General features: G+C 66.5%; 51 protein-coding genes (1 of these 51 only partly in view). 35 read left to right on the forward strand and 16 right to left on the reverse strand.

What is annotated here, in order from left to right; all coding sequences use genetic code 11:
• Positions 1–117: 117 nt before the first annotated feature.
• Entirely contained in the window at positions 118–1,044 is a 927-nt protein-coding gene (locus QW863_RS33650) for an N-carbamoyl-D-amino-acid hydrolase (protein ID WP_315718167.1), read from the forward strand.
• 256 nt (positions 1,045–1,300) lie between these two features.
• Here the strand turns inward: QW863_RS33650 and QW863_RS33655 are convergent, their stop codons facing one another.
• Positions 1,301–1,960 (reverse strand): aspartate/glutamate racemase family protein, encoded by a 660-nt coding sequence (locus QW863_RS33655; protein ID WP_315718169.1) that lies wholly within the window; start codon positions 1,958–1,960, stop codon positions 1,301–1,303.
• A gap of 128 nt (positions 1,961–2,088) precedes the next feature.
• On the opposite strand from QW863_RS33655, the gene hydA reads away from it, so the two are divergent.
• The 3 genes from hydA to QW863_RS33670 all read left to right on the forward strand — a co-directional run bounded on the left by hydA (position 2,089) and on the right by QW863_RS33670 (position 5,491).
• Positions 2,089–3,558: a dihydropyrimidinase gene (gene hydA / locus QW863_RS33660; RefSeq protein WP_315718170.1), complete on the forward strand. Its 1,470-nt coding sequence runs from the start codon at positions 2,089–2,091 to the stop codon at positions 3,556–3,558.
• A gap of 198 nt (positions 3,559–3,756) precedes the next feature.
• Positions 3,757–4,728 carry an NAD(P)-dependent oxidoreductase gene (locus QW863_RS33665; RefSeq protein ID WP_315718171.1) on the forward strand — a complete coding sequence of 324 codons (972 nt, stop codon included), beginning with the start codon at positions 3,757–3,759 and terminating at the stop codon, positions 4,726–4,728.
• Between the two features lies 1 nt (position 4,729).
• A complete protein-coding gene (locus tag QW863_RS33670; protein WP_315718172.1) occupies positions 4,730–5,491 on the forward strand; it encodes an SDR family oxidoreductase in 762 nt (253 codons plus the stop codon).
• A gap of 1 nt (position 5,492) precedes the next feature.
• Here the strand turns inward: QW863_RS33670 and QW863_RS33675 are convergent, their stop codons facing one another.
• Positions 5,493–6,344: a LysR family transcriptional regulator gene (locus tag QW863_RS33675; protein ID WP_315718173.1), complete on the reverse strand. Its 852-nt coding sequence runs from the start codon at positions 6,342–6,344 to the stop codon at positions 5,493–5,495.
• Between the two features lie 254 nt (positions 6,345–6,598).
• Here QW863_RS33675 and QW863_RS33680 point away from each other — a divergent pair, with 254 nt between their 5' ends.
• The 6 genes from QW863_RS33680 to QW863_RS33705 all read left to right on the forward strand — a co-directional run bounded on the left by QW863_RS33680 (position 6,599) and on the right by QW863_RS33705 (position 14,919).
• Complete coding sequence (locus QW863_RS33680; protein ID WP_315718174.1) at positions 6,599–8,014, forward strand: NAD(P)/FAD-dependent oxidoreductase; 1,416 nt, start codon at positions 6,599–6,601, stop codon at positions 8,012–8,014.
• A 128-nt stretch (positions 8,015–8,142) separates the two neighbouring features.
• Positions 8,143–9,762, forward strand: coding sequence for an ABC transporter substrate-binding protein (locus tag QW863_RS33685; protein ID WP_315718175.1), 1,620 nt, complete (start codon positions 8,143–8,145; stop codon positions 9,760–9,762).
• Positions 9,763–9,780: 18 nt separating this feature from the next.
• Positions 9,781–10,812 (forward strand): ABC transporter permease, encoded by a 1,032-nt coding sequence (locus tag QW863_RS33690; RefSeq protein WP_315718176.1) that lies wholly within the window; start codon positions 9,781–9,783, stop codon positions 10,810–10,812.
• 2 nt (positions 10,813–10,814) lie between these two features.
• Positions 10,815–11,675: an ABC transporter permease gene (locus QW863_RS33695; RefSeq protein ID WP_315718177.1), complete on the forward strand. Its 861-nt coding sequence runs from the start codon at positions 10,815–10,817 to the stop codon at positions 11,673–11,675.
• Positions 11,676–11,721: 46 nt separating this feature from the next.
• A complete protein-coding gene (nikE, locus tag QW863_RS33700; RefSeq protein ID WP_315718178.1) occupies positions 11,722–13,383 on the forward strand; it encodes an ABC transporter ATP-binding protein in 1,662 nt (553 codons plus the stop codon).
• Between the two features lie 120 nt (positions 13,384–13,503).
• Positions 13,504–14,919 carry an FAD-binding oxidoreductase gene (locus QW863_RS33705; RefSeq protein ID WP_315718179.1) on the forward strand — a complete coding sequence of 472 codons (1,416 nt, stop codon included), beginning with the start codon at positions 13,504–13,506 and terminating at the stop codon, positions 14,917–14,919.
• Between the two features lie 24 nt (positions 14,920–14,943).
• Here the strand turns inward: QW863_RS33705 and QW863_RS33710 are convergent, their stop codons facing one another.
• The 3 genes from QW863_RS33710 to QW863_RS33720 are packed head-to-tail and all read right to left on the reverse strand — an operon-like array spanning position 14,944 to position 18,321.
• Positions 14,944–15,756: a TonB family protein gene (locus QW863_RS33710; RefSeq protein ID WP_315718180.1), complete on the reverse strand. Its 813-nt coding sequence runs from the start codon at positions 15,754–15,756 to the stop codon at positions 14,944–14,946.
• Between the two features lie 58 nt (positions 15,757–15,814).
• Complete coding sequence (locus QW863_RS33715) at positions 15,815–17,296, reverse strand: mannitol dehydrogenase family protein (RefSeq protein WP_315718182.1); 1,482 nt, start codon at positions 17,294–17,296, stop codon at positions 15,815–15,817.
• Positions 17,297–17,310: 14 nt separating this feature from the next.
• Entirely contained in the window at positions 17,311–18,321 is a 1,011-nt protein-coding gene (locus tag QW863_RS33720) for a Zn-dependent oxidoreductase (protein ID WP_315718184.1), read from the reverse strand.
• Between the two features lie 170 nt (positions 18,322–18,491).
• On the opposite strand from QW863_RS33720, the gene QW863_RS33725 reads away from it, so the two are divergent.
• The 21 genes from QW863_RS33725 (at position 18,492) to mmsB (ending at position 42,094) form a co-directional block, all read left to right on the forward strand.
• Positions 18,492–19,508, forward strand: a complete 1,017-nt coding sequence (locus QW863_RS33725) for a TRAP transporter substrate-binding protein (protein ID WP_315750324.1) — start codon at positions 18,492–18,494, stop codon at positions 19,506–19,508.
• A 72-nt stretch (positions 19,509–19,580) separates the two neighbouring features.
• Entirely contained in the window at positions 19,581–21,443 is a 1,863-nt protein-coding gene (locus QW863_RS33730) for a TRAP transporter large permease subunit (protein ID WP_315718187.1), read from the forward strand.
• Positions 21,444–21,461: 18 nt separating this feature from the next.
• On the forward strand, positions 21,462–22,187 hold the full coding sequence (locus tag QW863_RS33735; protein WP_315718189.1) for a GntR family transcriptional regulator: 726 nt from the start codon (positions 21,462–21,464) through the stop codon (positions 22,185–22,187).
• A gap of 33 nt (positions 22,188–22,220) precedes the next feature.
• The gene (gene uxuA, locus QW863_RS33740; protein WP_315718190.1) at positions 22,221–23,417 is read left to right on the forward strand and encodes a mannonate dehydratase; all 1,197 of its coding nucleotides are present in this window, start codon (positions 22,221–22,223) and stop codon (positions 23,415–23,417) included.
• A gap of 83 nt (positions 23,418–23,500) precedes the next feature.
• Positions 23,501–24,268, forward strand: a complete 768-nt coding sequence (locus tag QW863_RS33745; protein ID WP_315718191.1) for a glucose 1-dehydrogenase — start codon at positions 23,501–23,503, stop codon at positions 24,266–24,268.
• A 33-nt stretch (positions 24,269–24,301) separates the two neighbouring features.
• On the forward strand, positions 24,302–25,333 hold the full coding sequence (locus tag QW863_RS33750; protein WP_315718192.1) for an L-idonate 5-dehydrogenase: 1,032 nt from the start codon (positions 24,302–24,304) through the stop codon (positions 25,331–25,333).
• Between the two features lie 47 nt (positions 25,334–25,380).
• Complete coding sequence (locus QW863_RS33755) at positions 25,381–26,277, forward strand: sugar kinase (protein WP_409977992.1); 897 nt, start codon at positions 25,381–25,383, stop codon at positions 26,275–26,277.
• Positions 26,274–26,918 (forward strand): bifunctional 4-hydroxy-2-oxoglutarate aldolase/2-dehydro-3-deoxy-phosphogluconate aldolase, encoded by a 645-nt coding sequence (eda, locus tag QW863_RS33760; RefSeq protein WP_315718195.1) that lies wholly within the window; start codon positions 26,274–26,276, stop codon positions 26,916–26,918. Before QW863_RS33755 ends, eda begins: the two co-directional genes overlap by 4 nt.
• A gap of 240 nt (positions 26,919–27,158) precedes the next feature.
• Positions 27,159–28,124 (forward strand): galactofuranose ABC transporter, galactofuranose-binding protein YtfQ, encoded by a 966-nt coding sequence (gene ytfQ / locus QW863_RS33765; RefSeq protein ID WP_315718196.1) that lies wholly within the window; start codon positions 27,159–27,161, stop codon positions 28,122–28,124.
• A 109-nt stretch (positions 28,125–28,233) separates the two neighbouring features.
• Complete coding sequence (locus QW863_RS33770) at positions 28,234–29,784, forward strand: sugar ABC transporter ATP-binding protein (protein ID WP_315718197.1); 1,551 nt, start codon at positions 28,234–28,236, stop codon at positions 29,782–29,784.
• Positions 29,781–30,773: an ABC transporter permease gene (locus QW863_RS33775; RefSeq protein WP_315718199.1), complete on the forward strand. Its 993-nt coding sequence runs from the start codon at positions 29,781–29,783 to the stop codon at positions 30,771–30,773. Before QW863_RS33770 ends, QW863_RS33775 begins: the two co-directional genes overlap by 4 nt.
• Positions 30,770–31,765 (forward strand): galactofuranose ABC transporter, permease protein YjfF, encoded by a 996-nt coding sequence (gene yjfF, locus QW863_RS33780; protein WP_315718200.1) that lies wholly within the window; start codon positions 30,770–30,772, stop codon positions 31,763–31,765. Before QW863_RS33775 ends, yjfF begins: the two co-directional genes overlap by 4 nt.
• Positions 31,762–32,505 carry a FadR/GntR family transcriptional regulator gene (locus QW863_RS33785; RefSeq protein ID WP_315718201.1) on the forward strand — a complete coding sequence of 248 codons (744 nt, stop codon included), beginning with the start codon at positions 31,762–31,764 and terminating at the stop codon, positions 32,503–32,505. Before yjfF ends, QW863_RS33785 begins: the two co-directional genes overlap by 4 nt.
• Positions 32,502–34,238 (forward strand): IlvD/Edd family dehydratase, encoded by a 1,737-nt coding sequence (locus tag QW863_RS33790; RefSeq protein ID WP_315718202.1) that lies wholly within the window; start codon positions 32,502–32,504, stop codon positions 34,236–34,238. Before QW863_RS33785 ends, QW863_RS33790 begins: the two co-directional genes overlap by 4 nt.
• A 9-nt stretch (positions 34,239–34,247) precedes the next feature.
• Positions 34,248–35,177 carry a dihydrodipicolinate synthase family protein gene (locus QW863_RS33795; protein ID WP_315718204.1) on the forward strand — a complete coding sequence of 310 codons (930 nt, stop codon included), beginning with the start codon at positions 34,248–34,250 and terminating at the stop codon, positions 35,175–35,177.
• 2 nt (positions 35,178–35,179) lie between these two features.
• Positions 35,180–36,106 carry a Gfo/Idh/MocA family oxidoreductase gene (locus QW863_RS33800; protein WP_315718205.1) on the forward strand — a complete coding sequence of 309 codons (927 nt, stop codon included), beginning with the start codon at positions 35,180–35,182 and terminating at the stop codon, positions 36,104–36,106.
• 4 nt (positions 36,107–36,110) lie between these two features.
• Complete coding sequence (locus QW863_RS33805; protein ID WP_315718206.1) at positions 36,111–37,190, forward strand: aldose epimerase family protein; 1,080 nt, start codon at positions 36,111–36,113, stop codon at positions 37,188–37,190.
• The gene (locus QW863_RS33810; RefSeq protein ID WP_315718255.1) at positions 37,190–38,071 is read left to right on the forward strand and encodes an SMP-30/gluconolactonase/LRE family protein; all 882 of its coding nucleotides are present in this window, start codon (positions 37,190–37,192) and stop codon (positions 38,069–38,071) included. Before QW863_RS33805 ends, QW863_RS33810 begins: the two co-directional genes overlap by 1 nt.
• 109 nt (positions 38,072–38,180) lie before the next feature.
• Positions 38,181–39,251: a multiple monosaccharide ABC transporter substrate-binding protein gene (chvE, locus tag QW863_RS33815; protein WP_315718208.1), complete on the forward strand. Its 1,071-nt coding sequence runs from the start codon at positions 38,181–38,183 to the stop codon at positions 39,249–39,251.
• Positions 39,252–39,331: 80 nt separating this feature from the next.
• The gene (mmsA, locus tag QW863_RS33820; protein WP_315718210.1) at positions 39,332–40,882 is read left to right on the forward strand and encodes a multiple monosaccharide ABC transporter ATP-binding protein; all 1,551 of its coding nucleotides are present in this window, start codon (positions 39,332–39,334) and stop codon (positions 40,880–40,882) included.
• Between the two features lie 21 nt (positions 40,883–40,903).
• The gene (gene mmsB / locus QW863_RS33825; RefSeq protein WP_315718212.1) at positions 40,904–42,094 is read left to right on the forward strand and encodes a multiple monosaccharide ABC transporter permease; all 1,191 of its coding nucleotides are present in this window, start codon (positions 40,904–40,906) and stop codon (positions 42,092–42,094) included.
• A gap of 185 nt (positions 42,095–42,279) precedes the next feature.
• Here the strand turns inward: mmsB and QW863_RS33830 are convergent, their stop codons facing one another.
• The 3 genes from QW863_RS33830 to QW863_RS33840 all read right to left on the reverse strand — a co-directional run bounded on the left by QW863_RS33830 (position 42,280) and on the right by QW863_RS33840 (position 45,548).
• Positions 42,280–43,899: a rhodanese-like domain-containing protein gene (locus QW863_RS33830; RefSeq protein WP_315718213.1), complete on the reverse strand. Its 1,620-nt coding sequence runs from the start codon at positions 43,897–43,899 to the stop codon at positions 42,280–42,282.
• A 449-nt stretch (positions 43,900–44,348) separates the two neighbouring features.
• Positions 44,349–44,867, reverse strand: a complete 519-nt coding sequence (locus QW863_RS33835; protein ID WP_315718256.1) for a hypothetical protein — start codon at positions 44,865–44,867, stop codon at positions 44,349–44,351.
• Positions 44,868–45,143: 276 nt separating this feature from the next.
• Positions 45,144–45,548 carry a nuclear transport factor 2 family protein gene (locus tag QW863_RS33840; RefSeq protein WP_315718215.1) on the reverse strand — a complete coding sequence of 135 codons (405 nt, stop codon included), beginning with the start codon at positions 45,546–45,548 and terminating at the stop codon, positions 45,144–45,146.
• Between the two features lie 136 nt (positions 45,549–45,684).
• Here QW863_RS33840 and QW863_RS33845 point away from each other — a divergent pair, with 136 nt between their 5' ends.
• A complete protein-coding gene (locus QW863_RS33845; protein ID WP_315718216.1) occupies positions 45,685–47,301 on the forward strand; it encodes a flavin monoamine oxidase family protein in 1,617 nt (538 codons plus the stop codon).
• Between the two features lie 223 nt (positions 47,302–47,524).
• Here QW863_RS33845 and QW863_RS33850 read toward each other — a convergent pair whose 3' ends face one another.
• Positions 47,525–49,267 carry a hypothetical protein gene (locus tag QW863_RS33850; RefSeq protein ID WP_315718217.1) on the reverse strand — a complete coding sequence of 581 codons (1,743 nt, stop codon included), beginning with the start codon at positions 49,265–49,267 and terminating at the stop codon, positions 47,525–47,527.
• Positions 49,268–49,286: 19 nt separating this feature from the next.
• The gene (locus QW863_RS33855; RefSeq protein ID WP_315718218.1) at positions 49,287–49,745 is read right to left on the reverse strand and encodes a hypothetical protein; all 459 of its coding nucleotides are present in this window, start codon (positions 49,743–49,745) and stop codon (positions 49,287–49,289) included.
• Between the two features lie 103 nt (positions 49,746–49,848).
• Here QW863_RS33855 and QW863_RS33860 point away from each other — a divergent pair, with 103 nt between their 5' ends.
• Positions 49,849–51,006 carry a PcfJ domain-containing protein gene (locus tag QW863_RS33860; protein ID WP_315718219.1) on the forward strand — a complete coding sequence of 386 codons (1,158 nt, stop codon included), beginning with the start codon at positions 49,849–49,851 and terminating at the stop codon, positions 51,004–51,006.
• A gap of 42 nt (positions 51,007–51,048) precedes the next feature.
• Here QW863_RS33860 and QW863_RS33865 read toward each other — a convergent pair whose 3' ends face one another.
• The gene (locus QW863_RS33865) at positions 51,049–52,329 is read right to left on the reverse strand and encodes a gallate dioxygenase (protein ID WP_315718220.1); all 1,281 of its coding nucleotides are present in this window, start codon (positions 52,327–52,329) and stop codon (positions 51,049–51,051) included.
• Positions 52,330–52,463: 134 nt separating this feature from the next.
• On the opposite strand from QW863_RS33865, the gene QW863_RS33870 reads away from it, so the two are divergent.
• Complete coding sequence (locus tag QW863_RS33870; RefSeq protein ID WP_315718221.1) at positions 52,464–53,384, forward strand: LysR family transcriptional regulator; 921 nt, start codon at positions 52,464–52,466, stop codon at positions 53,382–53,384.
• A gap of 19 nt (positions 53,385–53,403) precedes the next feature.
• Here the strand turns inward: QW863_RS33870 and QW863_RS33875 are convergent, their stop codons facing one another.
• The 4 genes from QW863_RS33875 to QW863_RS33890 form a co-directional block, all read right to left on the reverse strand.
• Positions 53,404–53,775, reverse strand: a complete 372-nt coding sequence (locus QW863_RS33875) for a signal transduction histidine kinase (RefSeq protein ID WP_315718222.1) — start codon at positions 53,773–53,775, stop codon at positions 53,404–53,406.
• Positions 53,766–54,572: a sensor histidine kinase gene (locus QW863_RS33880; protein WP_315718223.1), complete on the reverse strand. Its 807-nt coding sequence runs from the start codon at positions 54,570–54,572 to the stop codon at positions 53,766–53,768. The genes QW863_RS33875 and QW863_RS33880 overlap by 10 nt, the downstream gene beginning before the upstream one ends.
• 73 nt (positions 54,573–54,645) lie before the next feature.
• The gene (locus QW863_RS33885; protein ID WP_315718224.1) at positions 54,646–55,044 is read right to left on the reverse strand and encodes a hypothetical protein; all 399 of its coding nucleotides are present in this window, start codon (positions 55,042–55,044) and stop codon (positions 54,646–54,648) included.
• Between the two features lie 269 nt (positions 55,045–55,313).
• Positions 55,314–55,622, reverse strand: coding sequence for a hypothetical protein (locus QW863_RS33890; protein WP_315718257.1), 309 nt, complete (start codon positions 55,620–55,622; stop codon positions 55,314–55,316).
• A 267-nt stretch (positions 55,623–55,889) separates the two neighbouring features.
• Between QW863_RS33890 and QW863_RS33895 the strand changes: the two genes are divergently transcribed.
• Positions 55,890–56,609, forward strand: coding sequence for a class I SAM-dependent methyltransferase (locus QW863_RS33895; RefSeq protein ID WP_315718225.1), 720 nt, complete (start codon positions 55,890–55,892; stop codon positions 56,607–56,609).
• Between the two features lie 39 nt (positions 56,610–56,648).
• Here the strand turns inward: QW863_RS33895 and QW863_RS33900 are convergent, their stop codons facing one another.
• On the reverse strand, positions 56,649–57,069 hold the 3' portion of the coding sequence (locus QW863_RS33900) for a VOC family protein (protein WP_315718226.1). 59 nt of this gene lie beyond the right edge of the window; the window shows 421 of its 480 coding nt (coding positions 60–480); its start codon lies off the right edge, out of view; its stop codon occupies positions 56,649–56,651.

Below are 57,069 nucleotides of genomic sequence, written 5' to 3' on the forward strand. Positions count from 1 at the left end.
CTTGACGAATCGAGCCGATTTTGAAGTGTCAACCATCTCCCCGAACACCCGTCAGCTATGTCCCCGGGCTGAACACTTCGCTCGCAATGACGTCGGAGTCCGGATAGGAGTTCTGCAATGCGCGTGATCAACGTCGCCGCCGCCCAGATGGGACCGATTCAGCGCGCTGACAGCCACGAGGCGGTCGTCGCGCGCATGATCGCACTGATGGACGAGGCCAAGCGCAAGGACGCCGACCTGATCGTCTATCCGGAGCTGGCGCTGACCACGTTCTTTCCACGCTGGTACATGGAGGATCAGGCCGAAGTCGACAGCTGGTTCGAGAGCGAGATGCCCAATGCGGCCGTGCAGCCGCTGTTCGATCGCGCCGCGCAGCATCAGATGGCCATGTATCTCGGCTATGCCGAGCTGACACCGGACGGGCACCACTACAACACGGCAGTTCTCACCGACCGCGCCGGCAACATCGTCGGCAAGTATCGCAAGGTGCATCTGCCCGGCCACGAGGAGTTCGAGCCGGAGCGCAGCCACCAGCATCTGGAGAAGCGCTATTTTGAGCCGGGCGATCTCGGCTTTCCCGTCTGGCGCAGTCTCGATGGCATTATCGGCATGGCGATCTGCAACGATCGCCGTTGGCCGGAGACCTATCGTGTCATGGGGCTGCAGGACGTCGAGCTGGTGCTGATCGGCTATAACACGCCGTCGGTGAACTCATTGAAATCGGCCGAGGGACTGCAGCAGCGCCTGTTCCACAACCGGCTCTCCGCGCAGGCCGGCGCCTATCACAACTCGTGTTGGGTCGTCGCGGTCGCGAAGGCCGGCGTCGAGGACGGTCATCACCTGATCGGCGGCAGCCTGATCGTCAATCCCGACGGCGAGATCGTCGCGGAGGCGGTGACGGAAGGCGACGAGGTGCTCGTGGTGCCGTGCGACATGGATGCGACGCGCTTCGGCAAGCAGACGATCTTCGATTTCGCCAGGCATCGCCGCGTGGAGCATTACGGGCTGATCACCAGCCGCACCGGCGCGGTGCCGCCGGAGTGAGGCAGGAGAGAGAGTGGGCCTGACCACGCTGATCAGCAGTTGCATTGTCAGGCACGAGCGCCGCTACACAAACAGTGTCGTCCCGGCGAACGCCGGGACCCATACCGCGGAAGCTATCGAGGAACGGAGCTGACAGTTGCCTGCCTCACGTCGGCCGGCGGCTATGGGTCCCGGCTCAAGGCCGGGACGACAGCGGAGTGTGAGATGGCCGGCCGGGCAGGTCCGTGCAGGGGCAAACGACGGATGTGCGAACCACTCACCCCGCAAACGCCACCGCGCCGAGCGCCATGGTCACTGCGGCCTGGGTCGGATCGATCACCGGAATTCCCAGCGCGTCCTCCAGGTTCTTGCGATGCCGTGCCATGCCGGCGCAGCCCATGACGATGGCACCGGCGCCGTCCTCCTCCTTCAGCGCGCGGCCGACAGCAATCATCTTCGCCAAAGTACCTTCGCCTGAAGCCGTCTCCGCCACGGTCATGTCCAGCGGGCGCTCCGCGGCCAACCGATCCATCAAGCCCATCTGGCGGAGATAGCGGATGTGGCGGCGGATCGAGCGCTGCGCGATGGCGAGCACGCCGAACGTATCGGCGCGGGTCAGCGCGGTGAGCACGCCGCATTCGGCGATGCCGAGCACCGGCCGTGCCGTGGCCTCGCGGCAGACATGCAGGCCAGGGTCGCTGTAGCAGGCGATCACGAACGCGCTGGATGCGTTGTCGCCCTCGACGAAACGCCGCAGTGGCAGGGTGACGCTGTCGGCATCCTTCTGGCTCTCGATGCCGTATGGACCTTCCTTCAAGGTCTCGCAGACGATCTCCGGCCCGTCGGCGAACATCAGCGGCTGCAGCGCCGCCGCCAAGCCGTCGGTGACCACCTGGTTGGAGTTCGGATTGATCACGGTGATGCGCGGGCGGGACATGGGAGCTACCTGCTTCTTCAGTGTTGACGGCGCGTGACAGGCAACCACTATGCCACGGCTGACGCAATGGGGCCGATGCGGTCACCTCGCGTCCACGGCGTTCCATCTGGCAGAACTAGGAGATCGCGATGACCGAGCCGGCCTATGACCTGATCATCCGAGGCGGGCGCGTCGCCACCACCACCGATACGTTCGAGGCCGATGTCGCCATCACAGGCGAGACCATCGCGGCGATCGGCCGCGGCCTCGGCCGGGCCAGGCGGGAGATCGATGCGCGCGGCAAATATGTGCTGCCCGGCGGCGTCGACAGCCATTGCCATATCGAGCAGCTCTCGGCGGCAGGGATCGTCAATGCCGACACGTTCGAGAGCGCCACCACGTCGGCCGCGTTCGGTGGCACCACGTCCGTGATCTCCTTCGCGGCCCAGCATGTCGGCATGCAGTTGCCCCAGGTGGTCGAGGACTATCACGCGCTGGCGCGCAAGGGGGCCGTGATCGACTACGCGTTCCACATGATCGTCGCCGATCCGACCAGGGAGACGCTGGAGCGCGACCTGCCGGCGCTGATCCGCCAGGGCCACGGCTCGATCAAGATCTTCATGACCTACGACCGGCTCAAGATCGACGACGAGCCGCTGCTCGACATTCTCGTCGCCGCGCGCGAGGGCGGCGCCATGCTGTGCGCGCACGCCGAGAACCATGGCATCCTCTCCTGGATGGTGAAGCGGTTGCTGTCGCGCGGCTACACCGCGCCGAAATACCACGCCATCAGCCACGCGCGGTTCTCCGAGGCCGAGGCGTTCAACCGCCTGATCGGCATGGCCGCCCTCGTCGATCAGCCGATCATGATCTTCCACGTCTCGACCGCGGAAGGTGCGAAAGTGATCCGGGATGCGCGCGGGCAGGGGCTGAAGGTGTTCGCGGAGACCTGTCCGCAGTACCTGTTCATGACGGCCGAGGATCTCGACAAGCCCGGCATCGAGGGCGCGAAGTGGATGTGCAGCCCGCCGCCGCGCCGCGCGCCCGACCAGGAGGCGCTGTGGCAGGCGCTGTCGCTCGGCGATTTGCAGACCATCTCCTCCGATCACGCGCCGTATCGCTTCGACGAGACCGGCAAGCTGCGCGCCGGCCCCACCCCCAACTTCAAGCAGATCGCCAACGGCCTGCCGGGCCTGGAGTTGCGGCTGCCGCTGCTGTTCGATGCGATGGTGTCGAAGGGCCGGCTCGGCCTCAACAAATTCGTCGAGCTCACGGCGACGGCGCCGGCCAAGATCTACAATCTGCATCCGAGGAAGGGCGCGATCGCGATCGGCGCCGATGCCGACATCGCGCTGTGGGATCCGGACAAGCACGTCACGATCAGCGATGCCGCCATGCACGATCTCGCCGGCTACACGCCGTTTGCGGGGCGCAGCGTGCAGGGCTGGCCGGTGACCGTGCTGTCGCGCGGCCGCGTCATCATTGACAACGGCAGACTGTCGGCCGCGCCCGGCTCCGGCCAGTTCCTCGCCCGCAGCGGCGGCGAGGCTGCGAAGCCGACGGGGCGCCTGGTCGCGGATATGGACCCGGAGCAGAATTTTGGGGCGAAGCTGCTCTAGACGCGAAGAGCTGTTGGAGTAGCTGATCATGTTGACGCGGTCGCTCCGCTCTCCGCCGTCATGCCCGGGCTCGACCCGGGCATCCACGTGCTTCCCGGGATGCCGCCGGACGTGGATGGCCGGGACGGCGCCAGGCCATGACGTGGGGCGAGAGCTGAATGCCCTTCGTCGATCGCTGTCCAGGCGAGGACCTCCTTGATGCATGTCCTGATCTTCGGCGGCGCCGGCTTCGTCGGGCTCAACATCGCGCAAGGGCTGCTCGAGCGCGGCCATGCCGCGACGATCTTCGACGCAGCGGCTCTGCCGAACGCGGCGGAGCGCGCCTTTGCGCCGTATCGCGAGCGTCTGCACCTCGTGCAGGGCGACGTCACCGATGTGAGCGCTGTTGCGGCCGCGATCGCCGGCGGCTGCGATGCCGTTGTCATGGGCGCCGCGATCACCGCCGGTCCGGAGCGTGACGCATCCGACCCCGAGCGCATCCTCGCGGTCAATCTGCTGGCGCAGGTGCCGATCCTGCAGGCGGCGCGGCGCAGCGGCATCCGCCGCGTCATCAACCTGTCCTCGGCGGCGTCCTACGGCGCCAGCGGTCAGCGCTTTGCCGTGCTGGAGGAGAGCACGCCGTGCGAGCCGGTGTCGCTCTATGCGATCAGCAAGTTCGCCTCTGAGCGCGTCGCGGCGCGGCTGTCGGACCTGTGGCAAACCGACGTGATCAGCGTGCGTCTGTCGGCCGTGTTCGGCCCGTTCGAGCGCGGCGGCGGCGTGCGCGACACGCCATCGCCGCAGGCGCTGATCGCGGCCTGTTGCGCGCGCAATGCGCCGGCGCTGCTGAACGAGCCGGGCGACAAGGACTGGGTCTATGCGGTCGACGTCGCCGACGCCGTCTACCGGTTGCTGGAAGCCGAGAGGCCGCAGCACACGCTCTACAACATCTCCATCGCAGCCACGTTTACAGCCGAGGCCTGGGGCCGCGCCTTCGCGCAAGGCCGCCCCGGCTTCGTCTGCCGGCTCGCGGAGCAGGGCGAGACGCCGACGGTGACGGTGTTCGCGCCGAACCGCGGCCGGCTGTCGACGACGCGACTGGCCGAGGAGTTCGGCTGGCGCGCGCGCTTCGACTGCGCGGCATCGGCCGAGCATTTCGGCCGCTGGTTCGATCAGTACGGGAGAGACTGAGATGAGGCTCAAGGCGAAGGTCGCGGTCATCACCGGCGGCGGCTCCGGCATCGGCCGCGCCAGCGCCGTCATGTTCGCGCGCGAGGGCGCTTATGTTGCGCTGGTCGACCGCGACGCGGCAGGCGCGGAGGAAACCCTGTTGCTCCTGGCCAAGGCCGGAGGCGAGGGCCGCGTGTATGTGGGCGATGTCGGCGATGCGGATTTTGCAAAGGCGACGGTCGAGAGCGTGGCAGCCGCGCGCGGCCGGCTGGATGTGCTGATGACCGCTGCCGGCTTCTCCTGCGGCGGCACCGTGGTCACGACCGATCCCATGGATTGGGACGCGGTGTTCCGCGCCAATGTCGGCGGCACCTGGCTGTGGGCGAAGGTCGCGGTGCCGATCATGCAGAAGCAGAAGGCCGGGTCGATCATCACCGTGGCATCGCAGCTTGCGGTCGCCGGCGGCAAAGGCAATAGCGCCTATATCGCCGCCAAGGGCGCGATCATCAGCCTGACCCGCACCATGGCGGTCGACTTCGCTACCGACGGCATCCGCGTCAATGCGCTGGCGCCGGGTGCGATCGACACGCCGCTGCTGCGCCGGAGCTTTGCGCGCCACGTCGATCCGGAGCCGGTGCGCGAGGCCTCGCGCCAGCGACACGCGATGAAGCGCTTTGGCGCGGCCGACGAGGTCGCGGCCGCCGCGCTGTTCCTGGCCAGCGACGAGGCGTCGTTCACGACCGGCATCGTGCTGCCGGTGGATGGCGGCTGGCTCGCGGCGTAGCTCAACGCCTGGCCGTGCCGGACTTCCGATCGCGCCCGCGCAAAATGTCCGCAAGCGCGGCCGCGTTGCGAGACAGCGGCTCGAAGCGAGGCGTCAGGAGATACGCGCGCATCGGAATCTTCGGTGCGAGTGGCCGTGCCGCGAGGTCGGGCCAGGCGCGGCCGCGCAGCACGAATTGGTCGACCACGGCAAGGCCCGCGCCGGCGCGGGCCATGGCGCAGGCGTCGGGCGTGTAGCGCACGATCGTGGTCGGCTCCGGGCCGCCGGCCAGGGCCGACGTGACGATGTGACCATAAGGCGTCTGCGGGCCGAAGCCGACCAGCGGATAGGGCAGCATGTCCTTCGGCCTGATGCTGCGCAGCCTCGTCAGGGCATGGTCGGCCGGCATGATCACGTGCAGCGCGCCCTCCGCGATCGTCTCGACCGCGACTGTCGGCTCGTCGACCGGCAGCACAGTGATGCCGAGATCGGCGCGGGCTGTGCCGACGCGGCTGACGATCTCCAGCAGGGTCAACGATTCGAACTCGACGCGCAGATCTGGAAAGCGGCCGCGCAGCCGCGCCAGCGCCTCCGGCACCATGCTGTGGGCCGCGCTCGGGCTCGCCACCACGCGGATGGTGCCCGTGCCGCCGGCGCGCAGCTCGTCGGCGAGGTCGTTGACGCGCGCGACGCCGCGATGGACGTGCTCGACCTCCGCGAACAACCGCTTGGCCTCCGGCGTCGGCTGCACCCGGCCGCTGATGCGCTCGAACAGCTTGAGCTTGAGGCCATCCTCGGTATAGGCCAGCAGCCGGCTGATCGCGGGCTGCGACACCGAGAGCAGCCGCGCAGCGCCGCTGATCGAGCCCGTCATCATAATCGCGCGGAACCCTCGATCTGGCGCAGATTGAGCGGCATGCGACCTCTTGTCTCGCTGTGGATGGCTGTCGACTCTAGCCGCCGCTGCCGCCCCATAACAAGCTGTTATGGGCGGCGGACAAATCGGTATGGTCGGTGCCGGACCTGCTTTGCTAAGCTTCGCGTGCCGGGTGACATGACTGATGGAGAGAGCGTGAGCGACAGCGAGCGTTTCGATCGCGATTGCGCGTGTCAATTCCGGTGCCCGGCATGAGCGATGGCCTCGCCGCGCTGACGGCCCAGGTCCGTGGCGATCTTGCCAGGATCGCCCATCCCAGCATGCCATGGCTGATGCCCGTCGTCGGTCCCGATGGCCGGCCTGCGCGCGATGTGCTGATCGTCGGCGGCGGCCAATCGGGTCTTGCCACCGCCTTCGCGCTGCTGCGCTCGCGCGTCAGCAACGTTCTCGTGCTCGACAAAGCCGAGGCAGGCCGCGAAGGACCGTGGCTCAGCTATGCGCGCATGCCGACCCTGCGCAGCCCGAAGGACTTCACCGGACCCGATCTCGACATCCCCTGTCTGACCTATCAGGCGTGGCACGAGGCGAAGTTTGGCGGCGAGAGCTGGCGCAATCTTGATCTGATTCCGCGCGAATATTGGGCAGACTATCTCGCCTGGTATCGCGAGGTGCTCGACCTTCCCGTGCGCAACGGCTGCGAAGTCGTCGATATCGCACCGGCCGCTGACGGACTGCTGCAGGCGACAGTGCGCAGCAAGGATGGTGAGACGACGATCTATGCCCGCAAGATCGTGCTGGCGACCGGGCAGGAGGGGATGGGCGATTGGAGCATTCCGGAGCCGCTGCGCCATTTGCCCGCAACGCGCTGCGCCCATTCCGGCGCCGAGATCGATTTCGACAGCTTGCGCGGCCGCCGCGTCGCCGTGATCGGGGCCGGTGCCTCGGCGTTCGACAATGCGGCGGCTGCGCTCGAATCCGGTGCGAACAGCGTCGATCTGCTATGCCGCCGCGCGGAAATCCAACTGATCCAACCCTATCGCTGGCTGACGTTCCGTGGTTTCCTGCGGCATTTCTCCGAACTCGACGACGTCTGGCGCTGGCGTTTCATGCGCGCGGTCCTCGAGTTGCGCGAGGGCTTTCCGCAGCACACCTATGATCGCTGCGCCCGTCATGCTGCGTTCCACCTGCATGAGGGCGCGCCTGTGCTGATCGCGTGCGAAACGTCAGAGGGAGTCGTGCTGCGGACACCGCAAGGCGAAGTCACAGTCGATTTCGTGGTCAGCGCGACGGGCATCTCGATGGACTTCGCAAAGCGTCCGGAGCTGCAGCGCTTTGCCGCCAACATCGCGCGTTGGTGCGATCGCTACACGCCCGATGCCGGCGAGCGCAACGACCGGCTTGGCGCCTTTCCCTATCTCGCCGAGGACTATGCGCTGTGCGAGCGTGTGGCTGGCCGGACGCCGTGGATCCGCGACGTCCATGTGTTTGCCATTGCCTCGACGATGAGCTTCGGCGCGTCGGGATCTTCCATCAATGCAATGACCACCGCGGTGCCGAAGCTCGTGCATGGGCTGACGCGCGGGCTGTTCAAGGCCGACATCGACAAGCATTGGGCCAACTTCCAGGCCTACGATGTGAAGCAGGCCGAGGTGCGCCGTGGCACGTGATTTGCTGCTGAACTCCCATCTGATGCGCTCCCATCTGATGCGCTTCCATCTGATGTGCTTGCGTCGCCGGTGACCGCTGGCAGGGTATTTCAGTCCCGGATTTTGAGACCAATGAGGGAACAAGGGCGATGAGTTTCGAGATGTCCAAACGTTCGTTGTTCGCTGTGACCGCCTTGCTCGCGGTGATGCTGGCTGCGCCATCGGCGCATGCGCAGAGCCGCGCCGAGACTCTGCGCTATGTCACCGGTGCCACCGTCAACACGCTCGATCCGAACATTCCGGGCTCGACGCGCGAGGCCTTCGCGCTGTCGATGTCGAGCTACGACCGGCTGGTGTCGTTCGGTCGCAAGCAGCTCAATGGTAAGTGGGTGTTCGATCTCGACACGATCACCGGCGAGCTCGCTGAATCCTATCAGGTCAGCTCTGACGGTTTGAAGATCACCTTCAAGCTGCGCCCCGACGCCAAGTTCCAGGACGGCTCGCCGGTGACGGCCGAGGACGTCAAATGGTCGCTCGACCGCTGCGTCACCGCGCCAATCCTCGGCAAGGCGCAACTGCTGACGGGCTCGCTGACGTCGGCCGATCAGTTCAAGGTCATTGATCCCCTGACGTTCGAAGTGACCTTGCCGAAGCCGGACAAGCTGGCGCTGCCGAATCTCGCGACCGTCTATCCGATCATCATCAACTCCAAGCTCGCCAAGGCGCATGCGACGGCCGAAGACCCATGGGCGCTGAACTGGACCAAGGAGAACGCGGCCGGCAGCGGCGCCTACATCGTCGAGAGCTTCAAGCCCGGCGAGCAGGTGATCGCCAAGCGCAACGAGGCCTGGAATCGCGGCACGCCGGACAAGCCGGCGGCGTTCAAGCGCCTGATCATCCAGTCGGTGCCTGAACCGGCGACGCGCGCCAACCTCGTGGAGCGCGGCGACGCCGACCTCGTCATCGACCTGCAGGCGAGCGACGTGCAGTCGCTCGAAGGCAAGGGCAAGCTGAAGGTGATCTCGACGCCGCAATACAACGCGGTGACCTTCATCTCGATGAACAACGCCATCCCGCCGTTCGACAACGCCGATGTGCGTCGCGCCATCGCCTACGCGCTGCCCTATGACGACATGTTCAAGGCGGCCTTGTTCGGCCGCGGCGCGCCGCTCTACGGCGCGACGTGGGCCGACGGCAAGCCGCCGAGCGGCGGCTATCCGATCCCGCAGCCGATCAAGCTCGATCTGGAGAAGGCCAAGGCCTATCTGAAGGACGCCGGCATGGCGGACGGCTTCTCCACCACCTTCAGCTTCAATGTCGGCCAGGCGGCGACCGCCGAGCCGATGGCCGCGCTGGTCAAGGAATCGCTCGCCAAGATCGGCATCAAGGTGGACATCCAGAAGCTGCCGGATGCGCAGATGTCGACCGCGATCAACGAGAAGAAGCTGCCGTTTTTCACCGAAGGCATCGTCGCCTGGCTGCCCTCGACCGACTATTTCTATCGCAACTTCTACACGGGCAAGCAGCGCTGGAATTATTCCTCGACTGACAATGCCGAGCTGGAGAAGATCGCGCAGGAGGCGCGCTTTGAGGCCGACAAGGCGAAATATGAGGAGCAGGGCAAGGCGCTCAACGCCATCCATTTCGACCAGATGTTCCAGATCCCGATCTGGCAGGCGGCGCAGGACGCGGTGATGCAGCCCACGGTGGACGGCTACGTCTACCAGTTCACGCGGCAGGTCGATTATCGTAACCTGAGTCGCAAGTAACGGGGACGGCTGATAACCATGGGCACGATCGGCGCAACCTTGGCTCGGGCGGGACGACGCTTCGTCTCGTCGCTGCCGGCGCTGTTCGGGGTCCTGGTCTTCACCTTCCTGCTGATGCGCGTGCTGCCGGGGGATCCGGCCGTGTTCTTTGCCTCCGGCCCCAATGCCGGCCAGGAGGAGATCGAGGTCATCCGCCGGCAGCTCGGGCTCGACAAGCCGCTGCCGAACCAGCTCGCGATCTATCTCTACGACGTCGGCCGCGGCAATCTCGGCCGCTCGATGATGACCGGGCAGGCGGTCGCCAAGGATCTCAAGGAGCGGCTGCCGGCCTCGCTCGAATTGACCCTGACGGCGCTGCTGATCGCGCTGGTGTCGGCGGTGCCGCTCGGCGTGCTGGCTGCGCTGCGGCCGGGCTCGCTGGTCGATCACGGCGTGCGGCTGTTCTGCTCGCTCGGCGTCTGCGTTCCGACCTTCGTCTCCGGTCTGCTGCTGATCTACGTGTTCTATTATCTGCTCGGCCTGGCGCCGGACCCCACGGGCCGCATCGATATCTTCGCCACGCTGCCGCCGTCGCGGACCGGCTTCCTGATCATCGACTTCCTGCTCGCCGGCGATGTCGAGGGCTGGTGGGCGGCGGCCCGGCAGCTGATGCTGCCGGCACTGACCATGGCGCTGTTCGTGATCGCGCCGCTGGCGCGGATCACCCGCGCCTCGATGCTGGTGTCGCTCGGCAGCGACTTCGTGCGTACGGCGCGCTCGGTCGGGCTGTCGTGGTGGCGCATCGTCGTCACCTATGCGCTGAGGAACGCGATCCTGCCGGTCATCACCATCGCCGGGATCGTGTTCTCGACCATGCTCGGCGCCAATGTGCTGGTGGAGAAGGTGTTCTCCTGGCCCGGCGTCGCCTCCTACGCGCTCGATGCGCTGCTGGTCTCCGACTACGCGCCGGTGCAGGGCTTCGTGCTGCTGATGGCGACGATCTTCGTGATCGTCAATCTGCTGGTCGATGTACTCTATGGCATCGCCGATCCCAGGGCGACGGTGGCGTGAGCATGAGCACGATCGAGGCCTCGTCGACCCTGCGCCACACTGCCTTCGTGCTGCGCGGCAATCCGGTCACCGCCGTCGCGGCTGGCGGTGCGCTGCTGCTGGCGCTGATCGCGATCTTTGCGCCGTGGCTCGCGCCCTATGATCCGGTCGTCTCCGACGTACCGCAGGCGCTGCAGCCGCCGAGCGCGGCGCACTGGTTCGGCACCGACCAGCTCGGTCGCGATGTGCTCAGCCGCCTGATCGTCGCGAGCCGGCTCGACCTCACGATCGCGGTGACGGCGGTTGCTGTGTCCTTCGCGATCGGCTCGGTCGTCGGCGCGCTCTGCGGCTATGCCGGCGGCCGGCTCGACAAGGCGGTCGGCCGCTTCGTCGACGTGCTGATGGCGTTCCCGCTGTTCGTGCTGGCGATGGCGATGGTCGCCGCACTCGGCAACCGGGTCGAGAACATCGTGATCGCGACCGCGATCATCAATCTGCCGTTCTACATCCGCTTCGCCCGCGCCGAGGTGAACATCCGCCGCAACCTCGGCTGGGTCGAGGCCGCGCGTGCCTGCGGCGAGAGCCATGTCGCTGTCGTGCTGCGCTTCCTGTTGCCGAACGTGCTGCCGGCGATGGCGGTGCAGATGTCGCTCAATCTCGGCTGGGCGATCCTCAATGCCGCGGGCCTCTCCTTCATCGGCCTCGGCGTCAAGCCGCCGACGCCGGAATGGGGCATCATGGTCGCCGAGGGCGCCCGCTTCATCTCCACGGGGCGCTGGTGGCTGGTGGCGTTTCCCGGACTTGCGCTGATGAGCGCGGTGCTGTGCTTCAATCTGCTCGGCGACGGCCTGCGCGATATCCTCGATCCCCGGATGCGCACATGACGGGCGAATTGAAGATGATCAGCGTGGCGCATCCGAGGATGAGAACGTGAGCGCACCGCTGCTCGAGGTCGAGAACCTCAAGGTCTCCTTCTCCACCCGCCGTGGTATCGTCGAGGCCGTGCGCGGCGTGTCCCTGTCGCTCGCACCGGGTGAGATGCTTGGCCTCGTCGGCGAGAGCGGCTCCGGCAAATCGGTGACCGGCTTTGCCATCACCCATCTGCTCGACAAGGCCGGCCGCATCACCGGCGGCCGGATCCGCTTCAAGGGCCAGGACATCACCCGCGCCGGCGGCGCCGATCTGCGCAGCCTGCATGGTGCTGCGATGGCGATGATCTTCCAGAACCCCCGCGCGGCGCTCAATCCCATCCGCACCGTCGGCCAGCAGATTGCGGATGCGATCCTTGCGCATAGACGGCTGTCGCGGCAGGAGGCGCAGGCCGAGGCGCTGCAACTCTTGAAGGCCGTGCAGATCCGCGATCCCGAGCGGCGCATGAGCGCCTATCCGCATGAGCTCTCCGGCGGCATGTGCCAGCGGGTGATGATCGCGATCGCGATCTCCTGCAGCCCGCAGCTGCTGATCGCGGACGAGCCGACCACCGGCCTCGACGTCACCACGCAGAAGGTGGTGATGGACCTGCTCGCTCATATCGCCGCCGACCGCGGCATGGCGACGATCCTGATCACGCATGATCTCGGGCTGGCCGCGCGCTACTGCGCGCGCGTCGTGGTGATGGAGCAGGGCAGGCTGGTCGAGGAGGCCGAGCCGCTCACGCTGTTCCATCGGCCGCAGCACCCCTACACCAAACGGCTGGTCGCGGCGTCGCCGACGGCGACCTCGCGCATTGAGGATCTGGTGCCGGACGGCGAGCGCATTCCGTTGGTCGCGGTGACGGAGCTGCCGCCCCCGCCGCACGGCACGCCGCTGCTGCTCGACGTCAGGACTGTCAGCAAGCGTTTCGACGACGGCACCGTGGGCGTCGCGGACTTCTCGATGACCATGCGCGGCGGCGAGAGCGTCGGCCTGGTCGGCGAGAGTGGTTCCGGCAAGAGCACGACGTCGCGCATGATCTGCCGGCTGATCGATGCCAGCGCCGGCGAGATCCTGTTCGACGGCCAGTCGATCGGCCAGATCCCGGCGCGCGACTTCCACCGTTCCGAGCTGCGCAAGGACATCCAGATCGTCTTCCAGGATCCGAACGACAGCCTCAATCCGCGCTACACGGCGTTCGACTGCATCGCCCATCCGCTGCTGCGACTGATGAACATGCGCTCAGGCGACAGACTGCGCCGGCGGGTCGAGGAGTGCGCCGAGCGTGTCGGCCTGCCGCGCGAGCTGCTGTCGCGCTTTCCGCATCAGCTCTCTGGCGGGCAGAAGGCGCGCGTCGGAATCGCCCGCGCCATCGCCTGCCGGCCGCGTCTGCTGGTGCTGGACGAGCCGACCGCGGCGCTCGACGTCTCCGTGCAGGCCGTGGTGCTGCAGCTCCTGAACCGGCTTCGGCGCGAGGACAACCTCGCCTTTCTGTTCGTCAGCCACGATCTCAATGTCGTGCGCATGATGTGCGACCGCACCATCGTGCTGCGCACAGGCCTCATCATCGAGCAGGGCGAGAGCCGGGCGCTGTTCGCCAATCCGCAGACCGACTACACGCGCGAGCTGGTCGATGCCGTTCCGCATATCGACCCGCCGATGGCGCTGGCACCGGCCTGATCCTCACCCATAACAATCGATTATGGATGGCGGACAACTTGGTATTGGGGCCGCGATCGGCGGAGCTGCTAGTTTGTGCGCATCGCCATCTCAGGTCATCAAAGGGTTGGATCGCGCGTCATGACGGTGCTGATCGAAAGGCTGCAGAGCGCCGTCGGCGCAGCGCATGTTCTCGTCGCAGCCGAAGATCAGGCGCCGTATCTGCGCGACTGGCTGGGCAAGTATCGTGGCGCTGCCATCGCCGTCGTGCGTCCTGCGTCGACGGCAGAGGTCGCCGCGGTCATGGCGGCCTGCGCCGAGGCCCGCGTCGCCGTGGTGCCGCAGGGCGGCCACACGAGCCTGTCCGGCGGCGCGACACCCGATGCGAGCGGCGGAGCGATCGTGCTGTCGCTGGCGCGGATGAACCGCGTCCGCGCGCTCGATCCCATCGGCCAGACCATGGTGGTCGATGCCGGCGTCGTGCTGGCGAAGGTGCAGGAGGCCGCCGGCGCGGCCGGCCTGCTGTTTCCACTCAGCCTCGGGTCCGAGGGGAGCTGCACCGTCGGCGGCAATCTCGCGGCCAACGCCGGCGGCGTCGCCGTGTTAAGGTATGGCGTGATGCGCGAGCTGACTCTCGGGCTCGAAGTGGTGCTGCCGGATGGCCGCATCTGGGACGGGCTGCGCAGCCTTCGCAAGGACAACACCGGCTATGCGCTGCGCGATCTCTTCATCGGCTCGGAAGGCACGCTCGGCATCATCACTGGCGCGGTGCTGAAACTGTTTCCGCAGCCGACCGCGCGCGCCACGGCCTTCGTCGCGCTCGCCGATGCGGCCGCCGCGCTGGAGCTGCTGCGGCTGTCACGCGCCCATTGCGGCGATCGCCTGTCGGCGTTCGAGTTCCTGACCGCGGCGACGCTGGAGATGATCCTGCGGCAGATGCCGGACACGCGGCTGCCCTTCGCGGCGCTGCCTGAGGCCGCCGTGCTGATCGAGCTCAGCGACATCGGCGACGAGCGCGCGCTGACCACGCGGTTTGAAACCGCGCTGGGGGAGGCGATGGCGCAGGGCCTCGTCGCCGACGCCGTCGTCGCGCAGGACGGCACGCAGGCGAAGGCATTCTGGCGCGTGCGCGAGAGCGTGTCGGAGGCGCTGGTGCGCGAGGGCAAGGCGTTGAAGCACGACATCGCCGTGCCGGTCGCCGAGATCGCCGATTTCGTCGACGTCATGGACGCGGCGGTCGGCGCGGCGCTGCCCGGCATCCGCCCGATGGTATTCGGCCATCTCGGCGACGGCAATCTGCACTACAATCTGATGCGTCCGCTGGCGATGACCGAGGACGCGTTCTACGCCCACGGCCCGCGCATCACACGCCTCGTGCATGACGAGATCACCCGCCGCCGCGGCTCGATCAGCGCCGAGCACGGCATCGGCCAGCTCCGTACATCCGAGATGCCGCTGTGCAAGCCGCCGCTCGAGCTAGAGCTGATGCAACAGCTCAAGCGCACGCTCGATCCGCATGGGCTGATGAACCCGGGCAAGCTGCTGCCGGGTACGTGAGGCAAACTCTCCACGACGTTCTGGTCAGCAGCCCCGGCAGACGCCGTTGACCTTTCGACGGGTCTCTTCGTCGTTCCAGATTCCCTTGGGAGAGATGACCAGCTCAGCTGTCAGTTTCATCGGCGCCCTGAGCTCTGCCGGGATCTTTGGGAAAGGTTGGACCGACCGGAGCCAAGCGATCGTCTGATCGTCGACGGCTTTCACGCCAAAAGTCTTGGTCATTTTCACGTCGATGAGGTTTCCGTCGCGATCGATCGAAAAGGTGATGATCGAGCGGATCTCGGTGGCGTTCTTGACATCGTCGGACAGGACGAGCGGACCGATCCGCAACTGGTGTTGGACCTCGCTGCGATAGGAGATCTCGGGGCCGGACGTGTCGGAGGTTGGAGGCCATTGCAGCTCTACATGGGCGATGCGCTTCTGCATGCCCAGATTGAACGTCGTCTTGATCTCGAACGGCACGTTCAGGTCGTCCGGGACGGGCGGAAATGGTCGCATGCGCCGCAGCCCTGCGAGAACGTCTGCATCGTCGTCGGCCGAGCCGGAGCTCTGGTCAATCGTCGCGTTCAAGATCTTGCCGTCCCGATCGATCGAAAAGACAACTCCCACGTGAACTGTCTTGGTTCTCAATCGTTCTGGGATCGCCCAGGAATTTGCCATGAGATGCCGGTAGAGCTGACGCTTGAACGCGGCTTCGTCTGCAAGCGCTGCCGCGGATATCGAAATCAGGATCAGGAGACCAAGACCGAAGTATCGCATTGAAGCCCGCTCATTCTTCTGCGGATCAATGTAGCTTGCTCGTTGGTTGGTGTCGTGAGGGATTAAGCGGGCAGACATGGCTCGCTTTCGTCCGTAGATCCTGGTCGACAGTCCGTCTTCGGCGACCAGGTCAGGATCAGCGCGCGGTCCGGCGAGTCTGCGCCACCGTGATCCGAGTTCCTGTCTTCAGCAGGCTTTCCAGCGCGGTTTCCACGGCATCTGTGAAGCGAGGATCGTTCGGCAGCTCGGTGCCGAACACCGATGTGACCGACAACAATGCAGGCGCAAGCCGGCCCGCAACCGGGCCGGCGTCATCCGCCAGGGCCCGCAGTCTGGCCGCCAGCGGGTCGCGCAGCGCGATCGGCTGGCGGTGTTCGTCGGTGCCGTTGACGTAGCGCATCCACCCGGCGACGGCGAGCGCGAGGCGGGTGATCGGCTGGCCGCGGGCGAGCCGGTCGCTGATGGTGCCGAGCAGGCGCTGCGGCAGCTTCTGCGAGCCGTCCATCGCGATCTGCGCTGTCAGATGCTTCAGCGCCGGATTGCGGAAGCGTTGCAGCAGTGCGGCGCGATAGGCTGTCACGTCGAAGCCGCCGAGCGCGGGCAGAGTCGGCGTGACCTCGTCGCACATCATGTCCTCGACGAGCCCGGCGAGGTCGGGCTCGGCCATGGCCGCGGCAACCGTCTCGCAGCCCATGAGATAGCCGAGATAGGCGATGGTGGAGTGCGCGCCGTTGAGCAACCGGAGCTTCATCAGCTCGAACGGCGCGACGTCGCGGACGAACTGGGCGCCGCTCTGGTCCCACGCCGGACGGTCGCCGCCGAAATCGTCCTCGATCACCCATTGACTGAACGGCTCGGTCACGACAGGCCAGGCATCGTCGAGCCCGAGCGCGGCGCCGATCTCAGCGCGGTCGGCATCGGTGGTCGCCGGCACGATGCGGTCGACCATGGTCGAGGGAAAGCGGACCTTGTCCGCGATCCATGCCGCGAGATCGCGGTCGATCAGTTCGGCGAAGGCGATGACGAGGCCGCGCAAGGTATGGCCGTTGGCCGGAAGGTTGTCGCAGGCGAGCACGGCGAAGGGCGGCAGCCCCTGTTGCCGTCGCAGCTGCAAGCCGCCTGTGATGACGCCGAGCGTGCTGCGGGGGTGGCCGACATTGAGGCTGTCGTGACGGATGTCGGGATCGTCGGCGCGCAGCGCGCCGGTCGCCGGATCGTGGCTGTAGCCCTTCTCGGTCACGGTGGTGGAGACGATGCGCACGCGGGGATCGGCGAGGCGCGCGAGCAGGCCCGCGGGATCTTCCGGCGCCACGGCGAGGCCGGTGAGCGCGCCGATGACGCGCCGCTGATGTCCGGCACCGTCGCTCGCCGTCACGCTGTAGAGCCCGCCTTGCGGCGCCAGCGCATCGCGGGTGTCGGGCGAGCGCAGGGAGACGCCGAGGATGCCCCAGCGCGGATCGTCCTTGAGCAACGTGTCGGTATAGAGCGCCTGATGGCCCCGATGAAACGCGCCGAGCCCGAGATGGACGATGCCGGTTGCGACCGCCGCGCGGTCGTAGTCCGGCCTGAGGATGCCGGCGGGCAGGCGGTGGAGCGTTGAGGGGCCGAGGCGGTCCATGGCGTATCGGCTCGTCAGAAGATCAGCTGCACTTTGCAGCATTCGGTCTGGTTGTGCTCGAACGTCTCGAATGCGGCGGCGTAGGCGTCGAGCCCGAAGCGGTGGGTGATCAGACGCTCGGGTTGCAGCGTGCCGCGCGCGAACCAGTCGACGACCTTGGCGAACTTGCCGCTGTTGAGCCTGGAAGCGTGGATCGCGAGCTCCTTGGCGGTCACCTTCTGCTGCACGATGGTCGACGGCTCGGCCGAGAAGCCGAGCAGACCGATGCGTGCCGCAGGCGAGGCGATCTCGATGGCCTCGGCGAGAATGGCGGGATGGCAGGCGGCATCGATGATCAAGGTCGGCGTCACATCGGCCGCGGCGAGGGCCTCGGGCAGGGCGGTGCTGGCGGTGTTGATGACGCGGTCGGCGCCGTTGTGCCGCGCCGCTTCGAGCCGGGCATCGATGCGATCGGTGACGATCAGCTGCTTCACGCCGTAGACGTGCTTGAGCACCTGGATCACGGTCAGGCCGATCGGGCCCGCGCCATAGACCAGCGCCACGTCAGAGGCGAACACGCTGGTGTGGTCGGTGATGTTGGCGGCGATCGAGAACGGCTCGACCAGCGGCGCCTTGTCGTCGTCGACGCTGTCCGGCAGCAGATGCGCGTTGGCCGCCGGCACGCAGGCATATTCGGAAAAGCCGCCGTCGCGGTGGACGCCGAGCACGGCGAGATGGGCGCACACGTTGGGGCGGCCGACCGAGCAGGGATAGCATTGGCCGCAGGCCACCACGGGATCGACCACCACGCGGGCGCCGAGCCGTGCGCTGACACCGTCGCCGAGCTTGTCGATGCGGCCGAAGAATTCATGGCCGATCACGCGCGGATAGCGCGCGAACGGGTTGCTGCCGTGGAGGATGTGGATGTCGGAGCCGCAGATCCCGGCGCGCTCGACCTTGATGCGGACCTCGCCTGCCGAAGGCTCGGGAACCGGGCGCGTTTCGATCGACAGGCGGCCGGGCCGCTCCACCACGAGGCTCTTCACGCGCTCCTCCATCCTTCTCGCCCATTTCGACCGCGAGCTGCCGTCGTATAGCAATCCCAAATCTTGGATACAAGTTTTTGATTGAAAGCATATTTGGTATCCCTTATAGGCTTAGCATACAGGAATGACATACAAAGGCCCCGCAGCGGGCCGGCAGGGGAGGTTTGCCAGTGTCTTTGCCCACATCCATGTCTCGTCGCAGTTTCGTCGGCACCGCGCTCGCGGGAGCCTCGGCCTTGGCGTTCACGCCCGCCCGGGCGCAGTCGGCGAAGTATCGCCTGCGCTACGGCACGGCGTTTCCCGCCACCCATCCCGGCGTCGTCCGGATCATCGAGGCGTCGGAGGTCATCAAGAAGCAGACCAATGGTCTGGTCGACCTGCAGGTCTATCCGAACAGCCAGCTCGGCAGCGAGCCCGACATGTTCTCGCAGGTGCGCAGCGGCGCGCTCGACTTCATGTCGACGTCAGGTGTGAACCAGACGGTGGTGCCGATCGGCGGGATCAATGCGGTGGCGTTCGCGTTCGAGAGTTACGACCAGGTGTGGTCGGCGATGGACGGCGATCTCGGCAACCATGTGCGCGGCGAGTTCGCCAAGGTCGGCCTGCACGTGCTCCCGAAATGCCTCGACAATGGCTATCGCAACATCACCTCCGGCGCCAAGCCGATCGCCTCGCCCGACGATCTCAAGGGCTTCAAGATCCGCGTGCCCGGCAATCCGTTGTGGGTGACGCTGTTCAAGACGCTCGGCGCGGCGCCGACGCCGATCAATTTCGGCGAGCTCTATGCGGCCCTGCAGACCCGCATCGTCGACGGCCAGGAGAATCCGCTGGCGCTGATCCAGAGCGCCAAGCTCTACGAGGTGCAGAAGTACATCGCGCTATCAGGCCATATCTGGGACGGCCACTACATCTTCGCCAATGCAGCGCGCTGGAATGTCATGCCTGCCGACGTCCGTGACGCCATCACCGCGGCGCTGTCGGAGGCCGCCGTCAAGGAGCGCCAGGACATCCAGAGCTTCAACGAGAAGGCGCAGGCGGACATGCAGTCCGCCGGCGTGACCTTCAACAAGGTCGACACCAAGCCGTTCCGCGACGCGCTGCGCACCGCCGGCTTCTACACCGAGTGGAAGACCAAGTTCGGCGCCGAGGCGTGGGGCCTGCTGGAGAAATCGGTCGGCCAGCTCTGAGCGAGCTGCCGTTGCATCCCTGATGCATGTCCGCATGCGCGGACATCAGCAGGATCTTGCGGGGAGGGTGGAATGGCCGTTGACATGACCGCGACGACCTCGGTGCCGTCGCATGGTGCCTTTGCGCGTTTCGATCATCTGCTAGGCCGCGCCGTCGAGGCGCTGGCCGCCGCGATCGTGGTCGCCGAATTGGTCCTGCTCGGTGCGGCCACGGCCGCGCGCTACGTGTTCAATGCTCCGCTGATCTGGTCCGACGAACTCGCCACCGTGCTGTTCGTGTGGCTGGCGATGCTCGGCGCCGTCGTCGCATTGCGACGCGCCGAGCACATGCGGCTCACCGCCTTCGTCCGCAATCTGTCGCCGGCGTGGCGGGCGCGCACCGACGCGCTCGGCCTGATGCTGGTCTGCACCGTGCTGGTCGCGCTGGTGATGCCGTCCTGGCACCACCTCGAAAGCCACCTGATCAGCCAGATGCCCGTGCTCGAGATCAGCGAAGGCTATCGCGAGGCCGCGATGCTGGTCGGCGTGCTGCTGATGCTGCTCACCGCGGTCGACCGGCTGATCCAGCAGGCGAGCCTCATGCAGATCGTCGGCGCTCTGGCCCTGGTGCTCGCCGGTGCAGGGGCGCTCTATGCGGCCGCACCTGTGCTGGAGGATCTCGGCAACTACAATCTGTTCATCTTCTTCTTTGTGCTCGTCGCCAGCGCCATGGTGATCGGCACGCCGATCGCCTTCACCTTCCTGCTCGCCACCGTGGCCTATCTGCATTTCAGCACGACCGTGCCGGTCCTGATCGTTCCTGGCCGGGTCAGCGAGGGCATGTCGCACATGGTGCTGCTGGCGGTGCCGATGTTCGTGCTGCTGGGTGCGCTGATCGAGATCGCCGGGCTGGCGCGGGCGATGATCCTGTTCCTGGTTTCGCTCATCGGCCATCTGCGCGGCGGCCTGCAATATGTGCTGCTCGGCGCGATGTACCTGGTCTCCGGCATCTCCGGCGCCAAGGCGGCCGACATGGCCGCGGTCGCGCCGGCGCTTTTTCCCGAGATGAAGCAGCGCGGCAGCTCGGAAGGCGACCTGGTGTCGCTGCTGTCGGCCTCGGCCGTTATGTCGGAAACGATCCCGCCCTCGATCGTGCTGATCACGGTCGGATCGGTGACGGGCGTGTCGATCGCGGCGCTGTTCACCGGCGGGCTGCTGCCGGCGGTGGTCGGCCTGATCGCACTCTCCGTCGTCGTCTTCCTGCAGACGCGCAAGGAGGACATGAGCGGCGCGCAGCGTTTCGATGCCAAGACGCGGCTGCGGCTGTTTGCGATCTCTATTCCCGGTCTCGGTCTGCCGATCGTGATCCGTTCGGCTGTGGTCGAGGGCGTCGCCACCGCGACCGAGGTCGCGGCGATCGGCGTCATCTACACCGTGCTGGTCGGCATCTTCGTCTATCGCCAGTTCGACTGGAAGCGGGTGTATCCCATCCTGGTCGATACGGCGTCGCTGTCCGGCGCGATCCTGCTGGTGGTGGGGGCTGCGACCGGCATGGCCTGGGCGCTGACCCAGTCCGGCTTCTCGCAGCAGCTCGTGGACCTCATGGTGGCTGTGCCCGGCGGCCGCTGGGGCTTCCTGCTGATTTCGGCGCTCGCCTTCGTCGTGCTCGGCAGCGTGCTCGAGGGCGTGCCGGCGGTGGTGCTGTTCGGGCCGCTGCTGTTCCCGATCGCGCGCATGATGGGCGTGCACGAGGTGCACTACGCCATCATCGCGGTGTTCGCGATGGGTCTCGGCCTGTTCACGCCGCCTTTCGGCGTCGGCTTCTATCTCGCTTGCGCCATCGGCCGCGCCTCGCCGGACGAGGTCATCCGCCACGTCTGGCCGCATCTCGCCGCACTCGTCGTTGCGCTGCTCTTGATCGTGTTCCTGCCATGGATCTCGATCGGCTTCCTGTGAATCGGGTAGACTGCCGTCATGGATGACGATCTGACACCGCTGACACGACTGGACGGCAAGGCCGGCCGGCGGCTCGCCGACCAGGTCTACGAGCGGCTGCTCGAGGACATCGTCTCCGGCGCGCTGCCGCCGGGCACGCCGATGGCCGAACTCGATCTGTGCGAGCGGCTCGGCGTCAGCCGCACGCCGGTGCGCGAGGCGCTGATCAAGCTCGCCGATGTAGACCTCGTGCGCATCTATCCGCAAAGCGGCAGCGTGGTGGCGCCGGTGTCGCGCGAGGCGTTCGGCGAGGCGCAGTTCATCCGCGAGCATCTCGAATGTGCGCTGGTTGCCGAGGCCGTCCGCTACATCGATGCGACGGCGCTGCGCGAGCTGACCGAGCTGATCGACAAGCAGAAGGCGGCGGCGACGCCGGCGGAGTTCTACGTCCATGACGAGGCGTTCCATCAGACGATCGCCCGCACCAGCCGGCATCCCCATGTCTGGCAGGTGATCCGTCAGACCAAGATCCATTTCGACCGCGTCCGCCATCTGACCTTGATCGAGGACGCCGGCCATATTCCGCTCCTGATCGCGCAGCATCAGGAGATCCTGGACGGGCTGGCCGCCTGCAACGAGGCCCAGGCGGTCGCGGCGATGCGCCGGCATCTGCGCGAGGTGTTTCGCCGCGCTGACGGCATCTTTGCCCGGCAGGAGGAGATGTCGCAGGCCGAACCGCGCACGCGGGCACGGCGGCGGCGCTGATCGCGCGCTTGATTCATTCTGGAAGGTGACGACATGGAACAGACGTGGCGCTGGTTCGGACCCGATGATCCCATCACCTTGCCGCAGGTTCGCCAGACCGGCGCGACCGGCATCGTGACGGCGCTGCATCACATTCCCTACGGCGTGGTGTGGAGCACCGATGAGATCATCAGGCGCATCGGCTTGATCGAAGGCGATTCATCGCTGCGGCTGCGCTGGAGCGTGGTCGAGAGCCTGCCGGTCTCCGAGGCCATCAAGCTGGGCGAGGGCGATCTGACGTCCTTGTTCGACAACTACCGCCAGTCGCTGCGCAACCTCGCCGCCTGCGGCGTCACTACCGTCTGCTACAATTTCATGGCGGTGCTGGACTGGACCCGCACCGAGCTCGCCTTCCGCCTGCCGGGCGGCGCCACCGCGCTCCGCTTCGACATGGATCGCCTGGCGGCGTTCGACTGCTACATCCTGCAGCGGCCCGGCGCCGAGGCGGAATTCTCCTCCGACGTGCTCGACCGCGCCAGAGCCTGGGTGGCGCAGGCCTCCGAAGCCGACAAGGACCGGCTGCTCGCGACCATCATGGCCGGGTTGCCCGGCGCCTATGACCGCTATGACGTGCCCGGCCTGCGCCGCATGCTGGAGAAATATCGCGGCATCGGCCATGCCGAGCTGCGTGCCAACTACGCGCGCTTCCTGCGCGAGGTGGTGCCGGTGGCGGAGGAGTGCGGTGTCAGCCTGTGCGTCCATCCCGACGATCCGCCGCGCGACCTGTTCGGCCTGCCGCGCGTGGTGTCGTCAGCCGAGGATCTGCAGTTCATCGTCGATGCCGCCCCGTCGAAGGCCAATGGCATCACGTTCTGCACCGGCGCGCTCGGCGCTGGCGGCCACAACAACGTGCCGCGGCTTGCCGAGCGGTTCGCCCCGCACATCCGCTTCGTCCATCTGCGCAACGTCACCAAGATGCTCGACGGCTCGTTCATGGAGGCCGAGCATCTGCGCGGCGATGTCGACATGGTTGCGATCGTGACGACGCTGCTCAAGGAGCAGGCGCGCCGCAAGGCCGAGGGCGATCCGGACTGGCGGATCCCGTTCCGCCCCGATCACGGTCATGAGCTGGTCGACGACATCGGCCGCGGCACGCATCCCGGCTATCCGCTGGTTGGCCGGCTCAAGGGCCTCGCCGAGATCCGCGGGGTGATGACCGCCGTCGCGGCCATTAACCGTCTCCCGGTTTGATCGGCAGGGCAGGATAACGCGCTTGTCAGCGCGCTGTCCGTCAACGAGGATGCCCGCCGGAACGTCGTCCACGAGTTGAACAGATGTCGACCTCACTCTTCGATCTCTCCGGCAAGACCGCGTTGGTGACCGGCTCCTCCCGCGGCCTCGGCCGCGCCATTGCCGAAGGCTTTGCCAAGGCCGGGGCGCGGCTCGTCATCAACGGCATCGACCCGGCGCGCACGCTGGCGGCGGCGGAAGAATTCCGCGCCGCGGGCCATCAGGCCGAGGCCTGCCCGTTCGACGTGACCGATGAGCAGGCGGTGGTCAGCGCCTTCGCGCGTTTCGATGACCAGGGGATCGCGATCGACATCCTCGTCAACAATGCCGGCATCCAGCACCGCAAGCCGCTGGTCGAGTTCACCACCGACGAGTGGCGCCGCGTCATCGAGACCAACCTCACCAGCGCGTTCGTGATCGGGCGCGAGGCCGCCAAGCGGATGATTCCGCGCAACAGCGGCAAGATCATCAACATCGGCTCGCTCGGCAGCGAGCTGGCAAGGCCGACGATCGGGCCCTACACCACGGCCAAGGGCGGCATCCGCAACCTGACCCGCGCGATGGCCGTCGAATGGGCCGCGCACGGCATCCAGGCCAATGCGATCGGTCCCGGCTACATGCTGACCGACATGAACCAGGCGCTGATGAGCAACCCCGACTTCAACAACTGGCTGATGTCGCGCGTCCCGGCGAAGCGCTGGGGTCGTCCCGACGAACTGGTCGGCACCGCGATCTTCCTGGCCTCCGACGCGTCGACCTATGTCAACGGCCAGACCATCTATGTCGATGGCGGCATGCTGGCGGCGATGTAGGATCGCGGAAGACACGAGACAGGGAGGCCGGCCATGCGTGCGGTCGTCATTCACGCGCCGAAAGATCTGCGCATCGACAGCTTTCCCGATCCGGCGCCGGGACCCGGCGAGGTCCGGGTCAAGATCGAGGCCGGCGGCATCTGCGGCTCGGATCTGCATTACTACCATCACGGCGGCTTCGGCACGGTCCGCATCAAGCAGCCGATGGCGCTGGGTCATGAGATCGCAGGCCACGTCGCCGCGGTCGGTGCCGGCGTGACCGGCCTCGCCGAGGGCACGCGCGTCGCCGTCAATCCGAGCCTGCCGTGCGGCAAGTGCGCCTATTGCCGCGAGGGGCGGCGCAACCAGTGCCTGGACATGCGCTTCATGGGCAGCGCGATGCGCGATCCCCACGTGCAGGGCGGCTTCCGCGAGTTCGTCACCGTGGATGCCTCGCAGGCGGTGCCGATCGCGCCGTCGTTGTCGCTGGGAGAGGCCGCGATGGCCGAGCCGCTGTCGGTCTGCCTGCATGCCGCGCACCAGGCCGGTTCGCTGCTCGGCAAGCGCGTGCTGGTGACCGGCTGCGGCCCGATCGGAGCGCTGTCGATCCTGGTCGCGCGTTACGGCGGCGCAGCCGAGATCGTGGCGACCGACGTCGCCGACGCGCCGCTTGCGATGGCGCGCACGCTCGGCGCCAGCCATGCGTTCAATGTCGGGGCGGAGCCGTCGGCGCTCGATCCGTGGCGGAGCGGGAAGGGCACGTTCGACGTGCTGTTCGAGGCCTCCGGCAACCAGGCCGCCCTGCGGGCGGCGCTCGACGTCATGAGGCCCGGCGGCGTCATCGTCCAGCTTGGGCTCGGCGGCGAGATGACCTTGCCGGTCAACACGCTGGTCACGAAGGAGCTGCAATTGCGCGGCACGTTCCGGTTCGACCGCGAATTCGAGCTGGCGCTGCGGCTGATGGGCGAGGGGCTGCTGGACGTCAAGCCGCTGATCTCGGCTGCGCTGCCATTCGAGCAGGCGGTCGCCGCCTTCGAGCTCGCCAGCGATCGAGGCCGGTCGATGAAGGTTCATTTGACGTTTTGATGGATGGATTGACGCCGATGAAAGTCGCCTGCATCGGAGAGTGCATGGTGGAGTTTGCGCAGGAGGACGGCTCGCTGTTCCGGCGCGGCTTCGGCGGCGACACGCTCAACACGGCGCTCTATCTGGCCCGGCTCGGCGTGCCCACCTCCTACGTCACGGCGCTCGGCGATGATCCCTTGAGCGCCATGATGCTGGCGGCCTGGCAGGCCGAGGGCATCGACACCTCGGAGGTGCTGCAGGTCGAGGGCCGCGTGCCCGGCCTGTACATGATCGAGCGCGATGCCCGGGGCGAGCGCAGCTTCCTCTATTGGCGCGACCGCGCGCCGGCGCGCGAGCTGTTCGATCGCGCCGACCGCGACATGCTCGACAGGCTCTCCCGCTTCGACTGGATCTATCTCTCCGGCATCAGCCTCTCGCTCTATGGCGAGACCGGCAAGGCCAAGCTGCGTGAGCTCTTGACGGTGGCGCGCAAGCGCGGCGCGCGTGTGGTCTTCGACGGCAACTACCGGCCGCGCGGCTGGGCCAGCCGCGAGGTGGCGCAGCGCGCGTTCCGCGCGATCCTGCCGCTGGTCGACGTTGCGCTGCCGACGCTCGAGGATGAGCAGATGCTGTTCGGCGATGCCGACGCCTCCGTCAGCCTGCGCCGCTTCAAGGAAGCCGGGGTCGGCGAGGTCGTCGTCAAGCGCGGCGCACGCGGCTGCCTGATCCATGCCGATGGTGTGCTGGTCGACATCGCGCCGCCTGCGGTGCTCAAGCCGATCGACACCACGGCGGCCGGCGATTCCTTCAATGCGGGTTATCTCGCCGCGCGCATCAAGGGCGCGCCGCCCCGCAAGGCGGCGTTGGCCGGCCACCGGCTTGCCGGCGCCGTGATCATGGCGCCGGGAGCCGTGATCCCGGCCACCGCGATGCCGCGGGACATTCTGACGATGAGCGAGGCATGATGAACAATTTGGACAAGCGCACGAAGCTCGATGCGGTGTTCGCTCTGGCGCCGGTGATTCCGGTGATCACGATCGAGGACGCCGCGCATGCCGTGCCGCTTGCGCGCGCGCTCGTTACCGGCGGTCTCCGCGTCATCGAGATCACCTTGCGGACGCAGGCGGGGCTCGATGCCGCACGCGCGATCATTGATGAGGTGCCGGACGCCGTTGTCGGCATCGGCACGGTGCTGACGCCGGCGGACTACGAGCGCGCCGCCGGGCTCGGTGCAGCCTTCGCGATCAGTCCGGGCCTGTCGATCGGCCTGCTCGATGCCGCGAATGCGGGCGAAATGCCGTTCGCGCCGGGCATTCAGACCGCCTCTGATCTCATCGCCTGCGTGACGCGCGGCTATGAGCTGGTGAAGTTCTTTCCTGCGGTGCCGGCCGGTGGGCTCGCCGCGCTGGATGCGCTGGCCGGGCCGTTCCCCAACGTACGGTTCTGCCCGACGGGCGGCATCAATGCCGGCAACGCTGCGCAATGGCTGGCGCATAAGAAGGTCGTTGCGATTGGCGGCTCCTGGGTCGCCCCCGCGGCCGACATCAAGGCCGGGGCCTGGGCTGCGATCGAGCAGCGCGCCCGCGAGGCGACGAAGCTGCGCTGATCTGGCCTGTCCACAACTTAAAATTTTGTTTGTGTCCGACGTTCATCTTCGGCAGCGTAGGCCTCCGTCGGCGCTTGTCATTCTCAAAAAGTATTACAGTCAAATAATATGACTAGTCATCCCGAGTGTTCCGTGGAATAACGGACGTCACCGGCCGTCGAGGCGGGTGAATAGGTGCGTCGGCACCGCTGTTCGCGGCGGCGCATCAAAAAACAGTACCTTTTTGGGAGAGAACGTCTGATGACCCTGAAAGCCCTCTTTGCGGCCTCGGCAACGGCCGCCTTGTTGCTTGCCACGTCTGCTGGCGCCGCTGAGCTGACCGTCGGCTTCTCGCAGATCGGATCGGAGTCCGGTTGGCGCGCCGCCGAGACCTCGGTCTCGAAATCTGAAGCCGCCAAGCGCAAGATCAACCTGAAGATCGCCGACGCCCAGCAGAAGCAGGAGAACCAGATCAAGGCGATCCGCTCCTTCATCGCCCAGGGCGTGGACGCGATCTTCCTCGCGCCGGTCGTGGCCTCCGGCTGGGACGCGGTGCTGAAGGAAGCCAAGGAAGCCAAGATCCCGGTCGTGCTGCTCGACCGCGACATCGATCCCTCCGGCAAGGACCTCTATCTGACCGCCGTCACCTCCGACAGCGTGCACGAGGGCGAGGTGGCAGGCGAGTGGCTCGCCAAGACGGTCGGCGGCAAGGCCTGCAACGTCGTCGAGCTGCAGGGCACGGTCGGCGCCAGCGTCGCCACCAACCGCAAGAAGGGCTTTGACGCCGTCGTCGCCAAGAACGCCAACCTGAAGGTCGTTCGCAGCCAGACCGGCGACTTCACCCGTGCCAAGGGCAAGGAGGTGATGGAAAGCTTCATCAAGGCCGAGAACGGCGGCAAGTCGATCTGCGCGGTCTATGCCCACAACGACGACATGATGGTCGGCGCCATCCAGGCGATGAAGGAAGCCGGGCTCAAGCCGGGCAAGGACATCCTGACCGTCTCGATCGACGCCGTGCCGGACATCTTCAAGGCGATCGCCGCCGGCGAAGCCAACGCCACCGTCGAGCTGACGCCGAACATGGCGGGCCCGGCGTTCGACGCAATCGTGGCCTTCAAGGAGAAGGGCACCGTTCCGCCGAAGTGGATCCAGACGGAATCGAAGCTCTACACCGCGACTGACGATCCGCAGAAGGTCTACGACAGCAAGAAGGGGCTCGGCTACTGAGCCGAAGATCTCGCCGTCGTCCTGGCTGTTGCCGGGACGACGGAAATCAATCGTGGCGCCCGCATCGCGTGCGGGCGTCGACTTTCCGGTCTTGCCCAAGTAGTTCGTCATGTCTGATCCTTCAGCTCCGCCGGCGATGCGTCCGTCTCTTCTGGAGATCCGCGGCCTCACCAAGAGCTTCGGTGCGCTCAAGGCGCTGCAGGATGTCGACTTCATGCTGGGTGAGGGCGAGATCCACGCGCTGCTCGGCGAGAATGGCGCCGGCAAGTCGACGCTGATCAAGGTCGTCACCGGCGTTTTCGCGCGGGACGCCGGCACCGTGCGGCTGGCCGATCGGGAGATCGCGCCGCGCTCGGCCAAGGACGCGGTCGATGCCGGCATCGCCACCGTCTATCAGGAAGTCAATCTGCTGCCGAACCTCTCGGTGGCGCAAAATCTGTATCTCGGCCGGCAGCCGACGCGGTTCGGCGTCGTGCGCGAGGCCGAGATGCGGCGGCGCGCGCATGCGCTGCTGCTGGATTATGGGCTGGACATCGACGTCGGCGCACCGCTTTCGAGCTACTCGGTCGCGGTCCAGCATATCACGGCGATCGCGCGCGCCGTCGATCTGTCGGCGCGCGTCCTCATTCTCGACGAGCCCACGGCGAGCCTCGACCGCCACGAGGTCGAGATCCTGTTCAAGGTGATGCGAAAGCTCGCGGCTGATGGCATCGGCATCATCTTCGTCAGCCACTTCCTCGATCAGGTCTATGAGATCTGCGACCGCGTCACGGTGCTGCGCAACGGCCGGCTGATCGGCACGCGCGAGATTGCCGATCTGCCGCGGCTCGACCTGATCCGCATGATGCTCGGGCGGGAGCTGGCCGAGACCACCCACGAACGCGCAGCGAGCCAGCCGGACAGGGCGCGCGAGGTCTGCATCAGTTTCAAGGGCTATGGCAAGCAGGGCTACCTTGCGCCGTTCGATCTCGAGCTGCGCCGCGGCGAGGTGGTCGGGCTCGCCGGCCTGCTCGGCTCCGGACGCACCGAGACGGCACGGCTCGTGTTCGGCGCCGAGCGCGCCGACAGCGGCGCGGCCACCGTCAACGGCGAGACCGTCCGGCTGAATTCGCCGCGCGATGCCGCCGGGCTCGGCTTCGGCTATTGTCCGGAAGAGCGCAAGACGGAGGGCATCGTTGCCGACCTCACCGTGCGCGAGAACATCGTGCTGGCGCTACAGGCGCGGCGCGGCCTGCACCGGCCACTGTCGCGGCGCGAGCAGGACGAGATCGCGATGCGTTACATCCGCATGCTCGACATCCGGCCGCCGGATCCGGAACGTCCGATCGGGCTGCTGTCGGGCGGCAACCAGCAGAAGGCGCTGCTGGCGCGCTGGCTCGCCACGTCGCCGAAGCTCCTCGTTCTGGACGAGCCGACGCGCGGCATCGACGTCGGGGCCCATGCCGAGATCATCCGGCTGGTGCGCGAGCTGTGCGAGCAGGGGCTGGCGCTGCTTGTGATCTCCTCCGAGCTCGACGAGATCGTGACCTATTCCAACCGCGTCATCGTGCTGCGCGACCGCGCCCATGTCGAGGAGCTGAAGGGCGACGCCGTCGAGGTCTCCAGCATTCTTGCGGCGATCGCTGCGGATACCGAGGCCGTGCGCGAGGCCGCATCATGACGCTTCGCATTCCCCGCCGTGGCCTGGCACAAGCGCTCGCACTGATCTTGATCCTGATCATCGATCGCGCGGTGTCGCCGCAGTTCTTCAATCTCCATCTGCAGGACGGCCGGCTGTTCGGCAGCGTCATCGACGTCCTGAACCGCGGCACGCCGGTGGCGCTGCTGTCGCTGGGCATGGTGCTCGTCATCGCGACCGGAGGCATCGACCTTTCGGTCGGTGCCGTGATGGCGATCGCGGGCGCTACTGCGGCGAGCCTCGCCGATACGCATTCGCTGCCGGTGGTCATCGGCTCCGCGCTCGCTGTCGGTCTGGTGTGCGGGCTCTGGAACGGCATCCTCGTTGCCTTCTTGCGTATCCAGCCGATCGTCGCCACGCTCATCCTGATGGTCGCAGGACGCGGCATCGCGCAGCTCATCACGGAAGGTCGGATCGTCACCTTCACCTCGCCCGATCTGGTCTGGATGGGCAACGGCGCCGTGCTCGGCCTGCCGACGCCGGTCGTGATCGCGATCGGCATGCTGCTGGTGACGGGGGCGGTCGTGCGCGGCACCGCGCTCGGGCTCTTGATCGAGGCGACCGGCGGCAACGCGCGCGCCAGCGAGCTGTCGGGCGTCGGCACCCGCGCCATGATCCTGTCGGTCTATGTCTGGTGCGGACTGTGCGCCGCGCTCGCGGGCGTCATTGCGGCCGCCGACATCATGGGGGCGGATGCCAACAATGCCGGGCTGTGGCTCGAGCTCGATGCGATCCTCGCCGTCGTGATCGGCGGCACCTCGCTGTTTGGCGGCCGCTTCAGCCTGGTGCTGGCGGTGGCCGGCGCGCTGATCATCCAGGCCATGAACACCGGCATTTTGCTGTCGGGCTATCCGCCGGAGCTCAATCTGCTGGTCAAGGCCGTCGTCGTACTTGCCGTGCTGCTGGCGCAATCGCCGCGGCTCGGCGATCTCTCGCGCTTCACCGCGCGCTGGCGGAGGACCAAGCCATGAAGGCCTCGACCTCGGTTGCGATCACGGCGTTCGTGCTGGTCGCCGGCTTCGCGTTGTGCGCGCTGCAGTTCCCGAACATCGCCTCGACCCGCGTCGTCGCTAATCTGCTCACCGACAACGCCTTCCTCGGCATCGTCGCGGCCGGCATGACCTTCGTCATCATCTCCGGCGGCATCGATCTGTCGGTCGGCTCGGTGATCGGCTTCACGACGGTGTTCGTGGCTCTGGCGGTCGAGCGCTGGGGCATTCCGCCGTTTGCCGCGTTCGCAATGGTGCTCGTGCTGTGCGCGCTGTTCGGCGCCGCGATGGGGGCGGTCATTCACGTATTTGAGCTGCCGCCCTTCATCGTGACGCTCGCGGGCATGTTCCTGGCGCGCGGCGTCAGCTTCCTGCTGTCGACCGAGTCGATTCCGATCACCGCTCCGATCTACAGTGCCGTCTCCGACTTTGCGATCCGGCTGCCAGGCGGCGGACGGCTCACCGCGATCGCGATGGCGATGCTCGTGATCCTGGTGCTCTGCGCGTTGCTGCTGCATTTGACCCGGTTTGGCGCCAACGTCTACGCGCTCGGCGGCAGCCGTGTGGCGACAGCCCTGATGGGCATTCCGGTCGGGCCGATGACGATCCGCATCTATATGCTGTCGAGCGTGCTTGCGGGCCTCGCCGGCATCGTCTTCTCGTTCTACACCGCGGCCGGCTACTCGCTCTCGGCCGTTGGCGTCGAGCTCGATACAATCGCGGCCGTGGTGATCGGCGGAACCTTGTTGACGGGCGGACAAGGCTCGGTCATCGGCACCTTCCTTGGCGTCCTGATCCAGGGCATGATCCAGACCTACATCAACTTCGACGGCACGCTGTCGAGCTGGTGGACCAAGATCGCCACGGGGGTTCTGTTGTTCGTCTTCATTGCGTTGCAACAAGGTCTGATGGCGCTCGCGCGCCGCTCATCCGTCAAGCCGGCAGGGGCCAAGCCGATGGGGGCGCCGACATGACGACGTCGCACATCGTCTCGATTCCGACCCGGCGCGCGCATTCCAACCATGCCGAGGTCGCCCGCAGCATCGGCATCGACATCATCTCCGGCCGATTGGCCGAGGGGGCGCGGCTGCCGGGTGATGCCGAACTGACCGCGACCTTCGGCGTCTCACGGCCGGTGCTGCGCGAGAGCGTGAAGACCCTCGTTGCAAAAGGTCTGCTGTCGACCAAGGCCCGCGTCGGCACCGTGGTGCGCGGACGCTCGGACTGGAACATGTTCGATCCCGACGTGCTCGCCTGGCACCTCGACGCGGGCATCGACAAGCGCTTCCTCGCCGACCTCGCCGAGATCCGGTTGGCGATCGAGCCGCGCGCCGCGGCGCTCGCGGCGGAACGCCGTACGGATGACGACGTCGCGGCGATGCGCAAGGCGATGGCGCAGATGGAGCGCGAGCCATCGACATCGGTCGCTTTCGCCGAGGCTGACCTTGCGCTGCACATCGCGGTCGCCAACGCCTCGGGCAATCCCTTCATGCGCTCGATCGGCGCTGTCATCGAGGCCGCGTTGCGCGCCTCGTTCGTCCTGAGCGCCCCGATCGAGACCGCCGATCGCGACACCGTGCTGGTCTGGCACCAGCGCATCATCGACGCGATCGCGGATGGAGACGCCGACGGCGCCTCCGAGGCCATGATTGAAGTCATCTACAACGGCCGGCGGCGCCATGCCCAGTCGGCTGCACGAACGGACCGGGAATGAGCAACGACAACGAGAAGAAGACGCTGCGGAGCCAGGCGTGGTTCGGCCGCCAGGACAAGATGGGCTTCTATTATCGCTCGTTCCTGAAGAACAGCGGCACGCCGCAGGATCGCTTCGAGGGCCGTCCGGTCATCGGCATCTGCAACACCTGGTCGGAGCTGACACCCTGCAACGCGCATTTCCGCGTCATCGCCGAGCATGTCCGCCAGGGCGTGCTCGATGCCGGCGGCTATCCGCTGGAGTTTCCGGTCTCCTCGCTCGGCGAGGTGACGATGCGCCCCACCGCGATGCTGTTCCGTAACCTCGCTTCGATGGATGTCGAGGAGGCGATCCGCGCCCACCCGCTCGACGGCGTCGTGCTGCTGATGGGCTGTGACAAGACCACGCCGGCGCTCTTGATGGGCGCCGCCTCGGCCAACCTGCCTGCGATCGGTGTTTCGGGCGGCCCACAACTGCGCGGCGTCTATCGTGGCCAGATCATCGGCTCCGGTACCAACATCATCTCGATGAGCGAGCAGCTGCGTGCCGGCGAGATCACGCTGAAGGAATTCCACGAGGCCGAGGCCGGCATGAACCGCTCCGCCGGCAGCTGCATGACCATGGGCACGGCCTCGACGATGGCCTCGATGGTCGAGGCGCTCGGCATCGGCTTGCCGGAAAATGCGGCGATTCCGGCTGCGGATGCGCGGCGCAACCTGCTGGCCCGCATGGCCGGACGGCGCATCGTCCAGATGGTCGGCGAGGATCTCAAGCCGTCGGATATCCTGACGCGCCAGGCGTTCGAGAACGCGATCCGCACGCTGGCCGCGATCGGCGGCTCGACCAATGCCGTCGTGCATCTGCTCGCGATCGCCGGCCGTGTCGGCGTCGAGCTGACGCTCGATGATTTCGATCGGCTCTGCCGCGACGTGCATTGCCTGGTCGACCTGATGCCGTCGGGCCGCTTCCTGATGGAGGACTTCTATTACGCCGGCGGCCTGCCGGCGGTGCTGCGTGCGCTCGGCGAGCGCGGCCTGCTGCACAAGGACGCGCGCACCGTCAACGGCAAGACGTTGTGGGACAATGTCGCCGAGGCTCCGAACTGGAACGCCGAGGTCATCACGCCGTTCGAGACCCCGTTCAAGACGGAAGCCGGCATTGCCATTCTCACCGGCAATCTCGCCCCCAACGGCGCTGTCATCAAGCCGTCGGCGGCCTCGCCGGAACTGATGAACCATACGGGACGCGCGGTCGTGTTCGAGAGCGTCGAGGAGATGCATGACGCGGTCGACGACGACAATCTCGACATCGATGCGTCCTGCATCATGGTGCTGAAGAACTGCGGGCCGAAGGGCTATCCGGGCATGGCCGAGGTCGGCAACATGCCGCTGCCTGCGAAAGTGCTGCGTCAGGGCGTGCGCGACATGATCCGCATCTCCGATGCGCGCATGTCCGGCACGGCCTACGGCACGGTGGTGCTGCATGTCGCGCCGGAGGCTACCGTCGGCGGACCGCTGGCGCTGGTGAAGAACGGCGACATGATCACGCTCGACGTCGCCGCGCGCCGGCTGCATCTGCATGTCAGCGACGAGGAACTGGCCGCACGCCGCGCCGCCTGGACGCCGCCGAAGCCGCATGCGGCCCGCGGCTATCAGAAGCTCTACATCGATCACGTGCTGCAGGCCGATCGCGGCGTCGATTTCGATTTCCTCGTCGGCCGCACCGGCTCGCCCGTGCCGCGCGACAATCACTGAGAGGGGCCCATGACCGCTTCCGCCAAAAAGCTCTACAAGGGAGTCTTCCCGGTGGCGCCGACCGTGTTCGACGCCGACGGCCGTCTCGACCTCGAAGGCCAGAAGCGAGCGATCGACTTCATGATCGATGCCGGCTCGCACGGCATCTGCATCCTCGCCAATTTCTCCGAGCAGTTCGTGCTGACCGATGACGAGCGCGATCTGGTGATGACCACGGTGCTGGAGCATGTTGCCGGCCGCGTGCCGATCATCGTCACCACGACGCATTTCTCGACCTTTGTCTGCGCCGAGCGTTCGCGCCGGGCGCAGGAGAAGGGCGCTGCCATGGTCATGGTGATGCCGCCCTATCACGGCGCGACCTTCCGCGTGCCGGACACCTCGATCTATGAATTCTATCGCGGCGTCTCCGACGCGATCTCGATCCCGATCATGGTGCAGGACGCGCCGGTCGCCGGCACGCCGCTATCGGTGCCGTTCTTGGCGCGCATGGCCAAGGAGATCGAGAACCTCGCTTATTTCAAGATCGAAGTGCCGCGTGCGGCCGACAAGTTGCGCGCGCTGATCGAGGCAGGCGGCCCGGCGATCGAAGGTCCGTGGGACGGCGAGGAGGCAATCACCCTGATGGCCGATCTCGACGCGGGCGCCACCGGCGCGATGACCGGCGGCGGCTATCCCGATGGCATTCGCAAGATCATCGATCCGTATTTCGCGGGCGACCGCGAGGCCGCGGCGGCGGCCTATGAGCGCTGGCTGCCGCTGATCAACTACGAGAACCGGCAGTGCGGGCTTGCCACCTGCAAGATCCTGATGAAGGCAGGCGGCGTGATCCGCCACGACACGCTGCGAGCGCCGCAGCCGCCAATTCATCCGGCGACCCAGAAGGGACTGATCGAGATTGCGCGCCGGCTCGACCCAGTCGTGCTGCGCTGGGGACGCTAGAGATGAGTGAGCTTCGTGTCGCCATCGTCGGCTTCGGTAAGATCGCCAGGGATCAGCACGTGCCGGCGATCGCCGCCACCGAGGGCGTGACCCTGACGGCGGTGGCGAGCCGCAACGCCTCTCTGCCAGGCCTGCCGCATTTCGGCACCATCGAGGAGCTGCTGCGCGACGGGCCGGAGATCGACGCCGTCTCGCTATGCACGCCGCCGCAGGTGCGCCGCGCGCAGGCGCAGGCCGCGCTCGAGGCCGGCAAGCACGTGATGCTGGAAAAGCCGCCGGGTGCGGCGGTCAGCGAGCTCGATCCATTGATCGCGCTCGCGGCTGCCAAGCAGCGCACGCTGTTCGCGACCTGGCATTCGCGCTATGCGCCGGCCGTCGAGCCGGCGCGCGCGTGGCTGTCGTCGCGTCAGATCCGCAGCGTGCGGATCGACTGGAAGGAGGACGTGCGCGTCTGGCATCCCGGACAGGCCTGGATCTGGGAGCCGGGCGGGCTCGGCGTGTTCGATCCGGGGATCAACGCGCTGTCGATCTTGACCCGCATCCTGCCCGAGCCGGTGTTCCTGACCGAGGCCGAACTGTCGTTTCCGTCCAACCGCCAGGCGCCGATCGCGGCCAACCTGTCACTGTCGACAGCCAGCGACCTGCCGATCGCGGCCGAGTTCGATTTCCGCCAGACCGGGCCGCAGAGCTGGGACATCCGGATCGAGACCGACGCCGGGCAGTTGAAGCTGTCGCTCGGCGGCGCGCGGATGACCGCGGACGATCAGCCGATGGTCGACGAGAAGGAACGCGAATATCCCGGCCTCTATCGTCGCTTCGTCGAACTGACGAAGACCGGCGCGAGCGACGTCGATCTTGCGCCGCTGCGGCTGGTGGCCGATGCGTTCCTGCTCGGCCGCCGGCAATTCGTCGAGCCGTTCGAGGACTAGAGCGATGCCAGAAGCGCGGATCACCAGGGATGTGTTTGGCAGCCTGCCGGACGGCCGCGAGGTCGAGCGCGTCACCTTGCGTGGCGCTCACGGTTTCGAGGCGCGCATCATCACCTACGGCGCGGCGCTGCAGACGCTGCTGGTGCCGGATGCGCAGGGGCTTGTCGATGACGTGGTGCTCGGTCATGACGACTTGCTGAGCTACGTCAAGCTCCGAAAGTTCTTCGGTGCGACGGTCGGGCGCTACGCCAACCGCATCGCCAAGGCGCGCTTTTCGCTCGACGGTCAGGATCTGCGCCTCGACGCCAATAATGGTGCACATGCATTGCATGGCGGTCCCGACGGCTTCGACCGCAAGCTCTGGCAGATCGTCGCGACCGAAGACGGCGCCCAGCCCTCGGTCACGATGCTCTATGTCAGTCCCGACGGCGAGGCCAATTATCCGGGGCGGCTCGACGTTCGTGTCACCTATCAGTTGACCGGGCCGATGGAGTTGGCTGTCAGCTTCAGCGCCCGGACCACCCGGACGACGGTGGTCAACCTGACCAACCACAGCTTCTTCAATCTCGATGGCCTGGCCGCCGGCAGCGACATCCTTGATCATCGTCTGACCGTCGAAGCCGACCATTATCTCGCGATCGACGAGACCGCGATCCCGCTGGAAGGGCCGCCGCACGCCGTCGCCGGCACGCCGTTCGATTTCCGCGAGCCGCATGCGGTCGGTGCCCGCATCCGCGCTGACGACCCGCAGATCAAATGCGGTCGCGGCTACGATCATAATTTCTGCCTTCGACAGCAGGCGGGGGTGCGCTTGGCCGCCCGGCTGGCGTCCGCGCGCTCGGGGCGCGTCATGGAGTTGCTGACCGATCAGCCCGGCCTGCAGGTCTATTCCGGCAACTATCTTGACGGGACCGTGACCGGCAAGGGGCGTGTCTATCGTCAATCCGACGCGCTCTGCCTGGAGCCGCAGGTCTGGCCGGACAGTCCGAACCGTCCGGATTTTCCCAGCGCGCGTCTTGCGCCCGATGACGTCTACAAGCACGAGACGGTGTATCGCTTCTCGACCGCGGGAGCGTCCGCATGATGGAGCAGGTGCCGACCACGATCCTCTGCGACGAGCGCTGCCATCTCGGCGAGGGGCCGACCTACGATCCCCACACTGACACCGCCTGGTGGTTCGACATTCGCGAAGGCCTGCTGTTCGAGGCCAAGATCGGCAGCGGCGAACTCCGCCGCCATGGCCTCGGCAGGATGGCGAGCGCGCTCGGCCGTATCGATACCAACAGGCAGTTGATCGTGGCCGAGGACGGGCTCTACATCCGCAGCATCGCCGACGGTGCGCTATCCCTGTATCTGCCGCTCGAAGCCGACAATCCGGCGACGCGGTCGAACGACTCCCGGGTTCATCCCTCCGGGACGTTCTGGATCGGCACCATGGGCCGCAACGCCGAGTGCGGCCTGGGCTCGATCTACGCGCTGCATCGCGGCGAGATCATCCGCCTGTTCCCCAACGTCACCATTCCCAACGCGATCTGCTTCTCGCCGGATGGCACGATCGGCTATTTCGCCGACACCGACGAGAACGTCCTCTACCGTGTCGCACTCGACCCGGAGACGGGCCTGCCGTGCGGTGAGCCGGAGGTGCTGCTGCGCCATGCCGCCGTCGGGGGGCTGGATGGCGCGGTCGTCGATGCCGAGGGGCGCATCTGGAACGCGCGCTGGGGCGGCGGTTGTGTCGATGTCTATAGCCCGCAGGGCGAGCATCTCCGCAGCATCGCGGTTCCGGCCAGCCAGGCGAGCTGCCCGGCCTTCGTCGGCCGCGGTCTGTCGCGCCTGCTGGTCACGTCGGCCTGGCAGGACATGGACGCGGCGGCCAAGGCGGCCGACCCCGGCCATGGCCAGACTTTTCTTCTCGAGGTCGGCGCCCGCGGTCGCGCCGAGCCTGACGTGAAGCTGTCGATCTGAGAGGAGGAACAATCGAGTCGAGCGTCGTTCAGCCTAACAGCTATCTGGTATCGAGATACGCAATCGCGTATTCCTAGTTCAAATCTGAAAATCTTAGAGGGAGTGAAGCATGCTGAATTTCAAGACCATCATGGCCGCCGCGCTGGCCGGCCTCGGCGCGGTGGCGCTGTCCAGCGCCGCAATGGCGCAGGGCAAGGCAACCGTCGGCATCGCGATGCCGACCAAGTCCTCGGCGCGCTGGATCGACGACGGCAACAACATCGTGAAGGTGCTGAAGGAGCGCGGCTACAACACCGACCTGCAATATGCCGAGGACGACATCCCGAACCAGCTCTCGCAGGTCGAGAACATGGTCACCAAGGGCGCCAAGGTGCTGGTCATCGCCGCGATCGACGGCACCACGCTGTCGGACGTGCTGAAGCAAGCCAAGGACAAGGGCGTCACCGTGATCGCCTATGACCGCCTGATCCGCGACACGCCGAATGTCGACTACTACGCGACCTTCGACAACTTCCAGGTCGGCGTGCTGCAGGCGCAGTCGATCGTCGACAAGCTCGGCCTGAAGGACGGCAAGGGCCCGTTCAACATCGAGCTGTTCGGCGGCTCGCCGGACGACAACAACGCCTACTTCTTCTACAACGGCGCGATGTCGGTGCTGCAGCCCTATCTCGACTCCGGCAAGCTCGTGGTGGCGTCCGGTCAGAAGGGCATGGACAAGGTCGCGACCCTGCGCTGGGACGGCGCCACCGCCCAGGCCCGCATGGACAACCTGCTCAGCGCCTATTACGGCAACAAGCGGGTCGACGCGGTGCTGTCGCCCTATGACGGTCTCTCGATCGGCATCATCTCGTCGCTGAAGGGCGTCGGCTATGGCAGCGGCAACCAGCCGATGCCGGTCATCTCCGGCCAGGACGCCGAAGTGCCCTCGGTCAAGGCGATCCTGCGCGGCGACCAGTACTCGACCATCTTCAAGGACACCCGCGACCTCGCCAAGGTGACCGCCGACATGGTCGATGCGTCGCTGAGCGGCAAGCAGGTGCAGGTCAACGACACCAAGACCTACAACAACGGCGTCAAGGTCGTCCCGGCCTATCTGCTCAAGCCGGTCGTGGTCGACAAGAGCAATTGGGAGAAGGTCCTGATCGAGGGCGGCTACTACAAGAAGTCGCAGGTCGAGTGATCACGTTCGGCCGGCGAGCGCGGTCTTGCGCTCGCCGGCCACTCTCGTCTAGGACAGTCAGTGTTGCGGGATACAAAGCGATGACGGCAATCCTCGAGATGCGCAGCGTCAGCAAGAGCTTCGTCGGCGTGCAGGCGCTCCGCGATGTCAGCTTCACGGTCGAGGCGGGCGAGATCCACGCCCTGGTCGGCGAGAACGGCGCCGGCAAGTCGACCCTGATGAAGGTGCTGAGCGGCGTCTATCCCTACGGGCGCTATGAGGGTCAGATCATCTTCGAGGGCGAGGAGCGCCGCTTCCGCGACATCAACGATTCCGAGGCGCTCGGCATCATCATCATCCATCAGGAACTCGCGCTGATCCCGCTGATGTCGATCGCCGAGAACATCTTCCTGTCGCACGCGCCGCAGCGCTTCGGCGTCATCGATCGCGACGAGGTCTACCGGCGCACCCAGCAATTGCTGGCCCAGGTGGGCTTGAAGGAATCTCCGGATACGCTGATCACCGATCTCGGCGTCGGCAAGCAGCAGCTGGTCGAGATCGCCAAGGCGCTGTCCAAGCGCGTCAAGCTCTTGATCCTGGACGAGCCGACCGCGAGCCTGAACGAGGCCGACAGCCAGGCGCTGCTCGACCGTCTCGTCACCTTCCGCGAGCAGGGCATCTCCTCGATCCTGATCACGCACAAGCTGAACGAGGTCGCCCGCGTCGCCGATCGCATCACGGTGCTGCGCGACGGCCGCAGCGTCGACAGCATCGACTGCCGCGCCGAGCCCGTCCTGGAGGACCGCATCATCAAGAGCATGGTCAATCGCGACATGGCGCACCGCTTCCCCGAGCGGCAGCCCAAGATCGGCGAGCCCGTGTTCACGGTCGAGAACTGGTCGGTCTACCATCCGCAGCATACCGACCGTCAGGTGATCAAGAACGTCGACTTCCAGGTGCGCCGCGGCGAGATCGTCGGCATCGCCGGCCTGATGGGCGCGGGGCGCACCGAATTCGCCATGAGCCTGTTCGGCCGCTCGTGGGGCGTCAACATCACGGGCCGCGCCCGCCTCGAAGGCCACGACGTCAATCTCAACAGCGTACCGGCGGCGATCGATGCCGGCCTCGCCTATGTCACCGAGGATCGCAAGCAGCTCGGCCTGATCCTGGCCGACGACGTGCGCAAGAACATCACCCTGGCGAGCCTATCCCAGGTCGCGCCGAACGGCGTGATCGACGACATCGCCGAGCTCAAGGCGGCGTCCGGTTACCGCGGCCGGATGCGCATCCGCTGCTCCGACGTCTATCAGGAGGCCGGCCAGCTCTCCGGCGGCAACCAGCAGAAGGTCGTGCTGTCGAAATGGCTGATGACCGATCCCAAGGTCTTGATCCTTGACGAGCCGACGCGGGGCATCGACGTTGGCGCAAAGTATGAGATTTACTGTATCATCCAGGAGCTCGCCGATGCCGGCCGGGGTGTTGTCGTGATCTCGTCGGAGATGCCGGAGCTGCTCGGAATCTGCGACCGCATCTGCGTGATGAATGACGGCGCCTTCGTCGGCGAGTTCGCCGGGCCGGAGGCGACGCAGGAAAAGATCATGCGCGCCATCATGCGTAACGAAACCATCAAGAACCAGGAGACGGCCGCGTAAGCGGTCGGGAGGACGCCAGCAATGACCGACAAGACGGTTTCGCTCCCGGAGGAGAAGTCGCATAGCGGCTTCCTGAAGAACAATCTGCGCAGCTACGGCATGCTGCTGTCGCTGTTCGTGATCATGCTGTTCTTCCAGTTCATGACCGACGGCACCCTGCTGCAGCCGCTCAACCTCACCAACCTGGTGCTGCAGAACAGCTATATCGTCATCATGGCGCTGGGCATGCTGCTGGTGATCGTGACCGGGCACATCGATTTGTCGGTCGGCTCGGTCGCGGGCTTCGTCGGCGCGGTCGCCGCCGTGCTGATGGTGCGCTATCACATCGACTTCCCGCTCGCGATCATCGCCTGCCTGATCGTCGGCGCCGCGATCGGCGCCGCGCAGGGCTATTGGGTGGCCTATTTCGGCATTCCCTCCTTCATCGTCACCTTGGCCGGCATGCTCGTGTTCAAGGGTCTGGCGCTGGCGCTGCTGCAGGGGCAGTCGGTCGGGCCGTTCCCGGGCACGTTCCAGAAGCTGTCGTCCGGCTTCATCCCTGAGTTCATGCCGAGCGCGGCGCACCTTTATCCCACGTCGCTCGCGATCGGCGCGGTGCTGACGCTCATTCTGGTCTATGCCAGCGTCAAGGGCCGCGCGCGCGAAGTGGAGCACGGCATCGAGGTCGAGCCGTTCGGCTTCTTCGCCGCCAAGAACGTCGTGCTGGCCGGCGCATTGATGTATTTCACCTACCTGATCGCCTCGCATCGCGGCCTGCCCAACGTGCTGGTCATCATGACCGCGCTGATCGCGCTGTACGGCTTCATGACGCGCCGCACGGTGGTCGGCCGGCAGATCTATGCGGTCGGCGGCAACGCCAAGGCGGCCAAGCTGTCGGGTATCAAGACCGAGCGGCTGGTGTTCATGACCTTCGTCAACATGGGCGTGCTGGCCGCGCTGGCCGGCCTGATCTTCGCCGCCCGGCTCAACACCGCGACGCCGAAGGCCGGCCTCGGCTTCGAGCTCGACGTCATCGCGGCGTGCTTCATCGGCGGCGCCTCGGCCTATGGCGGCGTCGGACGGGTCGGCGGCGCTGTCATCGGCGCCATGATCATGGGCGTGATGAACAACGGCATGTCCATCCTCGGCATCGGCATCGACTATCAGCAGGTCATCAAGGGCCTGGTGCTGCTCGGTGCCGTCTGCATCGACGTCTACAACCAGCGCCGCTGAGCGCTATACGCCGCACATTCTCTGACAGGGCGTCTTAGCCGGGGCTCTTCGGCATCCACCATCGTCATTCCGGGGCGCGCGTCGCGCGAGCCCGGAATCCATCTGTCCTCATGCCCCCCGGTGAAATGGATTCCGGGCTCGCGCGGCGCGCGCCCCGGAATGACGAGGTCGAGTCCGTCGCCGACCTATACCACGTGGAAATTCGACACGCTGTCGTTGGCGAGCTGGGCGACGAGCTGCAGCTCCCAGTCGATATAGGCCTGCATCGCTTCCGCGGCGTTGTCGGTGCCCTCATAGGGACGCTTGTAGACGTCGTCGGCATGCGAGATCCATGAGGACCGATCGCTCTCCAGCACATGGCCGGCAGCCGTCCAGGCGCGCGTACCGCCGGTGAGCGCGCGGAGCTCACGCGTCGTTGCGGCACGTGCATCCGCAAGCGCAAAGGCCGCCTCGGCGCCGTCGTCACTTGTCAGCACGATCGGACCGTCGCCTGGCAGCTTGACGAGATCCGATGAAAAGCGCGACGCCAGCACGAAGTGTGCGCCCGGAATGTGTCCGGCCTTGTAGCTCGGACTGCGCGTGAGATCGACGATGGTCCACGCCGCCGCATCGGCCGCGAGTTGCTCGGCGCTGATCGCCGCGTCGCCAAGCTGCGGCAGCGGCGGTCGGCGTGCGGCGCGGATTTCGGTTTCGGTCGTTCCAACGACATCCGGTCCCACGACCGCCACGTCCCAGCCCATCTGCTTCAGCCATGACGCCGTCATGCGCGCGCGCACGCCGTCATCGTCGAACAGCACCAGGCGGGCGCCGCGCACGCCGACCCACTCGTCGGTCGCCTGCACCAGCTGGCCGCCCGGCGCCGACGCGAAGCCAGCCGGATGGCCGGCGGCGTAGTCCTCGGGCGTGCGAACGTCGAGGCAATACAGCGTGCGCGTCCCAGCCTCGGCCTGATAGCGCGCGAAGGTCGCGGCATCGAGCACGCCGACGCCGACGCGCTCGGCCCAGGCCTTGGCATCCGCCAGCGCGGTCGCGTAGCTCGCCTCTGGCCGCTCCAGCATGCGCGCGGTCCTGCCGCGCTCGACCTGATGGCCGGCAAGGGTCCAGCCGATGGTGCCGTTGCGCAACGCATAGATCTTGTTCGGCAGCCCGGCATTGATCAGCGACTGCGTGCCGATGATCGAGCGCGTGCGTCCGGCGCAATTGACGATGATCGTGGTGTCGGGCGACGGCGCGAGCTCGCGCGCCCGAAACGCCAGCTCGCCGCCGGGGACGCTGACCCCGCGCGGGATGCTCATGGTGCGATATTCCTCGAAGCGGCGGGCGTCGAGCACGACCAGATTCGACTCGCGCTCGATCAGCGCCTTGGCTTCGTCGGCCGACAGAGACGGCGTGTGCCGGATGGCCTCGACCAATTCGCCGAACGCCTTGCTCGGCACGTTGACGTCCCGGAACACCTCGCCATGGCGCGCATAGCCCGACAGCCCGCCAGCGAGCATCGCGACGTCGGTGTAGCCCAGTGCATGAATGCGCGGCACCGCGCGGGCGGCATAGCCTTCGCCGTCATCATAAACGACGACGGGTACATTCAGACGCGGCACGAGATCGAGGATGCGCAGTTCGATCTGCGACAGTGGCAGCGACACCGCGAAGAACGGGTGCGACAGCGAGTAGGGGCCCTCCTCGCGGACATCGAGCAGCGCCACCTCCTCGCCGGCACGCCAGCGCCGCCGCAGCTCGGTCGGGGTCGTCTGGCGCGGCTGATCGGATGCATTTCGGGGCAGGTGAGAGGGCGTCGGCGATGTCATTCGGGAGTCCGCAGGTGAGGTCCGCCGCGGTCCCCGGCATCGTTCATGCGTCCGTGGAGCAGACCTGCGGCATGGACCCACAATCACGGCGCGCAGCCCGGGCCGGGGCGCATGGAGTGTCGCCCTTGTGTGGCGGCATGACGACCGTTTGTCCAGCCCGCCGCACCCGATTGCGCTCGGCGGCAGCGCCGGTCAGACGTGCGGCCCCAGCATGGCAATGTAGAACAAGTCCTCGCTCGAGAGCTCGGCGGACCGCCTCGGAAGAACGGCCGCGTTTCGTCCCGTCGTCCTCTGCTCCGCCATGCGCTCGGAACGGAAGGTGCCGAGCCAGCCCCCAAACCACGAGACGTAGCGCATGAGATCCTCCGGAGCTGCTGTAGCCACTCGACTATCACGCGGCAGAATTGCGCGGACAAGGTCCGGTCATGCTGTCGCGCGACTTTGGCAAATCATGCTCGCTGCAACGCGTCGTCGGCAAATTCCTTTCCCGCCGCGTCCCGCTCGCACGCATCGGTTTCTCCACCGGATGCGTCAACGTCGCCATTCCGGCCCATCAGGTCGTCATGCCAATGGGTACGGAACGCCATCCAAGAGGCGTGATCCTGAAAGGCGACCTCGGCGAACCACTCGACCGTGACGGCGCCGCTCGGCCAATAGCGTTCCTGGTCATGCCAGCACACCACCGGCCAGCGCGGATTGCGATAGGAGCGGCCGGTCTCGTCATGCAGCGACGGCCGGCCGAGGTGATCGATCAGCCACGCCATCACCTCGGGCAGGAACGTGGCGGCAAACGACACGCCATGGCGGCCGAGCCGCTGCGGCATGCGCATGACGCGCTGATCGATGATGGCGAAGGCCGGCGGCACGGCACCGACGTTGAACTGCCGAATCATCAGCAAGCGGAAGCCGCAGCCGCAGAGCTCGGCGGGAACGGCGTGAATCGCGGTCGGCTGTAGCGGAGCCGTGATGTTCATCCCAGTGCTCCCCGCGCCTGGCCGAGCGTGAGGTCGATGGCGTGCTGCAACGCTGTGCGCGTCGGCACATCGCTGCGTTTTAGATAGGCGGTCAGAACGCGTGCCATCCCTGTCTCCCGTCGGCATCTGCACATTGCTGGTCGCAGCCGTCGCAGATCGCCTTGCGTGGAGACGGACATCCGGTCCGAATCCGACGCGACGAAAATCAACAATCTCCGACATTGCTGCCGGTCAGGGAGGACACATCAAGTTTCGTGCCAGATGCGGCGGTCAGTGGAGGCGATGGCCGTCGGCGTCGTCTTCCGGCGTTGCGAGCTGCGCGATCGGGCTGGATTGGTGGTGGATCATCCGCCAGGCGCCGTCGATGCGCGCGAAGTGATTGGCCGCGGCGAGCGCCGCGCCGTCCACCAGCTCGATGCAGAGCACGTGACCATGATCGCCGTCGACGATCGCGTGCGGATCCGCGCAGACGATGTTCGGCCGACCCGGGTTGGCGAGGATGTCGCGCCAGCTGCCGATCACGGCGGCGCGGCCGACGATCGCCGGCCAACCGGGATGAATGCAGGAGATGCCGTCGCGATCGGCCCAGAGGGCGACGAGCGCCGCGAAATCACCGTCCGTGAAGGCGGCATAGAAGGCCGCATTGGCGGCCAGGATCTCGCGGTCATCGCTCATCGTGATGGCGTGAGCCAAGCCGGTGCGAAAATCAAGCAATGTTTGGAAACGCACATCCGCGCGCCTGCGAAAACTTGCAAGCTTTTTGCAGGACGCGGTCGAGACGCGATCGCAACGCATCAGCCGAGGTCCTGCCATGCTCGAAACGGCCATTGTCGGAGGTGGATTGTGCGGAATGGCACTCGCGCGCAGCCTGCAGCAGCGCGGCAGCACGTTCGCTTTGTTCGAAGCCCGACATCGCCTTGGCGGACGGGTGCTGTCGGCCAGGAGCAAGGCGGGGCTTGCGCTTGACCTCGGCCCGACCTGGTTCTGGCCGGACACCCAGCCGCTGCTCGCCAGCCTGGTCGCGGAGCTCGGCCTGTCCGACTTTGCCCAGCACGATGACGGCACGGTCCTCCATCTGGAAGAGGCGGACAAGCCGGCCGAGCAGATCAGCGGGCCGCCGGTCCACCAGGGCGCGCGTCGGCTCTCCGGCGGCATGACGAAATTGATCGAGGCGCTGGCGCGCGATCTGCCGCAGCCCTTCATCCATCTCGGCCATGAGCTGATGCGTATCGTCGATTGCGGCACGCATGTGCGGCTGATCTTCGCCACAGCAACGGAATCGGTCGCGATCGAGGCCAGGCGCGCCGTGCTCGCGCTGCCGCCGCGGCTGCTGATCGACCACGTCGGCTTCTTTCCCGCGTTGGACGACGCGACCTTCGAGGCGATGCGTGGCGCCGAGACCTGGATGGCGGCACAGGCCAAGGTCGTGATCGCCCACGACCAGGCGCATTGGCGCGACCAGGGCCGGTCCGGCAATGCATTCGTCAGCCACGAGCAGGCCGTGATCGGCGAGATATTCGATGCCTGCGATGCCGGCGGCGACCGCGCTGCGCTCGGCGGCTTCCTCGCGTTCCCGCCCGATCTGCGGGCGACCTTCAGCGTCGGGCTGCCGTTGCTGATGGACAGCCAGATGGTGCAACTGTTCGGCTCCGCGCTGGAAGGCGGCGAGCAGCACTATCAGGACTGGGCGGCCGAGCGCTTCACCTGCAGCGCACTGGATCGCACCACGCCGCGCGGCGAGCACAGCGAGATCGCCAATCCGATGCTGCGGCGGGCGCTATGGGACGGGCGGTTGCATCTCGGTGGCGCCGAAACCGCAAGCCACGCGGCCGGCTATCTCGAAGGTGCCCTGAACGCCGCCAGGCGTATCGAGCGCGCGATGGCCCGGGTGATCGGCGAGACCGCCGGGCCGCGCCCGGCCGCGGCGATCGGCGACGGGCTGTCGGGCAACGCTGTGAGCCTCGCCTGGTTTGGCGCCTGGGTCGCCGCGCAGCGTGATGCCGCGTTCGACGACTATCGGCAGCGGCTCAACCGCAGCCTCGCCGCGCAGCAGCGCGAACAACTGACGCAGCTCGCTCTTCTCGGGGCCACCGAGCAGGTGTTCGCTGCGGCGCTGCAGGTGCTGGACGCACTGACCTTCGACATGCGCGACGTCGCCGTCGAACGCGGTCGCTCCGCCCTGATGCCCGAGATCCAGAAGCCGTTTCGCGATGTCATGCAGTCGCTGCTCGACGATGCCATAGCGTTCAACCGCACCTCCTGCGCGCTGTCGAACTTTCCGTTCGAGCACAAGCCGTCGAAGGATTATCTGCAGACGATCCTGCGCGACATCGCCGCCGCCTGGCAGGAGTTCTCGCTCGCCGCGAACCGTCTGCTGCTGGCGAAGGCGGAAGCGGCGATGCGCCCGCCGACGAGAGTGTCGTCGTGAGTCGGACGGCATCGAGGTGCAAACCATGAAGCTGCAGATCGAACGTCCGACCATCCTGACGATGGCGGCGGCCTTGCCGCACCTCGCCCCGCTCATGGAGCAGTTGCGCTTCGGCGACAAGGTCGAGGTCAACCTCGCGCAGCTCGCGGGCGCGGAGCTCGACTTCCTGCGCGACAGCTACCGTGGACCGGTGACTGATGTCCGGTATGCGCGGTCGGCTATATCAGCCCCAGATGTGGTGCAGTGCGTGGTGGTGATGATCGACGACGGTCGAAGAATGCGCCGCTGCCGTCGTGTGGGTGGGGGTCGAGTTGTGGGCGGCGGCCGTCGTGTTGTTGTGGTGATGGTGCGAAGAGCCTTGAGTGGTCGTCTTGGTGGTCGTCGATGTCGTATTGCCGGTGGCGTTGGTCGCGGTCGTCGTCCCGGTCTTGGTCGTGGTTCCGCCGCTCGATGTCGCGGCCGTGGACGTGCTGGTACCGCCGGTGCCGTTTGCGATGTTCGGCGTGGCCGTGACCTTCGTCGTCCCCTGGGCGAGGCCGGCGACCGATGTCGCCTTGGAGACCGTCGTTGCCGATCCGACATAGGTCGCCCCGCCGATCGCGATGTTGTTGCCGCTGACGTCGTTCGCGTCGGCGACGAAGCCCTCACCGGCAGCCGTCAGCATCGCGAGGTCCGAAGTGAGCGCCGCGCCGGTATCCCCGTTCAGGATGCCCTGCAGTCCTTTGATGGCGGTGGCGGAGTCCGCCTGCAGCGTGCCATTGTTGAGCTCGTTGTCGAAACGGCCCTGGAACACGGCGCCCTGGGCGGCATCGAAGCTGGCGCCGAAATTGTTGTAGTTCTCGATCTGCGTGATCAGCGCCTGGCTGGCCGTACCGCTGCCGTTCACGATCGCCATCAGTTGCGCGTTGATCGTGTTCGCCTCGGCGACGAAGGTGGCCCAGAAATTGGTTTGCGCCTGATTGTCTTGGAACCGCGTGACCGTGCCGGTGAGGCCGCCCGGATCCTCGGCGAAGCCGCCGGTGTGGCCCGGATTGCCGTTACCGCCGGCCGCGACGTTCAAAGCGGCGTCGTTCTGGACGATGTCGATGATGTCGAGCAGATTGTCCGCCGTGCCGCGCAGCGCGGTGGTGTTTCCGGTCGCGGCGGCGGCATCGTATTTCTCGAGCTGCAGCGTGACCTGATTCAGCACGGTCTGGAGATGAAGCGTCGTGGCGGCTGCCGCGTTGGTGGTTTCTCCGGCTTCGATCTGAGCGAGCAGGGTCGCGTTGGCGAGGATGGCCGTGAGGCCCGATTGCACGGCCGTCAGGTCGTTGGTCACTTGGGTCAGATTGGTCGCGTTGATGCCGCCGGAGATGACGCTCACTGCGGCATTGAAGACCTCACCGACCACCTTCAGGCTGGTGCCCGCCGTCGCGGCCGCGAGCGTGGTCGGATCGTCTGCGCCTGCCGGCAGGTTCTGGAACGCAACGTCGGTCGCGCCGGTATTGGCGGTGAAGGTGACGTTGTTGAGTGCCGCCGACAGATGCGCGTCGTTGTTGATCTCCGACAGGATCTCGGTCTGCAACGCGTGGATGGTCTGCGACGCGGCCGACAATGTCGTCGCATTCGTGGTCTGCGCGGCCGCGGTCAGCAGCGTGCCGAGCTGGGTCTGGACGTTGGTCAGCGCGGCGATGTCTGTGGAGTTCAGCGCAAACGTCTCGCCACCGATCGTCACGTCGTTCGGGTTGGCCAGGATGGCCGCGATATCGTTCTGCACCGCGTGGATGTCAGTGGTGTAGTTCGACAGGAAGGTGTTCGAATTGCCGCTGCCTTGACTGCCGGAATAGAGGCCGAGCGAGATGCGAACGGCGTCGTCGAAGACGACGCCGGCTTGAACCAGATCGGTCGACAGATTGAGCGCACTCGCTCGCGTGAGCAGGTTGGACGTGCCGTTGGCGAGCGCAGTCGCATTGAAGTTAGTGGCCATTCGATCGTCTCCTCACACTTTACTGCTGTCGCGGCATGACAATCCTGGCCGGCAATGCATCTGCGTTCGCCTGTATCGCTTCGATGCAGGTCGTCGGGATGGTGCATGTCGTGACGTGAGGAGCTTTGTAGTTACACAATCGGGCCGTCGGCCGCTGCAAAGTCGTCATCGAACGGGCAGCGGGCCGGCTTTCCAGTCTGTTTGTTTCTGTCTGGCGGAGGAGAAATATTCGTTGGGCGCGTGCGACGTTCTGCCGCATGCCTGATTGGGCGCTGCATCCTGCTCGTCGATGAATGGAATCGTTTGCAACTAACAGCGGCCGCGCCTTGCTGATGATGCGCGGCTGAAAGAATATCGCGTTGGCGTGCCCGCCGCTGATGCCTCGTGACATGCCTGCGCTCAAGAGCGGCACGACGGCTTGCAATATCTGCAGTTCGGATGTATGAGCGTCGCCCGTTTCAATACCCAAAGCGTTCAACGCGAGAGGCCATCAGCCATGTCAAGTCCACTGTGCGCGACACGATCCGTGCCGACGCCCGCAGTGCGTTCGGCTGACAGTCACTCCATCATGTTGAACGACCATGGCACAGTCATTGATGGCGCGCCGGCGGGAGGCCGAGCGCGCGCGGGTTGAAGCCTATCAGCTGACGCTGCGCCGCGCGGTGCGGCCGACGCGTTCGCCGCCGGATCTGCACAATGCGATCCGCGAGGCGCGGCGCGGCTTCGAGGCTGACATCATTCGCGATCCAGAAGGCTGGAAGCCCCAGTTGAAGACGCGCGACGCCGCGCGGCTGCGGCTGGCGGCTGCGCGTCATCTGTTTGGCCGCTATTCGGTGGCCCAGCACCTGGAGCTGATCTGGATCGATGACGGCGGGCTCGGCCGCGACGAGACGATCCTGCGCAAGCGCTGGTACATCGCGGCCGCCGGCGGCGGCTCGCTGTACAAGGCAGGCGCCTCGGCCTGGCTGTCGCGCAAGGAGGTTCACGCCTTTCTCCATCCGCTCGGGCAGGTCGGCTTCGACGAGGCGATATGGCAGGCGATCGCGCGGTCCTACACGAGCGATCCGGTGATCGTGTTGCGGATCGCCCGGTCCAGGATTGCGCGGACGCCGCGCGGCGAGATCGCGTTCTGGCGCGAGGCGGCGCAGTTCTTCTGCGCACATCCGACGACGGGCGAGGAGATCGACGATCTCTGCGACTACATCGCGCATCGTCGCCGGCGCGAGCGCCAGTTCAGCCTCAAGGGCCGCTCGCTGGCCGCGCTGCGCCGGCTGATGAACGCATGGCATCGTGATCTCGCGGTGATCGCGCGCATCGAGGCGGCGCGCCGGCGGGCCGAGATCGCCCGTGGCCGCATGGCGGCACGGACCGCGGAGCCAGCGCATTGGCGGGGGGCGGCGCTGACGGACTGGTCATGGAGCCCGTCGAAGGGCTCGGCCACGCGCGACGCGTATGTCATCATGCAGTTGCGGACCGCCGAGGATCTCGTCGCGGAGTCCAGGGCGATGCATCACTGTGTCGCGAGCTACGCGGACAAGTGCATTGCCGGCCACGCCTCGATCTGGTCGCTGCGCTATCGTCACGCCGGCAAGACGCAGCGGCTGCTGACGATCGAGCTCAACCCGCGGCACCGCGCGGTTCAGATCCGCGGGTTCGCCAACCGCGTCGCTCACGCGGACGAGCGCAAGGTCCTGGAGCGCTGGGCCAAGGCGCGCGGGATCGAGCTGCCGCAGACGTGAGCTGCGTCGCCCCTGCCGGGCGGCGCAGCTCGTACGTCGGTATCAATGTCCGTCGATCGCGGCCGCCTTGGCGCCGCCGGCGACGGAGTAGCGCATCGGGACCTTGCGGGTCTTCAGAAAGGCTTCCAGCGTCTCGCCGCGAAAGGCTGCGTAGACCTCCGGGTTGGAGACGCCGATCACCGCCGCCATCTTCTCCAGCACGAAGAAGCTGACGCCCCGCCTGATCATCTCGATCCAGCGCCGGTTGCGGATCAGGTCGCGCTCCTCGTCCGTGAGGCCGTGCTCGTCCGCCAGCGCGTCGAATTCCTCAACGAATCTCTTGCGATGCGCGGGGATGACGAGCCGGTGCAGGAAGTCGTTGATGCGGAAATTGGCCTGGCTGCGGCCATGGGTGAACGGATAGGTACCAGCCAGCGTCTCGGCGCCCGCGAGCTCATGTCCGATATGCGCGCGATAGGCCGCGACCTCCCGCGAGTCGGGCGCGCCGCCGAGATCCTCGAACACGAGGGTAGCGATGTTGGTCACCGACGGTGCGTAGGTCTGCCTGTGCACGAGCTTCACGTTCTCGGACAGCGCGCCGCGCATGATCAGCCACATGATCACCTCGGCGCCTTCCATGCCGCCCTTGATTGCATAGTCGGCGATCCGCATCGCAGTGAGCCGCTCCGGGTCCTTTTCCAGCAGATCGAGGAATTCGTTGTCCCAGTCCTCGTTGAGAAAGCCGGCGCGCTCGCCGTGAACCTGGTGCGACAGCCCGCCGGTGGCGAAGATCGCCACTTTCAGGTCTTCCGGATAGCTCTCGATCGCCTTGCGCAGGGTCTTGCCGAGCTTCCACATCCGCTTCGCATTGGGAATCGGCAGCTGCAGCACGCCGACCTGCAGCGGCACCACCATGCCCGGCCACGGGCCGCTGGCATCGCCCATCATCGACAGCGGCGACAGCAGGCCGTGATCGACCGGCTTGCCCTGGAAGAACGACATGTCGAACTCGTCCGCCATCATCGCCATCGCGATGTGCTGCGACAGGCCGAGGTGGCCCTTCGCCGGCGGCACGTCGCGCGGTCCGCCGCCTTCGTCGGCGGCGACATAGCGGTCGTCAATGCCGAGCGCGAAGGCGGAGTAGTGATCGAAGAAGAACGAGGTGATGTGATCATTGTAGATCATGAACAGGACGTCGATGTCCTTCTGCTTCACCCAGTCGCGCACGACCGCGAAGCCGTCGAAGATCGGCTTCCAGGCCGGGTCGTTCTGCTTGTTGGTGTCGCGTGCGAAGCCGATGGTGGGCGAGTGCGATGCGCCGATGCCGCCGATGATCCGGGCCATGTGTCCCTCCGCGAATGGGCCGCCGCTGACTGTCACCCGCGGCCGCGCCGGGACGGACCATACGAAGTTTCCCCTGCTAGACAATCATGCTAACGTGCACGGATCGTTTCTCTCGATGAACGAGCGGCTCTCGGATGAAATGGCGGATCGAGGACATTCCTGTGTTCCATGCGGTGGTGGCGACCGGCGGCATGACCGGCGCCTCGCGGTCGCTGGGCATGCCGAAATCCTCGGTCAGCAAATCGGTCGCCCGGCTCGAGCAGGATCTCGGCATCCGGCTGTTCGACCGCAACTCGCGGCGCGTCCGGGTGACCCGCGAGGGCGAGCTGTTCTTCCAGCAATGTCAGAAGATCCTGGATCAGGTCTCGGAAGCCGACGCGGTCATGACCGGGCTGGTCGGCGTGCCCAGCGGCCGGCTGTCGGTGGCGCTGCCGCCGGCGTTCTGCGAGGAGATCCTGGCGCCGCAGCTCGCCGAATTCCACCGCCGCTATCCGCGCATCGAGCTCGATGTCGAGGCGACCACGCGCGCGATCGACATGCTGGCCGACCGCTTCGACATCGCGGTCGTGGTCGGCGTGCAGGAGAATTCCGAGCTGGCGCAGAAAGTGCTGATCGGCGGCCGCCTGATCTGGGTGACCAGCCCCGCCTATCTCGCCGCGCACTACATCGGCGAGGACGTCCGCGCGCTGGAGCGCCATCTCATGATCTGCGAGCGGCGCTATGGCGATCGCACCCTGATGATCAAGCAGCACGGCCATCTCGTCCGCTTCGACGTCGGTGCGCATGTCGCCCGCATCAACAATCCGCTGGCGGTGCGCCGCGCCGTCGCCCACGGCGCCGGCATTTCCTTTCTGCCGGAGCACTATTGCGTCGAGTTGCTCGGCGAGGGCCGGCTGGTCGAGATCGGCAGGGGGGTCGTGTTCGACACTCGCGCCGCCCAGCTGACCGCGATCTTTCCGAGCCGCAAGCTGATCTCCTCGCGCGCCCGCGTCTTCCTCGACTTCCTCGAGGAGATCTGTGCCGCGTCCGCGCACACCCTGATCGGTCAGACCTGAGGTGCGCCGTCCGTCTGTCTCACGCAAGCCGATGGAATGACGGCGGCAATGGCTCTCGCACCAGTTCGCTCAAATTGAGCGTTTCACCGCTGTCGGCGATATCCGAGAACAACACCTCGATGAAGGGATGCTGACGGTTGGATGCGGCGCCGCGCCGATATTTCCTGCTCACGATCCGCTCGATCGCAGCAAGGTTCAATTGTCCCAGCGCATTGTATTGGACACGAAACAGGCTCTGCCGGCCGCCCGTGTGCTCGATCGACTCGGCCCAGACGTCCATCACCTTGCGGCTGACGAAGGCCTCGACGCCGACGGCGCCATCCTGGGCGAGCAGGCGCAATCCGTCCATCGTATGCGGCTGCTCATCGACGCGAAATTGGCTCAGCGACATCGGAGATCCCTTTCTGTTGCGTGCATCGGCGGTCTCACGGGAGAGTCGAGAACGGCGATCGGCGCATCGAACGTGTAGGAGAGCCCTGACGGCGCATAGGTCAACTGAACCTCGCCGCCGAGCTGCACGCCGAGCGTTTCGATCAGCCGGGTTCCGAAGCTTCGGCTGGCGGGCTGTTGAACGACCGGGCCGTGTCTTTCGGTCCAGGCGAAGCGGACCCGGCGTTGGTCGACGGTCCAAAGCAGATCGACGCGTCCTTCCGGCACGGACAGCGCACCGAACTTCAGGGCGTTCGTGCATAGCTCGTTGAGCGTCATCGCGAGGGCGATGACGGCATCCGGCGTCACCAGCACGTCGGGTCCGGTGATCGCAAAGCGTGAGTCGTCGGGCGTGTCGAAGGCCTGGACGGACGTACGGATCACCGTGCGGAGATCGCCGCTGGACAATTTCGCTTGCAGGAGGAGATCGTGTGCCCGTCCGAGGGCCAGGAGCCGCCCGGAGATGGCATGCTGTGCATCCTTGGTCGCCGGCACGTTGCGGAGGCTCTGGGAGACGATGGCGGTGACGGTCGCGAGCGTATTCTTGATGCGATGGTGCAGCTCCTCGAGAATGAGCTTTTGCAGCCTGCTCGCCGTCTCGCGTTCTCTCGCCTCGATTTCGGCCTGCTCGGACCGGGTCTTGGCATTGCTCTCGGCCTCGGCGAGCAGGCGCTTCAGCCCGATGATTTCCGTCAGCAGAAAGTCGGGATCCACGACCGTGCCGTGAGGAGGCTCTGTGGTGAGGTTGATCTCGAGCATTGGCTGACATGTCCTTGCACCGGATGCCGCCCTCGGAGGGCACGATGGTACGCAGGAGCAGGCCGCCCCAGCGTCACTTCGTTCGCGAGCGGACACTTCCGTTGAAATGCCCGAGTATCTCGGCGGCGTTTGCGAGGATGGTCGCCTTCCTGATCGCGGCAGCGCGCTCGCCGCCTTGCTGCATCAGGCCCGCCGTCTCCAGCGCATTCTCCGCCCTGGTGGCGAGCGTCGCGTGCAGCGATGACCGCTCTCGCTTGGCCGGCTCGGAGGGCTTGTCGGGGTGAACTGGCGCAAGCGCCCCGCTGCGAACGGCGGCCACTGGATCAGAATCGCGGCGACGATCGGCAGCCCAAAGAATGGCGGCGCCAGGAGCGGTCGCACCAATTACGCGCGCACTGGACGTGGTGGTGTTCGAAGAGGTGTTCGAAGTTTTCGACATGCTGTCCGCCTTCTGGTCGCGGCGGGAGCGCATGGCTCTCAGTCACCGATGGCAGCCGGGGGACGCGCGGTGATCATCAACATATGGTGTGCGCGCGCGCAATAGCGAGGTCCAGCCGAAATTATTTGCCGTGAGGATCTGGTCGCTGCCATCGCCTGAAGCGAGAGCGAGTCTGGCCCTGCGGCTCATCCGACGTTCGTAGCATCGTTGCATCGACATGCGAACGTCGGATGCCTGGCTCATTTGTAGATCATTTGCAGTCCTGATCACGATGCCTTGGCATGAGTCAGACGTCGGACGTGTTATCGGCCGATTCCGACGCTCACGCCGGGCGCGTGGATGCCGATGCCGCCACGATCTTCATAGTCACGTCCTTCATAGCCACGCCGCTCGTGCCGGCCATAGCCGTAGGCGCCGCGGTCTTCTCGGATGATGACACGGCGTTCGCGGCCTTGGCGCCAGCAGCGGCCGTTCTCGTTGCAGACCATGCGAACCTGCTGGATGCTGCTCTCCGGGAGGATCGATATGCCGGCCGTGAGCGGGGCAGCGGAGGCGGCTGCGGCCATCAATGTGCTCGCGGCGGCTGCGAGCGTGATCGTAAGAATCTTCATGGTCATGACATGACTCCGGGGGCGGGGATTGCGTCATGGAACCAATCTGCTGGCAATCCCATGGTTCCCCGGCGGTGGCATTTGTTTTGGCGTCGAACGGCTGCCTGTGCGGCGCTGTGGCGACATCGGACAGGACGCTGTTGGTCTCGAGCGGCACACGGACGGGCATGCCCGTCAGGTAACGAACCGCGCCGCTGATGACTTGGGCGAGGAAGCAGTTTAAGAAGCGCGGCTCTTGAATCCGCAGGGTCGGGCGAGGAGGCCGCGATGAATTTGCGCGAGCAGTGGGAAGCAGAGGCCGGCCGGTGGCTCGCCTGGGCGAGAGCGCCGGGTCACGACAGCTTCTGGCGCCACCATCGCGAGCAATTCAGCCGCTTGCTGCCGCCGCCCGGTGCGCTCACGCTCGACATCGGCTGCGGCGAGGGCCGGCTGTCGCGACATCTCGCCTCCGAAGGGCACAGAGTGGTCGGCGTCGATGCATCGCCGTCGTTGATCGCCGCGGCCCGGGCGGCCGATCCCACGATCGGCGTCGTGCGTGCCGACGCGGCCGCGCTGCCGCTGGCCGATGCATGCGCGGATCTCGCGATCGCCTTCATGTCGCTGCAGGACGTTGACGCGATGCCGGCCGCGGTGCGCGAGCTTGCGCGGGTTCTCAGGCGCGGCGGCCGCTTCTGCATGGCGATCGTCCACCCGCTCAACTCGGCCGGGCGGTTCGCGAGCCTGGCATCGGATGCGCCCTTCGTCATCCAGGGCAGCTATCTGGACTCCTACACCTTCAGCGACGCAATCGAGCGCGACGGGCTCAGCATGACCTTCCACAGCGCGCATCGTCCGCTGCAGAGCTACTTCGAAGCGCTGGAAGCGGAGGGATTCCTGATCGAGGCGCTGCGCGAGCCGTCCATTCCCGAAGCGATTATCACCCGCGACAGCAGCCGGCGCTGGCTGCGCGTGCCGCTATTCCTGCATCTGCGGTGCCTGCGCCCGTGACGCCGGAGCGCGGCGATGCTGCGCTCCGGTTGGCGAGGGTCATCCCCGCCGCGCTGCCTCGATGGCGGCGACGTCGATCTTCTTCATCGTCATCATCGCGGCAAACACGCGCTTGGCCTCGGCTCCGCCGGCTGCCATCGCGTCGGTGAGCGCGCGCGGCGTGATCTGCCAGGAGATGCCCCATTTGTCCTTGCACCAGCCGCATTGGCTTTCCTGGCCGCCATTGCCGACAATGGCACTCCAATAGCGGTCCGTCTCCGCTTGATCGTCGGTGGCGATCTGGAACGAGAAGGATTCGTTGTGGGTGAACGCAGGTCCGCCATTGAGGCCGAGACAGGGGATGCCACACACCGTGAATTGCACCGTCAGCACGTCGCCGGCCTTGCCGGAAGGGTAGTCACCCGGCGCGCGATGGACCGCCGTCACTTCGCTGTCCGGAAACAGTTCGGCGTAGAAGCGC

The sequence above is a fragment of the Bradyrhizobium sp. SZCCHNR1017 genome (assembly GCF_032381375.1).
In the GTDB taxonomy this organism is placed as follows: Bacteria; Pseudomonadota; Alphaproteobacteria; order Rhizobiales; family Xanthobacteraceae; genus Bradyrhizobium.

Coding starts and splice junctions, on each gene's coding strand:
- QW863_RS33650 (WP_315718167.1), top strand. CDS start 118: ATGCGCGTGATCAACGTCGCCGCCGCCCAGATGGGACCGATTCAGCGC.
- QW863_RS33655 (WP_315718169.1), bottom strand. CDS start 1,960: ATGTCCCGCCCGCGCATCACCGTGATCAATCCGAACTCCAACCAGGTG.
- hydA (WP_315718170.1), top strand. CDS start 2,089: ATGACCGAGCCGGCCTATGACCTGATCATCCGAGGCGGGCGCGTCGCC.
- QW863_RS33665 (WP_315718171.1), top strand. CDS start 3,757: ATGCATGTCCTGATCTTCGGCGGCGCCGGCTTCGTCGGGCTCAACATC.
- QW863_RS33670 (WP_315718172.1), top strand. CDS start 4,730: ATGAGGCTCAAGGCGAAGGTCGCGGTCATCACCGGCGGCGGCTCCGGC.
- QW863_RS33675 (WP_315718173.1), bottom strand. CDS start 6,344: ATGACGGGCTCGATCAGCGGCGCTGCGCGGCTGCTCTCGGTGTCGCAG.
- QW863_RS33680 (WP_315718174.1), top strand. CDS start 6,599: ATGAGCGATGGCCTCGCCGCGCTGACGGCCCAGGTCCGTGGCGATCTT.
- QW863_RS33685 (WP_315718175.1), top strand. CDS start 8,143: ATGAGTTTCGAGATGTCCAAACGTTCGTTGTTCGCTGTGACCGCCTTG.
- QW863_RS33690 (WP_315718176.1), top strand. CDS start 9,781: ATGGGCACGATCGGCGCAACCTTGGCTCGGGCGGGACGACGCTTCGTC.
- QW863_RS33695 (WP_315718177.1), top strand. CDS start 10,815: ATGAGCACGATCGAGGCCTCGTCGACCCTGCGCCACACTGCCTTCGTG.
- QW863_RS33705 (WP_315718179.1), top strand. CDS start 13,504: ATGACGGTGCTGATCGAAAGGCTGCAGAGCGCCGTCGGCGCAGCGCAT.
- QW863_RS33710 (WP_315718180.1), bottom strand. CDS start 15,756: ATGTCTGCCCGCTTAATCCCTCACGACACCAACCAACGAGCAAGCTAC.
- QW863_RS33715 (WP_315718182.1), bottom strand. CDS start 17,296: ATGGACCGCCTCGGCCCCTCAACGCTCCACCGCCTGCCCGCCGGCATC.
- QW863_RS33730 (WP_315718187.1), top strand. CDS start 19,581: ATGGCCGTTGACATGACCGCGACGACCTCGGTGCCGTCGCATGGTGCC.
- QW863_RS33735 (WP_315718189.1), top strand. CDS start 21,462: ATGGATGACGATCTGACACCGCTGACACGACTGGACGGCAAGGCCGGC.
- uxuA (WP_315718190.1), top strand. CDS start 22,221: ATGGAACAGACGTGGCGCTGGTTCGGACCCGATGATCCCATCACCTTG.
- QW863_RS33745 (WP_315718191.1), top strand. CDS start 23,501: ATGTCGACCTCACTCTTCGATCTCTCCGGCAAGACCGCGTTGGTGACC.
- QW863_RS33750 (WP_315718192.1), top strand. CDS start 24,302: ATGCGTGCGGTCGTCATTCACGCGCCGAAAGATCTGCGCATCGACAGC.
- eda (WP_315718195.1), top strand. CDS start 26,274: ATGATGAACAATTTGGACAAGCGCACGAAGCTCGATGCGGTGTTCGCT.
- ytfQ (WP_315718196.1), top strand. CDS start 27,159: ATGACCCTGAAAGCCCTCTTTGCGGCCTCGGCAACGGCCGCCTTGTTG.
- QW863_RS33770 (WP_315718197.1), top strand. CDS start 28,234: ATGTCTGATCCTTCAGCTCCGCCGGCGATGCGTCCGTCTCTTCTGGAG.
- QW863_RS33775 (WP_315718199.1), top strand. CDS start 29,781: ATGACGCTTCGCATTCCCCGCCGTGGCCTGGCACAAGCGCTCGCACTG.
- yjfF (WP_315718200.1), top strand. CDS start 30,770: ATGAAGGCCTCGACCTCGGTTGCGATCACGGCGTTCGTGCTGGTCGCC.
- QW863_RS33785 (WP_315718201.1), top strand. CDS start 31,762: ATGACGACGTCGCACATCGTCTCGATTCCGACCCGGCGCGCGCATTCC.
- QW863_RS33790 (WP_315718202.1), top strand. CDS start 32,502: ATGAGCAACGACAACGAGAAGAAGACGCTGCGGAGCCAGGCGTGGTTC.
- QW863_RS33795 (WP_315718204.1), top strand. CDS start 34,248: ATGACCGCTTCCGCCAAAAAGCTCTACAAGGGAGTCTTCCCGGTGGCG.
- QW863_RS33800 (WP_315718205.1), top strand. CDS start 35,180: ATGAGTGAGCTTCGTGTCGCCATCGTCGGCTTCGGTAAGATCGCCAGG.
- QW863_RS33805 (WP_315718206.1), top strand. CDS start 36,111: ATGCCAGAAGCGCGGATCACCAGGGATGTGTTTGGCAGCCTGCCGGAC.
- QW863_RS33810 (WP_315718255.1), top strand. CDS start 37,190: ATGGAGCAGGTGCCGACCACGATCCTCTGCGACGAGCGCTGCCATCTC.
- chvE (WP_315718208.1), top strand. CDS start 38,181: ATGCTGAATTTCAAGACCATCATGGCCGCCGCGCTGGCCGGCCTCGGC.
- mmsA (WP_315718210.1), top strand. CDS start 39,332: ATGACGGCAATCCTCGAGATGCGCAGCGTCAGCAAGAGCTTCGTCGGC.
- mmsB (WP_315718212.1), top strand. CDS start 40,904: ATGACCGACAAGACGGTTTCGCTCCCGGAGGAGAAGTCGCATAGCGGC.
- QW863_RS33830 (WP_315718213.1), bottom strand. CDS start 43,899: ATGACATCGCCGACGCCCTCTCACCTGCCCCGAAATGCATCCGATCAG.
- QW863_RS33840 (WP_315718215.1), bottom strand. CDS start 45,548: ATGAGCGATGACCGCGAGATCCTGGCCGCCAATGCGGCCTTCTATGCC.
- QW863_RS33845 (WP_315718216.1), top strand. CDS start 45,685: ATGCTCGAAACGGCCATTGTCGGAGGTGGATTGTGCGGAATGGCACTC.
- QW863_RS33850 (WP_315718217.1), bottom strand. CDS start 49,267: ATGGCCACTAACTTCAATGCGACTGCGCTCGCCAACGGCACGTCCAAC.
- QW863_RS33860 (WP_315718219.1), top strand. CDS start 49,849: ATGGCACAGTCATTGATGGCGCGCCGGCGGGAGGCCGAGCGCGCGCGG.
- QW863_RS33865 (WP_315718220.1), bottom strand. CDS start 52,329: ATGGCCCGGATCATCGGCGGCATCGGCGCATCGCACTCGCCCACCATC.
- QW863_RS33870 (WP_315718221.1), top strand. CDS start 52,464: ATGAAATGGCGGATCGAGGACATTCCTGTGTTCCATGCGGTGGTGGCG.
- QW863_RS33875 (WP_315718222.1), bottom strand. CDS start 53,775: ATGTCGCTGAGCCAATTTCGCGTCGATGAGCAGCCGCATACGATGGAC.
- QW863_RS33880 (WP_315718223.1), bottom strand. CDS start 54,572: ATGCTCGAGATCAACCTCACCACAGAGCCTCCTCACGGCACGGTCGTG.
- QW863_RS33885 (WP_315718224.1), bottom strand. CDS start 55,044: ATGCGCTCCCGCCGCGACCAGAAGGCGGACAGCATGTCGAAAACTTCG.
- QW863_RS33890 (WP_315718257.1), bottom strand. CDS start 55,622: ATGAAGATTCTTACGATCACGCTCGCAGCCGCCGCGAGCACATTGATG.
- QW863_RS33895 (WP_315718225.1), top strand. CDS start 55,890: ATGAATTTGCGCGAGCAGTGGGAAGCAGAGGCCGGCCGGTGGCTCGCC.